Source organism: Mesorhizobium sp. M8A.F.Ca.ET.161.01.1.1, from assembly GCF_004792105.1.
GTDB lineage: Bacteria > Pseudomonadota > Alphaproteobacteria > Rhizobiales > Rhizobiaceae > Mesorhizobium.
The window spans coordinates 1-57,671 of sequence record NZ_SRTD01000022.1 but is presented as its reverse complement, the minus strand read 5'-3'; the positions used below and the strand labels follow the sequence as shown (position 1 = coordinate 57,671).

The window sequence follows — 57,671 nt, the reverse complement described above, 5'->3', positions numbered from 1 at the left end:
GAGGGTCTCTTCCTCGAGATCCGGCGCCTGCCACATCTTTTCGAGATTGTAGAATTCGCGGACTTCGGGACGGAAGACATGGACGATGATATCGCCAGAATCGATCAGGACCCAGTCGGCGCCGGACAGCCCCTCGACGCGCGCCGTGCCGAGGCCGGCATCCTTGAGCGCCTTGAGGAGATGGTCGGCGACAGCCGAGACATGACGGTGCGATCGGCCCGACGCGACGACCATATAGTCGCCGAGGCTCGATTTCCCCTGAATGTCGATTGAGACAATATTTTCGGCCTTGGAGTCTTCCAGACTGGCAAGGACTGTCTTGATGGCACGGGACACGGCGTCGTCTACGCTGATCCTGGCCGGCGAAGGCATGATATCGGCCTTCTTCCGCAGTGCTGTTCTCAGTGTATTTCCTTTCGCAGCAAGAACAACCAAATCACCCCTGAAAGCAGGTGACACCACTTAGATAGGCAGAGTTCCGTTGCAGTTTCAAGACGGAGCCCCAACTGACGCGAACTTGCCGACTGGCATATTGTTCCGCGCGACACGAAAAAACATCGGAACCCAGGCGTCCGGCAGCGGTTATCGGCTGACCGACCAACCGGAATCCCGCCATGCCGATCGACCCGCAAAACACCCTTCTCACCGTCCAGGCCGGCCTCGCTCAGCTCAGTACGCTGATCGTCTCCTATTCCTTCTCCGCCATCGGCGCCGTCATCCTCCTGGTGGTCGGCTACATCGTTGCCAACCTTGCCGAGCGCTCGATCTCGGCTGGCCTCGGCCACATCCACGGGTTCGACGCGACGCTGCGGCATTTCTTTTCCAAGATCGTGCGCTACGCCATCCTGATCCTTGTCGTCATCATGGTGCTCGGCCAGTTCGGCGTGCAGACCGCATCGATCATCGCCGCGATCGGCGCCATCGGCCTGGCCATCGGTCTCGCCCTGCAAGGCACGCTGCAGAACATCGCGGCCGGCATCATGCTGCTCGCGCTGCGGCCGTTCCGCATCGGCGAATCCGTCGAGGTCGGCGCCATTGCCGGTTCGGTCGAGGAAATCGGCCTCTTCGCCACGAAGCTCAGGACCGCCGACGGCGTCTACATACTGGCCCCCAATTCGACGCTGTGGAATCAGCCGGTACGCAATTTCACCCGCAACGGCGTGCGCCGCACCGATATCACGCTCAGCATCGGCTCCTGGAACGACATAGATGGGGCGCAGAAGACATTGCTTGCCATTGCCGGCGCCGAGAAGCGCATCCGCCGCGAACCGGCGCCGATCGCCTTCGTGGCCGCACTCGGCGACACGACCGTTTCGCTCACCTTGCGCTACTGGACCGCGGCGGCGGACTATTTCGCCACCCAGATCGACATGACGAAACGCGCCAAGCAGGCCTTCGACAGCGAAGGCATCTCCATCCCGCTGCCACCCCCGGAAGCGCCGCCACCCGAGGCCCGCAAACAATAATCAGCCGCCCCTGTGGCGGACCTCTTCGTCCGGCGCGAAGGCGAGTTCCACCGGCAACGGTGCTTGCGCCGACATCGGCGCGAAGCTGCCCGTGGCGCCCGCCGGAACGGGCCGCGCCGCGATCACCCGCCAGAGCACGAACAGGCAGAATACCGAGGCGATGACGATGCCGACATAGATGAAGGTTGCCGTGCCGAAGGCGGCCGAAAGCGCCGTGACGATGCCCGGCACGATGAAGCCGGCGAGCGACCAGGCAAACAGCATCGAACTCGACAGCGCGAGCAGTTCATCCTTCCTGGCGCGGTCGGCGGCATGCGCGCTGGAGAGAGCGTAGATCGATTCCGCCGCCCCGTCCCAGATCAGGTAGATCACCAACAGGACCATCAGCGCACCGCCGTCGAAGGCGATGGCAAGCACGCTGGCGACGACCGCGAGCGCCGCGGCGCCGGCAAGCACGTAACGCCGGTCGGTGCGGTCCGAAAGCCAGCCGAGCGGTATCTGCAGGATCAGCGTACCGACCGGCATCGCCGACAGCAGCAGCGCGACATCAGCCTGGCTGTAGCCCTTGGCGGTGGCGTGGATGGGCGCGAAGCCGGAAATGATCATCGACAGGCCGCCGACCGCCAGCATGCCGGCGACGCCGACCGGCGAGATCCGCCAGGCCTGGCGCAACGCCACCGAAGCCGCCTGCGGCGCCGGCGGCTGGGCAAGCCGCGTCATGCCGACAGGCAGGATCGACAGGGCGGTAAAGGTGATGCCGATCAACGACGCCGCGGCCGTGTGGATGTCGATGACGGCAAGCGTCGCGTAGCCGACGCCGAGGCCGGCAATATAGGCGACGTAGAACACAGCCATCACCCGGCCGCGTATGGCGTTCGGCAGCGCGTCGTTGAGCCAGCTCTGCGCGACGATGAACAGGCCGCATATGGCAAAGCCGTAAAGCGCGCGCGCCACGATCCACAGCAGCGGGTGCGGTCCGGCGCCGATAGCGGCATTGGACAGCGCGATCAGCGCCGACAGCACCATGAAGGCGCGTGCATGGCCGACCCTGCGCACCAGCGGCCCGGTCAGGATGCAGCCGGCAAGGCCGCCCGCCGACAGACCGGTGACGATCAGCCCGGCCCAGACCGGATCGAACCCCTCCACGCCGAGCCGCACGGGGATGTAGGCGAACATCAGCCCATTGCCGATGGCAATCAGCGCCATCGATACGATGACGCTGGCAATCGCGATCAGCGGCGCGGGCGTGTCGCCCCGCTCGGGATCGACTGTGGGGTGGGTCTTTTCCAGCATGCCTTATCAGCATCGCCTATTGATTGGGCGGATGCCGCCGCAAAAACGACATCGCTGGCCCGAGGAATCCGTTATCCGAACCGGCCGCTCAGCCCTTCGCCATCTCGCGGATCGCGCTCGACGACAGCGATGAACGCGGACCGTGGATGAAGGTCCAGGCCGGCGCCTTCATGCGGGCGAGCAGCGGCGCGTCGCCCTCGTCGATGCGGGCGTAATCGAAGGTCTTGGCAACCACCGACGACAGGAACGACAGCGTGGCGCCCGGACGGTCGATGACCGCGATCGGAAAGGTGAGCACAATCTCGCGCCAGCGCTGCCAGCGGTGGAAATCGCGCAGCGAGTCGGCGCCCATGATCCAGACGAAGTCGACGCCGGGATTGCGCGCCTTGACCAGAGCCAGCGTGTCCGCGGTGTAGCGCACATTGTGTGCCGCCTCGAAGGCCGTGACCTTGATCTTCGGGTTCTTGGCGATCTTCTCGGAAAACGCGATGCGCTCGCCCAGCGGCGCCAGTTCGCGTGTGCTCTTCAACGGATTTCCCGGCGTCACCATCCACCACAACTGATCGAGTGCCAGACGCCGCAAAGCGATTTCGGCAACCAGCGCATGGCCGGCATGCGGCGGGTTGAACGAGCCGCCGAACAGACCCACCGCGAGGCCCTTTTCGGCGTGCGGCATGCGAAGATAGTGGGAGGGTACCGCCGGTTCGGAAGAAGCCAGCATCGCTTCAGGCTCTGGCGACGAACAGCGTCAAGGTCTCACCTGTCCGGACCCGCGTACACGGTATTTGAACGAGGTCAGCTGTTCGACGCCGACCGGCCCGCGCGCATGCATCTTGCCGGTGGCGATGCCGATCTCGGCGCCCATGCCGAATTCGCCGCCATCGGCGAACTGCGTCGAGGCGTTGTGCAGCAGGATCGCCGAATCGATCTCGTTGAAGAACCGTTCCACCGCCTGGCCATCCTCGGCGACGATCGCCTCGGTGTGATGCGACGAAAAGGTCTCAATGTGGTCGATCGCGCCACTGATGCCGTCGACCAGCTTCACCGCGATGATGGCGTCGAGATATTCCGTCACCCAGTCGGCATCGGTCGCCGGCTTGGCGTCGAAGAACAGTTTCACCACTTCGGCATCGGCATGGATTTCACAGCCGGCGGCGCGCAAGGCATCGAGGATCGGCACCAGATGGGTGGTGGCGACCGCGCGGTCGACCAGCAGCGTCTCGGCGGCACCGCAGACACCGGTGCGCCGCATCTTGGCGTTGACCGCGATCCGCACCGCCATGTCGAGCTCGGCGGAACGGTCGATGTAGAGATGGCAGATGCCTTCGAGGTGGGCGAAGACCGGCACGCGCGCCTCGCTCTGCACCCGCCCGACCAGGCTTTTGCCGCCGCGCGGAATGATGACGTCGAGATTGCCACCAAGCCCTTTGAGCATTTCGCCGACCGCGGCGCGGTCGGTGGTCGGCACCAACTGGATGGCATCCTCGGGCAGACCGGCCGCCTTCAGCCCCTCGACCAGGCAGGCGTGGATCGCCGAGGAGGAATTGAGCGAATCCGAGCCGCCGCGCAAGATCACCGGATTGCCGGCCTTGAGGCAAAGCGCGCCGGCATCCGCCGTCACGTTCGGCCGGCTTTCATAGATGACGCCGACGACACCGAGCGGCGTACGCACGCGCTCTATGTGCAGGCCGTTGGGGCGATCCCATGCGGCAATGACGTCGCCAACCGGATCCTTGAGCTCGGCAATTTCGCGGATGCCATCCGCCATGGCGCGGATGCGCGCCGGATTGAGTTTCAGCCGGTCCATGAACGAGGCCGACAACCCGGATTCCTCACCATTCGAGACGTCGACGGCGTTGGCGTCGAGAATGTCCCGTTCCCGGGCGAGGATTGCCTCGGCCATGGCGACAAGCGCGGCATTCTTGGCGGCGGTGGTGGCGATGGCCAGCGGTCGCGCGGCAGCGCGGGCACGGCGGCCGATATTGGCCATCAGCGCCACGGTATCGTCCCCGGATTTTTCATGCAGCTTCAGCATGGCTCATCCTCCGCTTATGTCGCCTCCAGCGTGACTCACCACGAGATCATCGCGGTGGATCATCGCCGAACGCGCCTCGTAGCCGAGCACGGTTTCGATCTCGGCCGTCTTCAGGCCTGCGATCCTTACGGCATCGGCGGCATCGTAGGCAACCAGCCCGCGCGCGATCTCGCGGCCCTCGGGCGACAGGATCGCCACCGTATCGCCGCGCGAGAAATTGCCGCTGACCAGTTTCACGCCGGCCGGCAGCAGCGACTTGCCCGAAATGAGCGCGCCGATGGCGCCGGCATCGACGGTCAGCCGCCCGGCCGGTTCGAGCTGGCCGGCGATCCAGGTCTTGTAGCCCTTGACCGGATTTGCGCTCGGCTTGAAGAAGGTGGCGCGCTCGCCGCGCTCGATCGCCATCAGCGGCGACAGCCGGGTGCCGGAGGTGATGATCATTGCCGTGCCGGCGGCCGTGGCGATCTTGCCGGCATCGAGCTTTGTGCGCATGCCGCCGCGCGACAGCTCGGACGCCGCCGCACCCGCCATCGCCTCGATGTCAGGCGTGATGCGGTCGACCAACGGAATGAATTTGGCTTGCGGGTCGCGCGCTGGCGGCGCGGTGTAGAGCCCGTCAATGTCGGACAGCAGCACCAGAAGGTCCGCCCCCATCATCGTCGCCACCCGCGCGGCCAGCCGGTCATTGTCGCCATAGCGGATTTCGGAGGTCGCCACCGTGTCGTTCTCGTTGATGACCGGCACCGCCTTCATCTTCAAGAGCGTCGATATCGTCGCGCGTGCATTGAGGTAGCGGCGGCGTTCCTCGGTGTCGCCGAGTGTCAAAAGGATCTGGCCCGATTTCAGGGCGCCTTTGCCGAGCGCATCCGACCAGGCGCCGGCGAGCGCGATCTGGCCGACGGCCGCCGCTGCCTGGCTTTCCTCGAGCTTCAGCGCCCTCTTGCCGAGGTCGAGAATGGTACGGCCAAGCGCGATGGCGCCCGACGACACGACGAGGATCTCGGCGCCGCCATTGGCAAGCACGGCGATATCGTCGGCGAGCGAGGCGAGCCAGTCGCGCTTCAGGCCGCTGGTGCGGTCGACGAGCAGCGCCGAGCCGATCTTGACGGTGATGCGCCGGTATTTCCTGAGCGACTGCATGGCCCTACTTTTCCCAGCGCGTCTCGACCGGGGCGGCAATTTGCGCGCGGGCTTCGGCGATCACCGCCATCAGCGCGCGCTGCACCGCCTCGACACCCTCGCCGGTGACGGCAGACAGCAGCATCGGCGCACGCCCGGCGGCGCGCTTGAGTGAAGCAACCTTCTTCTTGCGTGCGTCGGCGTCGAGCGTGTCGACCTGGCTCAGCGCCAGGATCTCGACCTTGTCGGTCAGGCCGTGGCCATAGGCTTCGAGTTCGGCGCGCACGGTCTTGTAGGCCTTGCCCGGATTTTCCTCCTGTGCCGAAACCAGATGCAGCAGCACACGCGTGCGCTCGACATGGCCGAGGAAGCGGTCGCCGATGCCGACGCCTTCATGCGCGCCTTCGATGAGGCCGGGAATATCGGCGATGACGAATTCGCGTGCATCGATGCGCGCGACGCCGAGGCCCGGATGCAGCGTCGTGAACGGATAGTCCGCGATCTTCGGCTTGGCCGCGGTGACGGCCGCCAGGAACGTCGACTTGCCGGCATTGGGCAGCCCGACCAGGCCGGCATCGGCGATCAGCTTCAGCCTGAGCCAGATGTTGAGCTCCTCGCCCGGCAGGCCTGGATTGGCGCGGCGCGGCGCCTGGTTGGTCGAGGTCTTGAAATGCTGGTTGCCGAAGCCGCCATTGCCACCCTTGGCGAGCAGGAAGCGCTGGCCGACCACGGTCAGGTCGCAGATCAGCGTCTCGTTGTCTTCCTCGAAGACCTGCGTTCCGGCCGGCACTTTCAGTGTGACGTCGGCACCCTTGGCGCCGGTCATGTTGCGGCCCATGCCGTGGACGCCGGTCTTGGCCTTGAAGTGCTGCTGGTAGCGATAGTCGATCAGCGTGTTCAGCCCATCGACCGCTTCCAGCCAGACATCGCCGCCGCGGCCGCCGTCGCCGCCATCCGGCCCGCCGAATTCGATGAATTTTTCGCGCCGGAACGACACCGAACCGGCGCCGCCGTCGCCGGAGCGGACATAGACCTTGGCTTGATCGAGAAATTTCATGGGATCGCAGTTTCTTTTATTGGCCTTGCGGCATTGCTCTAAACCTTGGGCCTTGCTCTAAACCAAGGCGCGGCCAAGGGCGAGGCCGTTTTGTGACAATGGCCGTGTGGGGTCGGCCGGAGATGTCGGAATGAAGCTTGTAACCTACAACATCCAGTACGGCATCGGTCTCGATGGGCGCTACGATGTCGGGCGCATCGCCGATGCCGTGCGCGGCGCCGACGTGATCGCGCTGCAGGAGGTCACCCGCAACAATCCCAGGAACGGCGGCCGCGACATGGTCGCCGAGATCGGCGAGGCGCTGCCCGATTATTTCGCCGTCTATGGCAGCAATTTCGAGGCCAATATCGGCTCGCGCATCGAGAACGGCCGCGCCATCACCACCACCTTCCAGCTCGGCAACATGGTCTTGTCGAGGACGCCCATTCATCTGTCGCGCAACCTGCTCTTGCCGCGCAGCCGCAGCTTCGAGATGATGAACTTCCAGCGCGGCGCACTCGAAGCGCTGATCGAGACGCCGCTTGGTTTCATCCGCTTCTATTCCATCCATCTCGATCACCGCAGCCCGGTCGAGCGCGCCAGCCAGATTCAGTTCCTGCGCCAGCGCCTGTTGAATTATGCGCTCGAAGGCGGCGCATTGTCCGGCGTCGCCGAGATCGGCCTGCCGGAACTGCCCCATCCGGAAGCCTTTGTCGGCATGGGCGATTTCAACATGCTGGCCGGCTCGCCGGAATATGTCGAACTTGCCGGCCAGCCGGACCATGAATTCGGCATGCCGTTGACCGCCGACTTCGCCGTCGATGCCGCCGTGCGCCTCGATGTCGCCGGCGAGGATCTCGTCTCCTGGGTCGATCCCAAGGACCCCACCAACGCCAGCCGCCACAAGCGCATCGACTATGTCTTCACCAGTGCGTCGCTTGCCAAATCCCTGAAGCGCCTCTGGGTAGACCGGCAAGCCGCCGGTTCCGACCACCACCCGGTCTGGGTCGAACTGGGCTGAGGCCAAGTCTGGTCCGCAGTTGATCAAGTCTGGTCCGCAGTTGATTTTGTCGTGTTCCGCACCACGCAGCGAGATTCAGGTCAGGCCGAGCCGAAGATGATGGCTTCCGAGAACCGGAGCGGAGCGTACTGAAGCACGCGAGCACCGGAAGCGCAGGAAGCCGCCATTCGCAGGCCGGCCTGACCTGAATATCGACGCGCCTAGAAATGGATCCAATTGCGCAGGCTGGTCCAGGTCTTCCTGTCGAGCCGGTAACGCTCGACAGGCACCTGGCCGGCGACGATCGAGTTCAGCATGCCCTGGCCGGCATACTGGAAGCCGCACTTGTGGATCACCCGGCGCGAGGCCGGGTTGATGACCCGCGTCGAGGCATGCAGCACCTGGATCGACGTCTTCTGAAAGGCGAGATCGACCAGCGCGTGCGCTGCTTCGGTCGCATAGCCGCGCTTCCAGTGGGGCTCGCCGATCCAGTAGCCGAGTTCCAACCCGCGATCGGTGGTGTTCAAGCCCGCGCAGCCGACGAAAGTGTCGGTGCCGGCCAGCGTCAGCGCATAGGCGATGCCGGCGCGGCGCGCCTTGGTCATGGCGAGGAAGGCACGCCCCTCGGCTTCGCCATAGGGGTGCGGCATGCGGGCCAGCATTTCGGCGACGTGACGGTTGTCGGCAAGCTCGACCAGTTGGGCGATATCCCGCTCCTCGGGAGCGCGCATGACCAGCCGCTCTGTAACCAGAACCGGACAATCTATCGCGTAACTTTCGTCTTCTGAGTCTTCCGCTTCGGCAACCATTTCAAAGTCCTCCAGGCACAAGAAAAAGGGGAGATGGAAACCCATCTCCCCTGATCCTTTTCCTGGCTTTGCCAGACACCGGTTCCCGAGATGGGCGCCGGTGTTCTAGTACGGAACCGGCTACTCCGCGGCTTTGGCAATCGGGTTGACCGATACGTAGGTCCGGCCGTTGGCTTTTTTGTTGAACGTCACGGCGCCGGTTTCGAGCGCGAAAAGCGTATGGTCCGTGCCCATGCCGACATTGACGCCGGGGTGCCAGGTCGTGCCGCGTTGACGAATGATGATGTTGCCCGGGATGACGGCTTCGCCGCCGAACTTCTTCACGCCCAGACGCTTGGAATGCGAGTCGCGACCGTTGCGCGACGAGCCGCCAGCTTTCTTGTGTGCCATCTAACTAACTCCGTTGCGCCGCAAGGCGCCTAAAAGGCTTTATGAACGCGTTCGCGTTCCGTTTCAAGTCCGATCCGGCTGATGTTTCGCCGGAAAAATTACTTCTTCGCCAGTTCCTTGGCCTGTTCGCGCCAGTCCTTGATCTGGTCGGCGCTGAACGGCATGTGCTCGTCGATCTTGGCGACATCCTTGTCGCTGAGCTTGGCGAGCTGCGCGAAGGTGATGATGCCCTGCTCGGCGAGATCCTTGGCGGCGACCGGGCCGATGCCCTTGATCACGGTCAGGTCGTCCGGCTCGCCCTTCGGCGCCTTGAACAGCGGCGCGGCGACGGCCTCGGCCTTCGCTTCTTCCTTGGGGGCGTCCTTCTTGGCCTTGGCTTCCTTCGGCGCGGCCTCGGCAGCAACCTCAGCCTTGGCTTCCGCCTTGACGGCGGCCTTCTTGGCGGGCTTGGCGCCACCCAGCAGGATCTCGGAGATCCGCACGGTGGTCAAAAGCTGGCGATGGCCGATCTTGCGGCGCGAATTCTGGCGGCGGCGCTTCTTGAAAGCGATGACCGTGCGGTTCTTGCCCTGCTCGACGACTTCGGCGGTGACCAGAGCGCCATCGACGAACGGCGCGCCGAACGTGACATTCTCGCCCTCGCCATGCGCGAGCACGTGGCCGATCTCGACGATGTCGCCGACATTGGCTTCGACTTTTTCGATCTTCAGGAGATCGTTGGCGGCAACGCGATACTGCTTACCGCCCGTTTTAATGACTGCGAACATTTTTTGCCTTTCGCTGTTCGGTCGGCCTTGATGAACCGCCTCTGGCGGTTCGGCCGTCTTTTTGTCAGTCTGCGGGTTCAAAAAACAAGCGGCGCGGAAGAACCCTCCACGCCGATTGCGCGCTGTCCCTAACCGAAGGTTGCGTGGGAGTCAAGGCAAACAGCCCGATTCCTTGCCTCGGCGGACCAGCCGACATTGCCTGCCGGGGACGGGCGGCATCGGTCCAGGCAAGGTCCGGGACGGCAAGCTGAATTTCCGGCGGATTTGGCCTTGTAACCTGCCCGATCAGCCGTTATCTAGTGCGCCGCGCCGGCAACGGTGGACCATGACCGCGGAGAGGTGGCAGAGTGGTCGAATGCACCGCACTCGAAATGCGGCATGGGTGCAAGCCCATCGGGGGTTCGAATCCCTCCCTCTCCGCCATTTAGCTTCCATAATAATCGTTTCCTTTCAAAAGCTTCCTTGTTGCGCTTGACCAGCGCGAAGCGAAACTTATCTTAGACTGTGTAACAAACTGTGTAACATTAGAGAAAGATAATGCGACGTTCCGCAGCGCCAAAGCCGCATAAACGTGAAGGCATCTGGTATCTCGTCCGCAGGGTGCCGAAGGAATTCGCGGCGTTTGATCGCCGCTGCCTAGTACGCATTTCCACGGGCGTCGCCGTGGCTGACGATCCCCGCGGTGTACGGGCGCGAGATGCAGTGCAAAGCCTCGGCGCGGGGCTGGAGGCGTATTGGCGTAGACTGCGGGAAGGCCAATCCGCCGAGGCGGGGCTGCGTTTCGAAGCCGCGAGGAAGCGCGCGCGGTCATTTGGATTGGCCTATCGCTCTAACGAGGAACTAGCAGCGGGGCCGCTCGACGAACTCATGGCCCGTATCAAGCTGCTCCTCGACAAAAAATCGATCGAGGACGCGCAGGACGTCTCGGCCGTCATGGGTGGGGAGAAGCGGCCAGCGGTCCGCCTGAGCGGTCTTATCAAGGAATTCGAGACGATCGAGCAACAGAACTTGCTGACCATGTCGCCTAACCAAATCAAGAAATGGCGTAACCCCAAAAAGCGCGCAGTTGCCAATCTGGTTGGAGTCATTGGCGACAAGGAGATCGCAAGCCTCACTCGGGACGACGCAATCGCGTTCCGCGAGTGGTGGCAAAAGCGGATCGTTGAGGATGGACTTGATATCGGTACGGCCAACAAGGACATCGGCCATGTTTCGAAAATGCTGCGCGTCGTCGATCTGACTCACCAGCTCAAGCTGGAGCCGGTTTTTCGAAACCTGCGTCTTTCCGGCGCCGTCCCCGGGCAACGCGCTGCGTTCACAGCGGAGTTCATTCAGGAGAAGATACTCGCTGAAGGCGCGCTCGACGGACTCAATGACGAAGCCCGCCATCTAATCTATGTGATTGCCGATACCGGACTCAGGCTTTCTGAAGCGGCAAACCTCACCACCGAAACAATCCACCTCGATCAAGAAATCCCGCATGTGCGGGTGCGCCCCAATGGCCGTCGCTTGAAGACCGGTCATTCAGCCCGTGACATTCCCTTGGTTGGCGGCGCACTTGCAGCCATCAAGCTCCATCCGGACGGCTTTCCTCGTTATCGCGACAAGGCCGCGTCACTTTCAGCGCTCGTCAACAAGGTGCTCGCCAGCAAGGAACTTCTGCCGACTTCCGAGCATAGTCTTTATAGCCTGCGACACACTTTCGAGGACCGGCTGACGGCAGTTGAGGCGCCGGAGAAGGTAATTGCTTCTCTGATGGGCCACAAATGGATCCGGCCCAAATACGGCGCGGGACCTTCGTTAGCGCAAAAGCGCGAGTGGCTTCAAAAAATCGCTTTTACCCCGCCCGGGCGAATGTGATTGCGGCGCCATCCAGGCCTTGAGAACCAACCTCACGGCTCCAGCTGTCCGAGCCATTTAGGTTGAGCGTGGCCAGCACGCGCTGCGCTCGCTCGCGATTTCCGAGCTTCCGCCGCATTTGTTCGACCTCGTATTCCAGCCTTTCGAAGGTCGGTATATAGGCATCTCCATGCCGGATGACCAAGTAGGCGGCAACAGCTAGACAGCATTCTAGCTCCGTGGCCGATGGATCGGAAAAAGGGGCGACGCCATACCAAGACGAGCAACGCCTCTCGAGGGCTTCCGAACTAGGCAAACGGCCAGCATGTGGCATGGGATACAAACCTATGCCTGATCGACGAACCTAAAGTGCTCACGAAGCTTGACCGGTACGCGGGCCATCGGAGGGTTCTGCCTAAAACCGCCAAAAATTTTGAAACACCCATTCATCCGGCTCGAATTCAAAGGGATCGGCGATTTTTGGGTTATGGCTTGCAAGCATAGTTCAGCCCAGACAAGAACGCCTGATATCTTGTCGTTCACTGTCACCCTGCCAAATATGGTGCCGGTGACAACGGCAGTTTGGCGAGCAGAAGAATTCCCGAGACTGAGACGTTCTACGGCTTGGCCCATGTTCGCGCTCCTCCTCGATTGGAGACAGGATGGGCCATATGGAAGCGAATAAAAGGAGGTTGGTGACGAGTCTCGGTAGTGGAGTAGAAACGGGTGGAAAAGCTTGCGCTATTCGCCGTCGGCGCCGCTAAGCGCATTTGAGAGAAGGGGCAACGATCGCCAAGAGATGACGTCCGATCGCAAGCCGGCTAGAAATGCGACAGTGACGCGCCTTTTTTGGCACGACCTTAGCACCCGATCGGGCCTCAGCTGGTCGTCGTTGCGCAGCCGATCGGGTGCGATTTTTATAAAGCTCTCTTGGCTTTAGCTTTGAGAGCCCGTCATCGAGACAAATGCAAGGGAACGGTCCCGCCCCCTGGGGACATTCGACATGCCGTGGCAGCTTCCTATGGTGAGCCAGCGCATTCCGATACACGTTTTCCGCGCTCTACCGTTGCTCCAGCACCTGTGCTGAGGCTGAGCGCTTGATCAGGACCCGACCGCTGCTGTTGCGGGATGGTGACTGGGTTGAGGTCGCGAAAACCTTGACCGCGGGTACGTTGTTCATCCAGATGAGCGCTGAGCCGAGAAGCAGCCAAGAACGCTTCCCGTAATCGAATCCTACGGGAACCGCGAAACCAGCGTCCAAGGGACGCAATTCTCCGACGTCGTTCACTCAAGCTCATCTCGCAACTTGAACGCTTGTATGAAGCCGCTGCATGTGCGCCGGTGGACCGGATTGCTGCTATCCAAACCACGTGCTCAGTTTCGCCCCCGTAATAACTCTACCGTCCGAAACGGCTTTCGCGCGTCAGGTCCACCCCACATGAAAGTTCCGCGAGCAGCACGGACGGAGAGGCCGGTCACAACTCCTTCGCGTGCTCTTTTACTACCGAATCAAGTGCCAAATGGAGAGGCACTGCCTTAGAGAACAGGAAGCCCTGCGCGGTTCTGCAGCCAAGCTTGTACAGAGTTTGCCGATCTGCCTCTGTTTCAACGCCCTCGGCCATGACCTCGATCCCGAGCGTCCTACCAAGGTCAATCACCGCTTTGACAAGCAGCCGATTCTCCCGGGACTTGGCTAAGCCGCGAATGAAGCCCTGATCTATTTTCACTTTCCTGATCCGACTGTCCTTGAGCGATGCCAACGTCGAAAAACCGGTGCCGAAGTCCTCGAGCGCGATAGAAATGCCAGCATGTGAAAGCTGGCCGAGCTTTTCATCCACTCTGTCCGGATCCACTGGGGCTTCTTCGGTAATCTCGATGTCGAACATCGTTGCAGGGAGGTCTTTTGCCGCCAGACCATTAAGAATCATCTCGTCAATATCGCCAGCTTCCAACTCGCGCGGTGAAACATTCATCGCCACACGAACATCACGACGGTCAGCTTTGACCAAGCCCTCGATAAGAGCGCAACAGTCGGCGAATACCGTTTGAGTTAGCAGCTGAAGCATTCCAGTTTCGCGTGCCGCTGTCATGATCTCGGGCGGAGAAATGGGACCGTGAAGCGGGTGAGACCATCTTAGCAAGGCTTCAAAACCGACGACGCTTCAGTTTCGAGTCTTACGATTGGCTGAAACCAAGCGACCAAGCTTCTCATCGTTATCGCCGAATGAAGATCGCGTTCGATTGACTGGCGGCGTTGCAGTTCCCGGGCTAGCTCGGCACCGAACAGACAAAATTCATTCCTGCCGCGGCGCTTAGCTGTGTAAAGGGCGATGTCGGCCCGCAACAACATTTCCGTCAGTCCGGGGTTTTCAGCCAAGTAGATTCCTATAGACGCTCCAATGCGGACGGATGCGATCCCAGGATAGGGGCGAGCAAGCTTGGCTATGAGATTGGACGCGAGATTGGTGGGAGAAGGAGAATTCTTTCGCGAAGAAAAAACCAGCACGAATTCATCCCCACCGATGCGGGCGAGCGTTGAGCCCTCCGGTGCTTCTTCCTCTATTCGGCGGGCGATCCTGGCAAGCAGCTCGTCACCCGTTCTGTGACCGTAGGTACCGTTGACAGATTTGAACCCGTCCAGATCAATCAGCATGGCCACAAAGGGTCCATCGGTGTTCTCAAACTGATCGATTGCATGTTCGAGGCCCCGCCTGTTGAGGAGCGCGGTAAGATGGTCCTCCCTGGAATTGCGCTCCATTTCCGCGGCAAGCCGCTCGGCTTGATGTCTCAGGCGGCTCGCGTCACGGAAGCGCGCTTGTCCAACGAACGAGGATCGAACCAGGCCGCCCTCGAAAAGCAGGACGGCAAAAGCCAGAATGTAGTTTTCCGGGGCTCCCTTCGTCAGCAAACATGCGGCGGCAATGAGGAGTGGCGGTGTGATGAAGCATATCGCTGCCGCAGCATATGAGCTGCCGTACGTGACCGCGCCAGCTGAAATGCCCGCCAGAATTATTAGATGCAGCGATGCTTGAGACGTCGTGTATCCAGCCGTTAGGATGGCAAGGAATGACCAGGTGAATCCCGCCAGAAGAGCAAGCCTGCCAAACCAGCGAAGCCGCAGCCAAACCCGTGTCAGATCATCCTGGACTCCGGGTTCCTTCAGCTGATGACGGGCGAGTGCAAGGCGGGCGGCATTTATCGCATTAACGACCGAAAACCAGGCCGCGCCAGCAAGACCGTTCCCGGAAAGGGCCTGCACGGTCAAAATCAGCCCGGACAGCACAATGCTTATCGGCATTGAGACGAAAAGGCCTGCCCTCAGATCAGCGAGCTGGTCCTGAAGGATTCTCGCCTCCAGCGGATCTTCTTTTCCAAGGCTGGACGGGTCAGCTTGCTTACTCCTGCTTGTCCGCAGCCTATGCAGCCCCCCTGAAGGACGGGTTAATTCTTCAATCGGAGATCAGCGTCGGGGAGCAGGATTACTCCGGTGCATCATGCACTCTCTCCCATCGCTCGCCCAGCACGCGCAAAAATGCGACTGCTGGTGCAGTATCACCGCTGGAGCTCCGCCGATATCCCATGCCGGACAAGGGGAACATGTTGGGCAAAGCGAAGCCCCAGATGCCTTGCAAGCCGTGCCGCCAGGTGGTCTCTGGAGTAGAGTCCAATCAATATGTTCGTTGCATGGTAGAGCGGCGCCGCCGACAGGCGCAGCCGCCTTTCGTATATATGCAGCATGTCGGGGTCGCCAACATTGCGGCCGTCGCGGCACGCAGTCATGATTCCACGGGCGAGTTGCTTCTGGCTGCTGAGACCGATGTTGAATCCGTGAGCGGTCACCGGGTGCATGCCGATGGCAGCGTCGCCGATGAGTGCGGCGCTCGGCGCCCGGAATTTGTGCGCCCAGGTCGTGACCAGCGGATAGGTGTGGCGCTTGCTTGCCAAGGTCATTTTTCCAAGGCGCCCTCGACACCGTTTCGTCAACTCCGACAGGAACAAATCATCATCGAAGGCAAGCAGTCTATAGGCCTCGTTTGAGCGCAATGTGAGCAGCAGCGACGACATGCCCTCCGCGAGGGGCAACATCGCTATCGTCTGATGGTGATCGAACCATTCGATGGCGATCTGGTGGTGGGCGCGCTCGTGCCTCACTCGGCAAATCAGCATCGAGTGGCCAAGCCGGTTGATATCGGCGCCGATGCCTAGCAGATCACGCGTGGCGGACAAACGCGAATCCGCGGCAACAACCAGCCGAGCAGTTAAACGCGCGCCATTAGAGAGCGTTACGACTGCTCCTTCTTGGCTGTTTGTTGCATCGACGACCGAGTGGCCGCACAACAGCCGGGCGCGATCCTGCAAGCGGACGATTTTGAACAGCGCCTCGCGGATCCGGCAATTTGGAACCAAAACCCCCAGCGGTTCTCCAGAGTTGCTGGGAGGATCGAAACGAAGAGCGAATGCGCTCGAGCCGTTGAGCACGCGCGCGCCTTGAAGTGCTGATTTGTCCGAAGCCGGGATGACATCCCAGGCGCCGAGCTCGCGAAGGGTTCTGATCGAAGCGTTGGTCAGCGCGATTTCGCGACCATCGAAAGCCGGATTCGCCAGACTATCGAATGTGTTCTGTTCAACAACTGCCACCTTGAGTTCGCTTTGGGCAAGCGACGCAGCGAACGAAAGGCCGACCGGGCCGGCTCCAACGACAACGATGTCAAAATTATCGTCAGAGCCCATCAGCGTGCCGCCATCCGGTCGCCTATCCTCGTGTAACGGTGGAACTGAGCCGAGTGACATGAGCTCCGTGGCCGCCGCATTGCCTAAAGGCGCTGGGCCGGGAGATTCGCATCGATCGGCAACGAAGCACTCAAAGCGCTCAGAGGTGGATGCGGCTAACCGATCCCGCCCTTTGGCCGCGCAGCCGCGCAGATCGCCGCCAGCAAGCGAGACACTCGCGACGCTGGTCAGCCACGGCCGCGCCGCATCGATCGCCACATTCCACCTGGAACCCTTGCGCATACTACTCACGCTCCACGACGTCGAAGCGGGCTCTCTTGCGAGGGTATCGAACGTAGCGCTCTCTCTCGTCATCCCAGCCAAGGTAGCGGAAACTTTTATCCACGACCGCGCATATCTCATCAAGAACCTGCTGCATGGCTTCGATGTCGATGTCCTTGCAATTCAGTCGCCGATAGAGCAAAGCCCACGCGGCGACATAGTCGTCGAAATAGCGCGCGTCACTCGAACCAATGATCAACTTCGGACGGTTGATCGATCTCGAAAACGCACGTCCCAACCCCGATGATGCTCCGCAGCACGTTGACATCACGAGGATCTTCGGCGCTGGATGCGAGCCCTGGAACATTTCTACGAAGTCAGCCCAAAGAAGGCCACTTTCGACGCACACAACCCATCAAAGGCGAAAGCTGTTGATCGGCCCCCGTGTCCGCGCAGCCACGCGGATGGTCAGCCAGCAAGCGAGATACACACGACGCCGGTCAGCTAATGGCTGCGCCGTAAGCACAAGGCATGGCCGACCACACGACAGAAAACCCAGAACCGTGAAGGTGCTGATAATGACGACCAATCTTTCCGTAAGTCATGCATTTCTCCGTCGAAGACTGGTCAATAGAACACACCGATGAGTATGACCCTGATCTGGATCAGCCAGACATGACCAATCGGCACTGGCGGTTCACGGTCAGGTGATCGACCGTGACGTTCCACTTTGGAACCCGTGCGCACATGGCCAAGCTCTCGTCCGGCCACGCGAGGTACTCTCGTGGCATCAGCCGCCTCATACTGGGTGCAATGGGAGGCAGTCCTTCGCACGACAGAGGCTTTTCACAAATGTAGTGTGCAGCTTAGGTCAAGATGGTCATGGAGCATGGAGCATGGAGCATGGACAGCTTGTTCCCGACCGAGCCGGCTCGACTGACGAGCGCGATCCGCGCATCTTATGCACAGCGGATTGAAATCAGCGTTCCGGTTTGTCGTCCCGATCAATTAGTATCCGCTCGGCGGCTCCGTCGAGATCTTCGTATTGACCGCTTCGCAATGCCCAGACGAAGCCGGACACACCCAGTGCACCCAGAAAAAGGGCCACTGGTATGAGATAGAGCAACGTCGTCACGAGGATTATGCCGAATAGCTGACTGCGGAGCGTCCGACTTTTTGAATAACTTGCAGCGTCGCATTCGCCCCGAAGCCGTGCAAGCGCAATGCGTTTCCAATAACAAGCACCGATGAGGCAGACATGGCAATCGCCGCTAACAAAGGCGTGGCGTGCCCGAGGATGGCGATTGGTACTGCCACCGCATTGTAGACGATCGCAATCGCGATGTTCTGGCGGATCAGGTGTCCCGCCTTGCGCGAGACGTCCAGCGCGAGAGGCACTGCCAGAAGGCTTTCGCGCAGGAATACGAAGTCGGCGGCATTGCGGCCAATGTCGGCGGCGGTAGCTGGAGCGATCGAGACATGCGCCGCGCTGAGCGCCGGCGTGTCGTTGAGGCCGTCGCCAACCATCAGAACCTTGTGTCCGTCTTTCGCCAGGGTCTCGATGCGCTCGACCTTGCCGGATGGCAGCAGGCACGGAACGAAGTCCTTGACACCCAGCATTTCTGCGACTTCACCGCAGGCACCCGCAGTATCGCCCGACAGCATTTCCACTGACACCCCGGCATGGCTCAATTGCCCGATCGCCGCCTTGGCGTCTGCGCGCAGCGCGTCCTCAAAATCGAAGGTCGCGACAATGAACCCGTCTTTTGTCAGCACGGTTCCGCCATGTTTGCCTTCACCACCGGTCCGGGCTCTCCATCCAGCCCATCCGCGTCGGCCTAGCCGCCAGGTGCTTCCGGCTCCAGTGGCTTCGATTCCAAACCCTGGATGCTCGGTGACGGCATCAAATTTGTACTGCCCGCCGGGATGGGCAAAACCGGCTATGGCCTTTGAAAAAGGATGGCGGGAATGCGTAGCCATGTCTCCCGCGACTGCCAGCATGGCCGGATCGATCGACGATGCATTGACCAGCCGGGGCTGGCCGAGCGTGAGCGTTCCGGTCTTGTCGAACACCGCTGTATCAATCGTCGCCAGGCGCTCCATGGCAGAACCGTCCTTTACCATGATGCCGTTCTCAAACAGGCGCCGCGCGGCGACCACCTGAACGATCGGTACGGCGAGGCCGAGCGCGCACGGGCAGGTGATGATCAGAACGGCAATGGCGATGGTTATCGCCCGGTGCCAGTCGCCGGTCACCGCCATCCAGCCAAGGAACGTCGCGAAGGCTGTGAGATGAACCACCGGGGCATAGAGCGCTGAAACGCGATCGGCGATCCGGCGATAATGCGCGCGGCCGCCCTCTGCGGCTTCCATAAGACGAACCATTTCCGCCAGAAACGAATCCTTCGCGGCGGCTGTCGCCTCAATCGTCAGCGGGCCGGTAAGATTGAGCACGCCGGCCTGAACTGCTTCGCCCGGCGCCACGTTTTTCGGCGTGCTTTCGCCTGAGGCCAGCGAGCAGTCGAGATCCGACGTTCCCTGGATGATCTTGCCGTCGACGGGGATCCTCTCACCGGCTGCGATCAACAACCGCATGCCTGGTTCGATCTCGCCGACCGGCAAATAGTCGCGCGCGCCGTCGCTGCGCAGCACCATGGCGCCATGTGCGGCCAACTGGGACAGGCCTTTCACAGCGGTCCGGGCACGTTCGCGCATCACGTGATCCAACGTGCGGCCGATCAACAGGAAGAACAGCAGCGATACCGACGCGTCAAAATAGGCGTGATCGCCATGGTTGATCGTCTCGTAGAGGCTCATGGCGTAGGCGAGCGAAACACCGACCGCGATCGGCACGTCCATATTCATGCGGCCATGGCGCAAAGCATTCCAGGCCGAACGGAAGAAGATGCCGCCGGCGAAGGCGAGGGCAGGAATGGCGATCAGCGCCGAGACCCAGTGAAACAGGTCGCGGGTAGCACCTTCGGCGCCGGACCAGACCGAGACCGAAAGCAGCATGATGTTGCCCGCCGCAAAGCCGGCAACCGCGACCGCGCGGATCAAATCCGATAACGTCCTGTCCTTGTCGCCGACCTCGGAAGGGAAGAGATGCGCCTGGTAGCCTAGCCGCCCAAGCGCGACGACGAACGGTGGGACCTCGTCACCACGCCACCGGACAGAGACCCGTTTCGTCGACAGGTTGACGCGGGCGCTCTCGACGCGATCGAGCTTTCCCAGCGCCGTCTCGATCGTCTGGATGCAGCCTGCGCAATGAACCGTCGGTACTGAAAGATCGGTCTGGTGAAGATCATCGCCAAGCGATCGGCTCGCCAGCCTGATCTCCTGGCTGGACGGCAGGACCGATCCGGTGTTGACCAGATCAAGCGCCATTTCGGCGCCCGGTGCACAACAACTCATTGCAGCGCTCCATTGGAAATCATGATCCGGCGGACGTCGCGATACGGTTTGTCCAGACCGGCGTCGGCGTCGACTTCGACAATCCAGACGCCGTCCTTCGGCATGTGCTGGGCTGCGAATTCCTGGCCCGAGGCGGGTGCGAGGGTGACCGACTTGTCCTCCTTCTCGTACGCGGGATGGCGAAACAGCACCTTGACGCCGTGCAAGGGAACCGGCTTGCCGGCGACGTCGGCGAGGCCATAGCGAACTTCGCCCCATGCGATGGTCAGCTTGCCGGTCCAGCCAAGTGCTGCCTGCGCCCGTCCTTCCTCGGCCTTCTTGTTGAATTGCTGGCTCGCCACATAGGTGTTTTCGACGACGAGGCCAGTCCAGCTTGTGCTGGCGAGCGTTGCCATGGTCAGATTGACTGCGATGACCACGCCGAAAAAGGCCAGGATGATGACCAGCATGTGCCTGCCGGTGAATTCACGAGGCTTTTGTACATTGGCAGTCATCTGAGGGGCTCCGGCGCGTTGAAGGTGGCGGTGTACTCGTTCGACTCAAAGCTGGCTCTGTCCTCGACGCGGAACTTGAAGGTCTGTGCCGGAGCGCGGATCTGGTCCGCCGGCTGGCGAACGAAGACCCTCAGCATTTTCAGGCGGTCGGGTTCGACCGGAATGGCGAAGGAACGGCCTGCGGGGATGTCGTCGCCGACGACGACCATGTCAGCGCCTTCAAGGCCCTGCATGGTTACGACGATCGTCCTCGGCTCGGGGATCATGTTGAGCAGCTTGACGGTATAGCCATTGCGGATGGATCCGTCGGTCAGCGTGACGAACTGGGGATTGCGATCATGCAATACGTTCAGTTCGAGCCGATCGCGCGTCAGCAGCGAATAGAGCAGGCCGAGGCCGATCAGCGACCACAAGCCCATGTAGACGTAGGTGCGCGGCCGAAAGATCTTGCGGATGTGAAAATGCGCCACCTTGTCGGAGAACAGGCCATCAGCGGTCCTGATCAGCGATGGATTGACTGAGCTGGACCCGCCTGCAGTCGCCAGCATCATGTTGGCGTTGTAGTCGGAGAGCGTCGCATAGGCGATCAGCCCACGCTCCTTGCCGAGCTTGTCCATGACGCCGTCACAGGCGTCGATGCAGAGCGCGCAAGTGATGCATTCGAGCTGCTGGCCGTCGCGAATGTCTATCCCCATCGGGCAGACCGCGACACAGGCATTGCAGTCGACGCAGTCGCCCACGGGCTGGCCTGCGGCCAGCACCTTCTTGGCGTGGCGCGAACGCGGTTCGCCGCGCCAGTCATTGTAGGTGACAGTGAGGGAATTTTCATCGAGCATGGCCGCCTGGATGCGGGGCCACGGGCACATATAGGTGCAGACCTGTTCGCGCATCAGACCGCCGAACGTGTAGGTGGTAGCCGTCAGGACGGCGACAGTGATGTAGGCGACGGGCGCCGCAGTGCCGGTGAAGAGCTCGCCGAGCAGCGTCGGTGCATCGGCAAAGTAGAAGATCCAGGCGCCGCCAGTCGCCGCCCCTATGACCAGCCAGATGGTGTGCTTGGACACACGCAGCATGAGCTTGCGCGCGGTCCAGGGACCTGCGTCAAGTTTCATGCGGGCGTTGCGGTCCCCCTCGATCGCACGTTCGACGACGAGGAACAGATCGACCCACACCGTCTGAGGGCATGCATAGCCGCACCAGGCACGGCCGACAGTCGAGGTGATCAGGAAAAGACCGACGCCCGCCATGACCAGGAGGCCGGCCACATAGAAGAATTCCTGGGGCCATATCTCGATGAAGAAGAAGTAGAAGCGCCGGTTCGCGAGATCGAGCAGGACTGCCTGGTCCGGGGCAAATGGACCGCGAGCCCAAGGCAGCCACGCAGCCAGGTAGTAGATGCCAAGTGTGATCGTCATCACCAGCCATTTGAAGCGACGAAAGTTGCCCGAGGCGCGCTTCGGAAAGATCTTTTGACGCGCGGCATAAAGCGGCTTGCGGGTTTTGGCGGAATTGACAGTTTCTGTTTCGAGCCGTGTCAACTGCGTCTTATCACGCATGTGCAACTCCACTTTCCCAGCCAATGTCAGGGGCACCTGTCGTAAAGCCTCGCGGTAGGATAGCCTTGCCGGGTTGTGCAGATCGCATTAGGGATGGTGTCGAGGCCCGGCTCACGCCGGGCCTCGTCCGCTTGGCAGGGGGGACCGAAGAATAGGACTTCCATTCCTATTCTCCGCCGCCAAGCGAATGGACATAAACTGCAAGTTCCTTGACCTTGATCTCGCCGAGACGGCCAACCCAGGCCGGCATGACGCCCTGTTTTGGCGCACGGACCTGTGCGGCGATGGCTGTCTCACCGGATCCATAGAGCCAGATCGCATCGGTCAGGTCGGGGGCGCCGAATTCCCTGTTGCCTTTTGCATTGTCGCCGTGACAGGCGACGCAGTTCTCGGCAAAGACCTTGGCGCCGGGTTGGATCAGACTTGCATCGCGGACCTTGCCGGAAAGGCTGGCCACGTAGGCGCTGACTTGTGCGATCTGGTCGGCGGTAATGATGTCGCCGAAGGCCGGCATTTCCGACAGGCGCGTGTCCGGATCGGATGCGAAGCGGATGCCGTGCGTAATCGTCTGCTGGATCTGCTCGGCCTTGCCGCCCCATAGCCAGTCGTCGTCGTTGAGATTGGGAAAGCCCTTGGAACCTTGGGCGCCGGAGCCGTGACATTGTACGCAATTGACCTTGAAAGCGGCGCCACCGGCGGCGATTGCGAATTCGCGCAGGCCGTCGTCCGCGGAGATCTCCGAGACGCTCTTGGACTCCACCGCCGAGATATATTTGCCCTTGGCGGCCTCAGCCGCAGTCAGCTCGTTCCTGACCTCGTTGCGGCTGGAATAGCCGAGCACACCCTTCGTCGCCGAGTGCAACAGAGGCCATGCTGGATAGGCGATGGTGTAGCCTATCGCCCAGACAATGGTGACGTAAAAGGTGATAACCCACCATCTGGGAAGCGGGTTGTTCAGCTCCCGGATGCCATCCCATTCGTGGCCGGTGGTCGAGACGCCAGAGATTTCATCGATATGCTCGTCGCTCATGATCACTCGTCCTCGAGCGGAATGCGGGCCGCTTCGTCGGCCAGCCTTCGGCTGCCGGGGCGTAGGGCAAAGGCGATGCACCCCACGAAGAACAGCGCCATCGCAACCAGGCCCCAGCTGTCGGCAAACGCCCGCATCAAATTGTAGGTCATCAGCGTTCTCCTCAGCGGTAGCCGGCGGCTTCGTCGTAATTTTTGAAGTCGACCAGTGTGCCAAGCATCTGCAGGTAGGCGAGCAGGGCATCCATTTCGGTGACCTGTTGCGGGTTGCCGTCGAAGTCGCCGATCTTGGCTTTTGGGTAACGCGCCTCAAGGCCTGATGTGTCGGCATTGGGATCGGCCTGCGCCGCCAGATCCGCATTGGCGTGGACGATCATGTCATCGGTGTAAGGGACGGCTACAAGCCTGTTGGCGACCAGATGCGTTGAGAAATCCTTCACGTCGATCGGCGTGTCTTTCAGGAACCCATAGCTCGGCATGATCGATTCCGGCACCACCGAGCGCGGGTCGGTAAGATGCGCGACATGCCATGCATTCGAGTAGCGGTCGCCAACTCTGGCGAGATCCGGCCCGGTGCGCTTCGATCCCCACTGGAAGGGGTGATCGTACATGGACTCGGCAGCTAGGCTGTAGTGGCCATAGCGCTCAACTTCGTCGCGGAACGGCCTGATCATCTGGCTATGACAGAGGTAGCAGCCCTCGCGCATATAGATGTTGCGCCCGACAAGTTCGAGCGGCGAATAGGGGCGCATGCCTTCCACCTTCTCGATCGTATTGTCGAGATAGAAGAGAGGCGCGATCTCGACGATGCCGCCGACCGTCACCACGAGCAGCGAGCCAACGAGAAGAAGCGTGGCGTTCTTCTCGATGATTGCGTGTTTGTCCATCAAGCCCATTACCTGGCTCCTGATCGCGCAGGTCGGATGGCGACGGGGCTCGGCATCGGCTCCTCCTCGCGCTGGTGGCCGAGGATGGTCCTGGTGATGTTCCAGGCCATGATCAGCGCGCCGGAGAGGTACATGGCCCCACCGATGGCGCGCATGACATAGTAGGGGTGCATGGCGGCGACGGTCTCGGCGAAGGAGTAGACCAGGAAGCCCTGCTCGTCGTATTCGCGCCACATCAGGCCCTGCATGACGCCGGATACCCACATCACCGCGGCGTAGACAACGATACCAAGTGTCGCCAGCCAGAAATGCCAGGTGACCAGCCGCAACGAGTAGAGCCGTTGCCGGTTCCAGAGCTTCGGCACCATGTAGTAGATTGCGCCGAACGAGATCATGCCAACCCAGCCGAGCGCGCCCGAATGGACGTGGCCGATCGTCCAGTCGGTATAATGCGACAGCGAATTGACCGCCCGGATCGCCATGATGGGGCCTTCGAAGGTCGACATGCCATAGAAGGCGACGGCCATCACCATCATGCGTATGATCGGATCGGTGCGCAGCTTGTCCCAGGCGCCGGACAGCGTCATCAGGCCGTTGATCATGCCGCCCCAGGACGGCATCCACAGCATGATCGAGAACACCATGCCGAGCGTCTGCGCCCAATCGGGCAAGGCGGTGTAGTGCAGGTGATGCGGCCCGGCCCAGATGTAGAGAAAGATGATCGCCCAGAAATGGACGATCGACAGCCGGTACGAATAGACTGGCCGGTTCGCCTGCTTGGGCACGAAATAATACATCATGCCGAGGAAGCCGGCGGTGAGAAAGAAGCCGACCGCGTTGTGGCCGTACCACCATTGCGTCAAGGCGTCCTGGACCCCTGAAAAGGCGGAGTAGCTCTTGGAGCCCAGGAACGAGACTGGTATGGACAGGTTGTTGACCACATGCAGCATCGCGATGGTGACGATGAACGACAGGTAGAACCAGTTGGCCACGTAGATATGCGGTTCCTTGCGCTTCAGGATCGTGCCAAGGAACAGAATGAGGTAGGCGACCCAGACGATGGTCAGCCAGACATCCACATACCATTCGGGTTCGGCGTACTCGCGGCCCTCGGTGATGCCGAGCAGGTAGCCGGTCGCGGCCATGACGATGAACAGCTGGTAGCCCCAGAAGACGAACCAGGCCAGATCACGGCCGAAGAGGCGGGCGCGGCAGGTGCGCTGCACGACATACAGAGACGTGCAAAGCAGCGCGTTGCCGCCGAAGGCGAAGACGACACCGGATGTGTGCAACGGCCGCAAACGACCGAAATTGAACCAGGGCTGGATGTTGAGATCGGGGTAGGCGAGCTGCAGCGCGATCACCACGCCGACCAGCATGCCGACGACACCCCAGAACACGGTGGCGATCGCGCCGTAGCGGATCGGACCATCCATGTAAGCGGATGGGTCAATCGGAGCTGCTGGCTTGAACTCCGTGTTGCGCAACAGGATCGCAGTGAAACCAGCCACTGCGAAGAACAACACCCACATGTGTCGGCGGAAAGGTTCATCCACGCCGAAGCCGGCGGCCACCAGGGCCGCAAAAGCGAACACGCTTAGAAGGACGATCTCTGTGCCGAATTTCATTGCAGATCCCGATCTCGAATCTGGTGGATGCCAAATCCGCAGCGCACTAATCGCGCAGCCGCCGCCCCCTCGCCCTGATCTATGTCAGGCCGCAAGATTTTGTGTCGGCGGCGCAATCAGCAGGTGGCGAATGAACGAGGAACGCAGCGCGGGCTCACCCCCCTCATGGAAGGCGTTCCCTGGGTTGGGCGGGCGCAGACGCGATCGCTGAGGCGAAAGCTGAGGCCCTGCGCGCGTTGGATGCTATTGCCGATGCCCTGCCAAACGTTGTTCGGATCCCATTGGAAACGAACGCGATCGTTCCGCCGAGCCGTGGCAGATTAAGGACCATGCTTCGCCGGTATGTGCCGAAACACACCTGGCGATTGGTCACGTTCCTATCAAAGCCCGAAAGCTGTTTGTCTCGACCGTGACGCCGCTTCGTCGAAGGCGCGGCAACATCGCATTAAAAGGCAAACACGGCCCGCCCCGGAGTCATGCGACATGGCCTCGCCGCTTAGGGCCGCTCGCGTCCGCCGCCACAGCGCTTCTCCAGACGGCTTATGCTGTCCACCGTCACATGGCGTGCGTTCTCAATCCGAATCACCCCGTCAGCCCGCAATCGCGTCAGTTGGCGGCTCACGGTCTCGTTGGTGATTCCAAGGAAATCAGACATTTCGACACGCGTCAGCGGCAGATCGAAGGACGCCGACCCGGAAGCCGCATCGAGACTGGAATCGATATTCCGGGCCATCATGAGGAGAAAAGTCGCTACCTTTTCCGGAGCTGTCTTGCGCCCCAGCGTCACCATCCACTCGCGCGCCTCATCGAGTTCATTCAGCGTCTGTTTGAGCAGGCGATGCTCGAATTCCCGTGACGCCTTCATCATCCGTTCGACGGCCGCTCGCGGAAACGAACACAGCGTGACTGCTGTTGCCGCTTCCGCATTGATCGAGCTTTCCACCTTGAAAGGACGTCCCAGAAAATCCGGTGCAAACTGGAGACCGACGATCTGCTGGCGCCCATCCGACAGGCTCTTTGATAGCTTTACAACGCCTGAAAGCACGTTGGAGTAGCTGTCGACGTTCTGTGCCTCGCCGGTCAACTCCATTCCTGACTCGATCCGGCGACGCGAGCAAGTCTTGGCGAGCCCAACCAAATTGTCTGGATCGAGCGCACCGCAGACACCGCGACGCCGTGCCTCGCAAGGGAAGCAAAGAACAGGAATGCCGGAACTATGAATGTCTTGCCGAAAGGTCATGCGTTCGCCTTACCCGATCCTAACTGCCGGCAGGATACCCATCCAGGGTAGAGAAATCCTGCGGCGGTTTGTCCATGAGCGCGGCTGATCGAGATCAGGGTCTGCTTCAGCGATGCGTGCAGTGTTCCGGCGGGCAACACGGTGAACGCGAGATGCAATCGGAAATAGCTGTCAAACTCAGCGAGAACGTCCCACGCTACACCAGCTATCCGACGGCGCCGCATTTCCATTCGGGGATCGATGCTGCCATTTACCGTGGCTGGTTGGAGACGCTGGAAAGCGGCGACGAAATCTCGCTGTACCTGCACATTCCTTACTGCGACAAGCTCTGCTGGTTCTGCGCCTGCCACACCAAGCAGACGCACCAATATGAGCCGGTGGCCGCTTATCTGCGCTCGCTGAATGCCGAAATCGTCACGATTGCCGGTCTGCTGAGCGGCAAGGCACATGTCCGTGCAATCCACTTCGGTGGCGGTTCGCCAACTATTCTGAGGCCCGATGATATGGTTGCTCTTGGAGCGGCCTTGCGGGACAGCTTCGACTTTCTCCCGGATGCTACGGTCAGCATCGAAATCGAAACCAACGACATGGACAAGGCGCGCCTTGATGCACTTGCTCAAATCGGCGTAACCCGGGCGAGCCTCGGCGTGCAGGATTTCGATCCGCAAGTGCAAAAAGCAATTAATCGTGAGCAGAGTTTTTTGCAGACCAAGGCAGTCGTCGACGGGGTTCGTTCGCGGGGCGTCGAATCGGTCAATCTGGACCTGCTCTACGGGCTCCCGAATCAGACACGCGAGACGATCTGTTCCACGGTGGCGCAGGCACTGACCTTGGAGCCAGACCGGATGGCCCTGTTCGGCTACGCACATGTGCCCTGGTTCAAGAAGCATCAGACGATGATCGACGAGGCATGGCTGCCGAGTCCCACTGAGCGTTTCGCCCAATCTCAACTCGCGGCGCGGGCAATTGTCGCCAAGGGATATGAGGCAATAGGACTCGATCATTTCGCGAAGCCCGACGATGCGCTGGCCATAGCGGCCCGCGCAGGGGTTTTGCATCGCAATTTTCAGGGCTACACTGAGGATCGCTGCCCGACACTGATCGGACTTGGCCCTTCGTCCATCGGTCGTTTTCGCCAAGGCTACGTGCAAAACATGGCTTCGACTGCCGGGTACGGGCGCATGGTTGCGGATGGCGGGTTGGCTGCCGTCCGCGGCGTTGCCCTTTCCGACGACGATCGCGTCCGTGGCTGGATCATCGAGCGGCTGATGTGTGATTTTGCCTTCTCGGCAGTCGATCTGGTGGAGCGGTTCGGCAAAGCCGGCGAGCAGCTCCTTCATCGCTCGAGGTCCATCGCACTCCACGATCCTGCCCGAGCGCTTGAATTCGATGGTGACAGTTTCCTCGTACGGACTGAAAGTCGCCCCTTCATTCGAACCATCGCGGCCAAGTTCGATACATATTTCAAAGGGGGAACGGCGAGGCACTCGGTGGCGGTCTGAGCAAAGCACAGTGCGCTCGCCGTTTGGTCGATCGGCGAACCAGCTGCGTTCGTTTTGACCGCTCATAGGCGACTACCGCATCAAATCGAAAATGCAAACTTAGGCTGTTGCGCGGTATCTCCTTCCACATCCTCTCTTGCGCATACCTACATTCCAAGGGGTTTGATCCTATGCTTCGCGAGGAGCAGGTAGGTCGCGACAGCTAGGCAATGTTCCAGCTGCCCTAGCGGAGGAGTCACGATTTTCCGGCAAGCTCCGTCGGCAGACGTTCTTTTCTGGCCCTGGCAAAGGCTCGGTCGCCTTCCAGAAACGCCGCCAGCATGAAAGGGATGAGTTCTGCCACGGTTTCAGACTGACCATAGGTCTGACGGTAAAGTGCAGCATACTCCTTGAGTGTTTGGCTCAGCTCCGCGCTGACGGTAATGGTGATCTTCGAAGCTGTTCGGTCCGGAAGTTTTCCAAGTTTCAGGTCAGCCATGATAACTCCTGCTCAACTGGCGTATGGCCGCAGCACGATGTCCTTGTGCACGATGACGCGCAGTGGCCAACCTGGGCGGACGACGATGGTGGGCTGGATATTGAGGTTTTTTTCGGTGATGCGCTGGCCGGCTCGACTGGCGTTCTGCTGGGCTGATTCCCGGATCGCCTTGACCAGATCGCTCTCGTTTTCGCCGAGGCTGAATTCTGTGCCGACACCGAGCAATGTGGCAAGCGCCACTCCCTTGATCATCTGCCAAGTGTGGAAATCGACTTTGTCTTCCAGCCCTGCGTAGCCGGCGGTGTCGCTCGCGGGCAGATTGTCGATTTCGGCCGACGAGCCGTCGGGCAGCAGAATGCGCTGCCAGACCAGCAGCGCTCGCTTTTGCCCGAACGCGACGACGCTGTCGTAGACGCCGATAAGACGTGAGCCCTGCGGAATCAGCAATATGTTGCCCGTGACCGTGTCGTGCACATTTTCGGTGACTTGCGCGACGACAAGGCCCGGCAAATCGGAATTGATGCCGGTGATCAGGCTGGCGGCAATCACGCTGCCAGCCATCAGTTGATATGGCGAGATCGGCGTCTGAAGCGCATGCGGATTGTAGATCCCGCCAGTGCTCCGCTGGCTGAGAAAATCAAGCTTTCGCTGCTGATTGTTCTGGTCGCCTTCCGCCGCCGCCACCGAGGCTGACGCGCGTCCTGCTTCGGATTGGGGAAGCGCCTCAAATGGATGCTGAGCAGTTTGCACGCTCTCTCCGACATCTGTCTGTTGAGCTCGATTTTCGACGCGGAAAAGCACCCGCGATTCACGCGCTTCGATCGCCTGCTGCGCTAGACGCTGCTCCTCGGCCGAGATGTCTTGGCCCGGCACGATGCCGAGCTGGCGCTGCCGCTCGAGGATGGGGCGGCCGAGGTCGCCCGGCAAAGGTAGCCCAAGGACGGGAGGCTTTGGCTTCATGCCGGAATAGTCATGGGGAAGCGTATCGAGTCCCTCGGCGGTTGGTTTGCGCTCAGTGTTGTAGAGATCTTCCGCCTGATCCCTGATGCGAAGGGCCGGCCCCTGGAGGGCGATCATGGTAACGCCGAAGACAGCGCCGGATCCGAGCGCTGCGATAGCGATGATCACACCGCGCCTGAACCGCACCACGCGGCGGGGAGAGGCCCGAAGCTGCAGTTCCTCGGGATCCAGTTTCGGCGGGATGCCAGAGCGGGAATTTTCGATCATGAGCCCTCACCTCGCCGGCTGCCGCGAAAGAGCGAGATCCGCCGTTGCGGTTGCCTGCCGTCAATCCTGCTGATGCGGATCACCTGCTGCCGCTTGGTGCCGAGGCGAAGTTCGGCCGCGGCGAAGAGCCGATCGACGATGTAATAGTTGCCGCGCACGCGATAGTTGACGAGCTCGCTGCTCCCATCTGCGCCGACGATGAAGAGTGGTGGCGCCTCGCCCTGATCTATGCGACGAGGGAACTCAATATAGACCTTGCTGCCGTCGTCGAAGGCTCGCGTCGGTCTCCAGGGCGGTGTGTCGCCACTGATTGAGTAGCGAAAGCGAAGGTTTTCGAGCGCGATGTTCGACGCGACCGGTGTAACTGCCTCGGCTTGAGCATTGCGCTGGCGAAGCGCGATGATCTGGTCTTGGCTGTAGGTCCAGGAGATTGCCGCCATTGCGGTCTTCTCGGTGCTTTGAAGCTGCAAATGATAGGTCCGCCGGTCCGTCGTAATGACGACATTGGTGGCAAGACCCGGCGCGAAGGGTTTTACCAGAACATGGGTGCGCTGATTGTCACCGGTGCCGCTTGCGGTATCGCCAATGACCCAGCGCACGGTGTCGCCAGCCGACACGGCGGTTAGTTTCTCGCCCGGCTGCAGAGCGATGTCGGTCACGCGCTCCGGCGCGGCATAGAGTTGATAAAGCGCGCCATCGGTGAAGGGGTAGACTTGCACTGCATTAACATACCCGTACTTGGTGGGTTGCTGGGTCGCGGCTTTGTTGGCATCAGCGACGCGTTCTTCAGGAGGGCGCTTGTCCTCGGCCTTGCCGGGCTCGGGCTGCATTTGGCCAGGCAGCGGCAGTGGTTTTGGCACCTCGACAATTCTAATCGGCCTCTCCGGCGCTTTTTCGATCGCGGCCGGTTTGAAGTCGGCAGCGTCATAGGAAATCTCAGGCGGCGGCACCTTCTTCGATGCACAAGCGGAAACGACCGCTGCCGACACCGATAGGATCAGCACGGCACGAATCGGTGACATTTTACCTTTCATTGGTGGACTCCGTCGGAGAAAGGGGGGCTGGGACGGCGCTGTCGAGCTCGCGTGACCAGTCAATGGCATTGATGAAGACGCCGAGCGGATTCTTGCGCAGCTGATCCGTATTGCTTGGCGAGCGGATCACGATCGTGAGGATCGCAGTCCAGCGCATCGTGCTGGCAAGGCTTCCGCGCTCAAACACCTGCTCGGTCCATTTGACCTGGAATGAACTTTCGGAGGCTCTGACCACGCTGGTGACCTGTACCGAAACACTGCGCGTTCCGATCTGACCGAAGGGGTCGTTCGCCTTGGCGTATTCGTTGAGGAAGAGCGCTGCGCGATCGCTAGCAAAGTCGTACGCTGCCAACCAGTTCTGCCGAACCAAAACCGGATCGGTGGAAACGGAACGGACATTCTGGATGAAGCGGCCGAGATGCCAGGCGATCTGAGCATCCGAGGGCTCATAATTCCGGACCGCCGGCGCGACGGCGCGCGTCTCGCCGAAGCCATCGACCTCGACGACATAAGGCACGACACGGCTTTGCATCGACTGCCATACGAGTCCGCCGGAAAGCCCGGTCGCCAAGGCCAGGCAGCCAAGGGCCATGATCCGCCAGTTCCTGGCCTGCAGTCGAGATGAGCCGATGCGCTCGTCCCACAGTTGGGCGGCTTTTTGATACGGCGTGACCGGTTCGGGTGTTTTGCCGTAACGGTGCACGGGTCGCTTGAAGAGCATCTAGTCATCCTTGTCGTTGAGAGAGGGGTTGGCGCTGCCTCCCGGCCGGTCTCCGTCTCGGACAGCTTGCATGGCAGCGTGGCGATTTGCCCGGGCGGTCTGTTCAGAACGTAGGCGCCTTGCCCACGTCGGCGCCGAAACAGTGGCCGAACCGGCAGAGCGTTCGGTCATTGACGCTGTCGGCGCGCCGCCGGTCGCGGTCCACGCGGCATCGCGCCCGGCATCGGCGTTGCGCCCAACACTTGCAGTGGCGGATCGCGCTATGCGTATAGCGGCGCCGCCAGCTGCACTGGTTACACCATGCATTCCAGCAGCCACACCGGAGAGGCCAGCGTCGGGCGAGGTTGCGCGCCCGATCTGCCATGACGTGGAAGCAGCCGATCCCATTGTTGTGCCGGCTCGGATGGCGGCGAGACCGCCGCTGGTTGCCATACGCGCGCCAGCAAATGCTGTGCCTCCAGCAACGAGTGATACACCCGCTGCCGCCGCGGTCGTGCCGAGGGCGGCGCCCGCCCCAAGCTGCGGTGCGCCTGAGACAAGACCCGACGCGATCCCCGGCCCAAAAATGCCAAGGCCAAGCAGTGCCAGTGCGCCCAGTACCTGGGACATGGCACCGGCAAGATCCGGCTCCTTGCCTTGCAATGCGGAAGCGAACTCCCCGAAGAGCGTGGAGCCGATACCGACAATGACGGCGAGCACCATCACCTTGATGCCTGACGAGATAACATGGCCGAGCACGCGTTCGGCCAGGAACGCTGAACGGTTCCAAAGTGCGAATGGAACCAAAACAAAACCTGCCAGCGTGGTGAGCTTGAACTCTAGGATGGTGATGAAAAGCTGGATGGAAAGGATGAAGAAGGCGATGATAACCAGGAACCAGGCCATCAGCAGCACGAAGATGGTCAGTGCGTTGCCGAAGATTTCCGGGAAGCCCAGGAGCTGACTGGCTTGGTCAAGCATTGGCCAAGCACCTTCGAAACCGGTCGCGGCAATGCGGCCCGGGCGCAAGAGATTGTCTGCCGACAGATTGCCGGCCGACGCCTTAATCCCGAGACCGGCAAAAGAACGATAAACGATATCGGCGAGGTTCTTGAAATTGTTCAGAATGAAGGCGAAGACGCCAACATAGAGCACCTTGCGGACAAGCCGGCCGAGAACGCTGGTTTCGTCGCCGAGCGCCCACGCCAGGCCGGCAAGTGTGATGTCAATGCCGATCAGAATGGTAGTGAGGAAGGCGAGGTCGCCCGATAGCAGACCGAACCCGCTGTCGATGTAGCGGATGAAGGTCTCCATGAAGCGATCGATGACGCCAAGGTCGTTCATGCCGCTGCCTTTCTCGTCGTGATGAACTCGTGATTAATTGCCGGGATAAGCCGAGCCGGTACCCAAGAACCGCTTCGTCATCTCGCGGGCGGCTTCGTCTGACTGGGCCTTGCGGGCGGCATCCTCGGCCTCAGCTCGAAACTGCGTTGCGAGCAGCGTCTGGATCTGCATCTGCTGTTTTGTCGAAAGCGCCATCAGCTGGTTGGTGGCCTGGCTTGCCTGAAGCGCACCGGCCGCCCCTTGGCTGCGGTTGACGAGATCGGCGAGCAGATCGCCGTCGGCGCGGACGTTCTCGACGATTTGCGACTGGACACCCATGGTCTGGCGGAACGCCTGCATGGCGGTTTGCCAACGCTCCCGCGCAGCACTCGCCACATCGCTGACTTTGATCGTGGCGTCGTAGCTTTCCGGATATTGGCTGCGCCACTGGTCTTGAAGCTTGCCCAGATCAAAGCTGAGGCCACTCGCCTGGTCCATCAAGCCGTCGATGCGATGGAGCGAACCGGTGAGTTGGCCAACGGAAGAGAAATCCAGACGCTGAAGATTGCGCGCCATGTTCTGCAGCATGGTCGCCTGATTCTGCAGCGACTGGATTTGGTTGTTGATCTGCTCCAATGCGCGCGCGGCCGTCAGCACGTTCTGCGCATAATTGGACGGATCGAACACGATAAGGGCGTACGCGGGCTGCACATAGTCGGCCATAGGCTTGGCGATCAGGGAAACGGTGATCAGGCCGGAGAGAAGGCGTCGCCGCATCATGAGAATTGCTCCTTGTCTGGTTGAGGGAATTGCTTGAGAAGTTCGCCGGCCCAATCGAGGCCGCGCGCGATCAGGAACTGCGAGGCAAAGCTGCCTTGCCCGTCTTCGGACATGATCCTGTCGATCAGAGTCTGCGTGGCCGGATCGGAAGCACCGCAAAGCGCAAGAGCGATGGGGCCAAGCTCGAGCTCGAACAGACGGTTGCCGCGGCGCGATTGCAGATAATACTGACGCTTCGGCGTGGCGCGGGCGATCAATTCGATCTGCCGCTCGCTTAAACCGAAGCGCTCGTAGGCTGTGCGCGCCTGGGGTTCCACGGCACGATCATTGGGAAGGAAAATGCGCTGCGGGCAGCTTTCGATGATTGCCGGCGCTATGCCAGAGCCCGCGATATCAGCCAGCGACTGCGTAGCGAAGACAACCGACACGTTCTTCTTTCGCAGCACCTTCAGCCATTCGCGGATGCGGGCGGCGAACAGCGGATTGTCGAGATAGACCCACGCCTCGTCGAGCATGATCAGCGTGGGCCGTCCGTCGAACCGTTCCTCAAGTCGCTGGAACAGATAGGTAAGCACCGGCAGCAAAGCGCCTTGGCTGTGCATTAACTCCTCGGTCTCGAAACACTGCACATCCGACAAGGCCAGCCCATCATGATCGGCATCGAGCAGGCGGCCGAAGGGACCGTCGAGCGTGTAGGGCATCAATGCGGTCTTCAGCGCATTGGATTGAAGCAGGACCGAAAGACCGGTCAGTGTGCGTTCCTGCGCCGGCGCGGTGGCAAGGCTGGCCAGCGCTGACCAAATAGCCTCCTTCACCTCCGGCGTGACGGTGACGTTCTCGTGGGCAACAAGGCTGGCGATCCATTCGGCCGCCCAGCTTCGGCTAGCCTGGTCGTTGATGCTGCGCAGTGGCTGAAAGGCAAGGGAACCGTCCGCTCCTAGCGCGTGGTGTTCTCCACCCATGGCAAGTGTTGCAGCACGGGCCGAATTGCCTTTGTCGAAGACATAAACCTGGGCGCCGGCATAGCGCCTGAACTGCAGAGCAATCAGAGCAAGCAGAACCGACTTGCCGGCGCCGGTCGGACCAACAACCAGCATGTGGCCGACATCTTCGACGTGGGTGGAAAGCCGAAACGGTGTCGACCCACTGGTCTCGGCAACGAAAAGCGGTGGCGCTTCGGTTTGGGTGACTTTCGCGAGATGCTCGTTTGTCGCAGGACCGGCCCAAACCGACGACAGCGGCATGAGATGGGCAAGGTTCAATGTATGAACGAGCGGTTGGCGAACGTTAGCGTAGACATGGCCAGGCAATGAGCCGAGCCAAGCCTCGACCGCATTGACGCCTTCTCGGATCGTGGTGAAGCCGAGCCCATTGATGATGCGCTCGACCGCGCGAAGCTTCTCTGCAGCGGCTTGGCGATCCTCGCCCCACACCGTCACGGTGGTGGTGAGATAGCCGAAACTCACATGATCACCGCCCAATGCCTGAAGGGCTTCGTCGGCATCGAGCGCCTTGTTGTCGGCATCGTTATCGACAAGCGGGACCGGCTCGTTGGTAATGACCTCGCGTAGGATTGCCACGATCGATTTGCGCTTGGCAAACCACTGCCGGCGCAATCGCGTCAGCGTCTTCGTGGCTTCCGTTTTCTCGAGCGGAATGAAGCGCGTCATCCAGCGATAGGCGAAATCCTGATGATTGAGGGTATCGAGGATTCCGGGCCGGGTGAGGTTCGGAAAGCCGAGGATGGTCAGTGTGCGAAGATGCTGCTCACCCAGCATCGGCTCCAGGCCACCGGTAAGCGGCGCATCGACCAGGATTGCATCCAGATATATCGGCGTTTCCGGGGCCATGATAGGATGGCGACGAGGCGAAATCGTGCCGTGGAGGTAGGTCAACGTCTGAGCATCATCGAGGACGCGTACTTCGGACATGAAACCCGAGAAGAGATCGAGCACGCGGTTGGTCTCGTCACGGAACCTCGCCAGATCCTGGCGCCAGTCTCTTTCTCCTCGGGAATAATGAGAGTCGACGAGCGCGCTTTCTGCGCGCGCCTGGGCGTCCGGCGGTGGCATAAACACCAAGGTCAGATGATAGCGGCTCTCGTAGTGCGCTACCTTCCCCTCGAAAGCAGCGCGGCGTTCTTCGTCGACCAGCCACGACGCGGCGTCAGGAAAATGCGAGTTCGGATAGCCCAGCGCTTCTGTGCGCTCGGCCTCAAAGAACAATGCCCAGCCAGAGCCAAGGCGTCTGAGAGCATTGTTCGCCCGGGCGCAAATGCCGACGAGTTCAGCCTCCGTCGCACTTTCGAGATCCGGGCCGCGGAACCGCAACGTCCGCTGAAAGCTGCCGTCCTTGTTGAGCACGATGCCGGGCGCCACCAAGGCAGCCCAGGGTAGATGGTCGGCAAGCCGGTCGGCTTTGCTTCGATATTCCGAAAGGTTCAGCATGCAAGCCACCCCTTCAGACGTAGGTGGCGCACAAGCACGCTGGCGAAGTCCGGATCGCGTCTTGCGGCAAACACCGCTAACGAGTGGCCTGCGATCCAAAGCACCAGACCAGCAATCCATTGCTGCAAGCCGAAGCCAATGGCCGCGGCCACTGTACCGTTGAGGATCGCCACCGCGCGCGGAGCCCCGCCGAGCAGGATCGGCTCGGTCAGCGCCCGGTGGACCGGTACTGCGAAGCCCTCGATATGCTGCTCCCCGGCGGCCATCAGACGAGCGCCCCACCACCGAAGGAGAAGAAGGAGAGGAAGAAGCTCGATGCCGCGAAGGCGATTGACAGACCGAAGACGATCTGAATCAGGCGCCGAAAACCACCGGCGGTGTCGCCGAAGGCAAGCGTCAGGCCGGTGGTGATAATGATGATCACCGCAACGATCTTGGCGACCGGTCCCTGCACGGACTCCAGGATCTGCTGCAGCGGCTGCTCCCACGGCATGCCGGAGCCGGCGGCATAAACCGGGGCCGTGTTAAGAAACGCGAGCGCTGTGGACGAAAGAAAGCGAAGCTTCTTGCGCATGAGGAAGGCCTTTCAAAGCTGCTGGAGTTGCGAAAGCGTGAGCGGGGCAACGGCGTAATCGCCGCTGCCGTCGAGACCGGTGACCTCGGCGATTGCGTCGATGTGGCGCGACGAGCCGCGTCCCGCTATGAAGACGATCAGATCTATCGCCTCAGCGATGAGCCGGCGGGGAACGGTGACCACCGCTTCCTGGGCGAGTTGCTCAATGCGATAGAGAGCCGAGCGCGCGGAATTGGCGTGTACGGTAGCGATGCCGCCTGGGTGCCCGGTGTTCCATGCCTTCAGCATGTCGAGCGCTTCCGCGCCCCTCACCTCGCCCACGATGATGCGGTCCGGCCTGAGCCTCAGCGTCGAGCGCACGAGATCGGCAAGGGTGACCGAGCCCCGCCTTGTTCTCAGGGCAACGCAGTCCCTGGCCGCGCACTGCAGTTCGCGTGTGTCCTCGATCAGGATCACCCGATCGTCGCATTCGGCGACTTCAGCCAGCAGAGCGTTGGCGAGTGTTGTCTTCCCCGAGGAAGTGCCGCCGGCGATCAGCATGTTGCGCCGCTCGCGGACGGCCTTTTTCAGCGCATCGGCCTGCAGCGGCAGCATGATGCGTTCGGCAACATAGTCGGCCAGGGTGTAGACTTTCGCGGCGGGCTTGCGGATGGCAAAACATGGCGCCAACACCACAGGTGGCAGCAGGCCTTCGAAGCGTTCGCCAGACGGCAATTCGGCACTGACGATCGGGTTGTCGGCGTGCGCCTCGGCGCGCACGTGCGAAGCAACCAGGCGGATGATACGTTCTGCCTCGGACGGGTGCATGTGAACGTCGGTATCGACCCGACCTTCGCCTAACCGGTCGAGTCGCAGCGCGCCGTCGGGATTGACCATCACCTCGATGACGGACGGATCGGCCAGGGCTTCGGTGATTGCCGGACCCATGGCGGTGCGCAGCATGACACGCCGCCGGTGGTCGGCCTCGGGATGAGAGCTCATCCTTCCCCTCCCCCACCATTGTCTTTGCTAAGCGACTTTTTGCCGGAAGCGATCTGGCGGCCGACCTTCTCAACGAATTTCTCGAAACGCTCTTGGGCAATAGCCTGCGTTGCCCGATCCGGGACCGGCGTGTGGGCGTGAAGGGTGATCGAAAAGCGGATGAAGAGCGCCAGGCTCTCCAGGATCACCTCGGAATCGCGCCTGACGTGGGCAAGATCGCGGGAGAGCCGGTCAAGCCTTACGCCGTAGCGCCGATCGAACTCGCTCTCGCCACGCCGCTCGATGAACGCCTCGATCGCCTTCGCCACGATCGCTGATTTGGTCGTTGACGGATCGCGACTGAGGTTGTCCAGTTTCTCGCTGAGCTCCGGCTCAAGCAGAAACTGATGGCGAATGCGGTGCGGCTTCATGCGGCTCGTTCCGACGGCCCGGCGTTGCGCCGGCGACGGGAGAAGCATCGGCCAGACGCTCAAAATTGCTTATGGCCGTTATCTACGCTGAGGTGCGCTCTGCAACTCAGCGGACTTCAGAAGCCGGGAATGACATCGTCGCCCCTGCCCTCGTTGATACCGTAGGCGCGGGCCGCAGTGGAAATCCGATCCATGACACGCTTGTCCGCGAGCGCTTCGCTGTCATCGTCTGCGGGCTTGTACAGATCGGCCTGATCGGGCTCTTGAGAGACAACAACGTCTTCTTCGGGCAGGCTTGGATGGCGTTGCTGCTGAACGCCTCCCTCGTCTTCAACTGGCGCGTCGGCGCTTTCCTCGTCCGCAGCAAGTCGGCTATCGACGCTGCACACTTGTCCAGTCCAGCCGTCCGGGCGTGATGCAGGGCAGTCCGCATAGGGTCCGTCGTGCAGCACCGGCGCAGGCAGCACCCGATCTGTGAAATTCTGATCCTGATAATAGCGCAGCTTCTTGGCGCGGATCGGCGGCAACCCAGAAACCAGGACCAATTCGTCTGACGGCGGCAATTGCATCACCTCGCCTGGCGTCAGGAGCGGGCGCGCGGTTTCCTGGCGGCTCACCATGACATGTGAAAGCCAGGGCGCAAGCCGATGGCCCGCATAGTTGCGCATCGACCTAAGTTCGGTTGCGGTGCCGAGGGCATCCGAGATGCGCTTGGCCGTGCGTTCGTCATTGGAGGAAAAGGCAATTCGCACGTGGCAATTGTCGAGAATAGCATTGTTCTCGCCATAGGCCTTTGAAACCTGGTTCAAAGATTGTGCGATCAGATAGGAGCGAATGCCATAACCTGCCATGAAGGCGAGCGCCGTTTCGAAGAAGTCGAGGCGACCGAGCGCCGGAAACTCGTCCAGCATCATGAGCAGCTGATGCTTACGGCTCTTCTTCGGGTCCCCCTCCAGACGCTCCGTCAACCGCCTGCCGATCTGGTTCAAGATCAGTCGCACCAAAGGCTTGGTGCGCGAGATATCCGAAGGCGGCACGACCAGATAGAGCGACAGCGGTCGCTCTCCATCCACTAGGTCAGCGATGCGCCAGTCGCAGGACGAAGTGGCCGCCGCGACCGTTGGATCACGATAAAGCCCAAGAAAGGACATGGCGGTCGAGAGGACGCCTGAGCGCTCGTTTTCCGACTTGTTCAGGAGTTCGCGAGCCGCCGAGGCCACTACGGGATGGACCTGAGGGTTATGCCCCGTCCCGAGATGGTTTGTCGTCATCATCCGCCGTAGCGTTGCGGCAAACGAGCGTTGCGGGTCCGACAGGAAGGTGGCGACGCGGGCTAGCGTCTTGTCCTCTTCAGCGTAGAGCACGTGCAAAATGGCGCCAACTAGGAGTGAATGGCTGGTCTTCTCCCAGTGATTCCGTCGCTCCAGCGCGCCCTCGGGATCGACGAGGATGTCGGCGATGTTTTGAACGTCCCGGATCTCATCTGGGCCTTTGCGCACCTCCAGCAGCGGGTTGTAGCGTGCCGATCTCGGGTCGGTCGGATTGAACAGAAGGCAGTACGAGAATTTCGACCGCCAGCCGGAGGTCAACTGCCAATTTTCGCCTTTTATATCATGAATGATGGCAGACCCGGTCCAGGAAAGTAGCGTTGGAACAACCAGCCCCACGCCCTTGCCCGAACGCGTCGGCGCAAATGCCATGACGTGCTCCGGGCCGTCATGGCGCAGATAGCGATCGTTCAGCCTACCGAGGAAAACGCCCGCCGGCCGTAACAACCCTGCCGTCTCGACCTCATGAGTCGTGGCCCACCGTGAAGACCCATAGGTCGTAACCGACCCGCGCTGTCGCGCGCGCAAAAGCGAGCCTGCGATTGCGGCGGCACAGCCCAGGAATCCGCTGGCGCCTGCAAGCGTACCGGCTTTGTCGAAGACCTCCGGCGCATAAGCATCGAAGTGGAACCACCATTCAAACAGCTTCCACGGCTTGTAGATTGGCCAGCCGGCGAAGAGAAACCATGGTGCGCCGAGAGGCGTCTGGTAGGTCAGCATTTGAGCGCACCATTGGGTTGCCGTCCATACGCCGATAATGACAATTGCGCACACAACGGCGATCTGCCCGATCAGTAGCTTCGTAGGTGTCATCGGCTTGGCCCGCTGAACAACGCGACCTAGCATCGCGCGGTGCAGCCGGGACAGGAATGTTCCTCACATACGATTTGGGAGCAATGAACGACTTCCTACTATGCAGGTCGGTCAGCACGCGTGTTGCGCCTTCACGCGACACCATCCTCTCCATTCACCCTGAGGCCCGGCGCCGCCGACAGTTGCGTGACCGCTCCTCCGCAAAGTTATCTTCTGCGTTCAGGGAGCCAGGGCGCCTGGGCTGGCTGATGAACACCGTCCGCTCGCGCATGTGGGGTCGAATTGATTTGTGCCCAAGTGGAGGCAGGCTCATCATTCAACAGTTGCCGCAGTTCCCCTGGCTCGAACGCCATCATTGGTGGGGAGGCAGGCTCGTCTTCCAACAGTTGCCGCAGTTCCCCTGGCTCGAACGCCATCATCGGTGGGGAAGCGGGTTCATCCTCCAACAGCTGCCGCAGTTCCCCTGGCTCGAACGCCATCATCGGTGGGGAAGCGGGTTCATCCTCCAACAGCTGCCGCAGTTCCCCTGGCTCGAACGCCATCATTGGTGGGGAGGCAGGCTCGTCCTCCAACAGTTGCCGCAGTTCCCCTGACTCGAACGCCATCATTGGTGGGGAGGCAGGCTCGTCTTCCAACAGTTGCCGCAGTTCCCCTGACTCGAACGCCATCATTGGTGGGGAGTCAGGCTCGTCTTCCAACAGTTGCCGCAGTTCCCCTGGCTCGAATGCCATCATCGGTGGGGAGGCGGGTTCATCCTCCAGCAGCTGCCGCGGCTCTTCCTCGTGCGGCAAGCGCCTCCTTAGCCGGTCTTGCAGCGCCTGCCGATCGGCAACGAGGTTGTCGAGGGGCAGCGGCTCGTGGTCTGGCCGCTGCCCTTTCACCAATCGTTCAACCAGCGCCCACGTGCCCTCCAGGACAAATACGCCGCAATCATAATGGTTCGTCTGTCTGGCCATGGGGGCTGGCGCCAAGGTAGCATTCAGCAGTCCTGCGAGCTGTTTTGCAGGCACGTCGTTATATCCCTCTCGCTGGAGGGAGTCGTAGTGATAGGCGAACCGCCTTTCGGGGTCGCGGCGATCAACGAGCAGCAGCGACCAATGGGTGCCGGGGCTAGTAGCCGTGCCATTATTCACTGGCAAGAACAGGAAGTCGGCTGTGGCGTTGTTTTGATTATAGATGGACTGCAATATGCCTCGAGCGTCTTGCGGCGACGTGTGTCGCAGTAGATGGGATACGGAAGGATCCACCAGCCGAGTCCGGGCAGCGAGCGCCGGATTGATCCCCTGCAGTTGCCGCTCCAGCAAATTGTAATCTCTCTGGACATGGGCGTCGCTCAGCCATTCGGCGGCGCCGAGCACCCGCCCCGTTGCAACGTTGGACGGGGCTGTCGGATCGAGCGCCCCGATCTGAGCCCCAGAGGAACTGGTCGTCAGTGTGGTCACATCAACCAGTGGAAGGCCGCGGTAGGTGCCTGGCAGCTTAGCGGTTGCTGGCGAGGCGGGTTGGGGAGCTCTTGCCGGTGCCGCTGGCCCAGCTTCAGCAGCGGCCCCAACGCGCCTGGTGACTGCGTCTGCCGGATGAGCAGCAAGGACAGTTTCGCGCCCGAGCACAATGCGCGGCAGGATATCCCGGAGGTGAGCCAATGCAGAACCGATACTTAGTCTATTACCATAGGAGACAGCCTTGAAGCTCTCAACATCTTTATCCAGCGATTTGTCGTGAATCCGAGCGGCAATCCCAGGCTTGTTATTTTGACGCAGATACTGGCTAAAATGTCTAAGAAAATTTGTATAGCCGCCCACGGTATCTGGATTCCGTCCGGTCGCAGGCGCTGCCAGGTACTCCTTGGTCGAAGCGGCTCTGTAATCTCTAATGAGCTCGGCATCGTCAGGATAGGGGATCACGAGAGGGCGACCCATAATCGGGGCTCCGCTTGTCGACTTCTTGAGGTAACGCAGTGCGCCAGCCACGGTGGAGGAACCACCCGTACTCTCGTACTCCTTGAGATCCTGATCCAGCGACGAATGGTAAAGCCGAGCAGCAAACCCTGGCTTGTTGTTTTGAAGGAGCCACCGACTAAAGCCGAAAAGAGAATTTACATTGAAAGTGACCGTGTTCGCGCTGGCCTTACCCGCGTGGAATGCTGCCCTCAGCCCTTCGATAGCGGTCGCATCGTTGGAATAGACAGGACGCTTGTCGGAACCGTTGGGGACTACAATTGGACGATCCGGCTGCACTGTCGAGGACATCGAACCACCACCTCCGGGATGCGGTGCTGGGGTGGATTCGTGTTCATCCCTCTGCCTGACGAGCTGCGCCTCAGATTCCGGTGTAGCCACCTTATGAGGATCCTGCATCGGTTCGATCCCCTCCATCTCCTGCTGCAACCAAGCCAAAGCTTGGCGAGCGGCGGCTTCATCAACCGCGGAGGATGTCTCCACACCTCTGGCGGACGCCGGCAGAGCCTGCTCCGCCCGCCGTCGAAAGAGCTCTGGCGAGGCGGATTTCTCCGCCCACAATCTGGGCTGCGTAGCGAGTCCCCGTCCAGATTTATGTGGCACCGCCTCGCTTGGCAGCGGGCTGCTCCTGTCCCGTGCAGCTACCAGCCCCTCCGGGGCGCCCTGGTCGCCGTGGCGCCAGTTCAAGTGAGGGACGGCCTCTCCAAAGTCGGGTGCTTGGTGTTGGTGCGCGGTTGGGGCGAGAGACAATGGTAGATCGGTGCCCTCCTTATAACCTACCGGCAGGAGCTCCTCTGGCCAATCGAATCCCTGCTGTGGTGCGGTATGCTGAGCAGCGTCGCCACGGGGACGAGCCTCCATGCTGACCGCGTTTTCCAGATGACTCCCGAGTATAACGCGCGGCGGGTGCTTGCGGATATAAACCAGTGCAGATTCGATCGGAGCTCCACGAGTAGAGGAGGCGGCCTTGTAGCTCTCAACATCTTTATCCAGCGATTCATCGTAAATCCGGCCCGCAATCCCGAGCTTGTCATTTTGACGTAGGTAATGACTGAAATGGTTAAGAGCAGTTGCGTAGCCGCTCGCGGATCTGAAATGTCTAGTGAGCGCGGCGTCGTCAGGATGGGGGTTCAGGACAGCGCGACCCACAATCGGGGCGGCTCCGCCTATCGGCTTCATCAGTTGACGCAGTGCGCCAGCCACTGTGGAGGAACCACCCCTACTCTCGTACTCCTCGAGATCCTGGCTCAGCGACGGATGGTAAAGCCGAGCAGCAAACCCTGGCTTTTTGTTTTGAAAGAGCCAACGACTAAAGCCGAAAAGAGAATTTGCGCTGCGAGTGACCGTGTCCGGCCTGGCTTTACCCGCAAGGAGTGCAGACTTCAGCCCTTCGATGGCGGTGGCATCGTTGGAATAAACAGGACGCTTGTCGGCACCGTCGGGGGCCACAATTGGACGATCCGGCTGCACTGTCGAGGGCATCGACCCATCGAGATGCGGCGCTGGGGTGTATTCGTGCTCATCCCCCTGCATCGCGAGCTGCGCCTCCCGTTCCGATGTACCCACCTGATGGGCAGGGAGTTGCATCATCGCGCGAGCGCCTGAGTCACCAACCTGACCTGGTTGCCGCTCAGTGACAGCATGCTGCAGATTGCTTTGGATCCTCTGCCTCTTCGTTGGTCTCAACTCACCTTTGCCATGCGAGCCATTGACGAGGACATCCTCGCCTGGTGCACTCATCAACTCATCCGCCGCCTGCAATTCGCCCAAGTGCTGCTCAAAACCGGCTTGGCCGGCTTGTCCGCTTGCTCGTGCGGTACGGCGTGCTGCACCTGCAGCCAAGCTGCTACGATGAATGTCCAGTTTGTACGGGTGCACGCTAGCCTCACTTCCACAGATCACATGAGCAACCTACTCAGGCAAGCTTTCGAAAGGCTGACGAGGTCCGCCGCCGCGGAAGGCGAAGGCTGGTTTTCTGCTCAGCGGTTGACGGCCTAGCGTGTTGCGGCCGCGCCGGGTATCACGCCAATCAATCTGAATAGTCGATGCGTCAAACGAACCAGGATAGGATTTTCGTAGCGGGGCTGCTCTACTCACTCTTGTCCTGAGGTAGAATTCAACCATATCGCCGAGCAACTGGATGCCGATTGGATACCCGATCCGGAAAGCTTCAGCTCATATGTGACGCGAGGATGAGAATCGTGGCAGCTCCAGACCGACGGGCTGCCACCCACAGCGGCGATGACCGACGAGGGTCTTCTATTGCCAAGGTAATCGTCCGTTCGGGGACCTATGTGTTCCTATGCTCGTCGAGCGGATCGGGTGGGCCGCACCGCCGTAGCGTTACGGCGAGCGGAAGCGGCGTTGGGTGCGGCTTTTCCCCTGAACGCTTCACACCAGGCTGATAGGGGATCTTGCAATCGCACACACGCGGTCTGCAGGCGTGCCTATCAAGCAGTTTGCTCAGACCAACGTCGCGGCGAGCCTATCCTCAATACGCAGCGCAAGTCCTAGACTCCACGATCGTCCTTCGGTGCAGATTTGCTCGCGCCTCGCCCTGATTACAGCCGATAAGGCGAGCTAACAATTGCAAGAGCCACAAGCTACTCCAGCTCGATCGGTTTGCTGTTCCAGTCGGGCGGGGTCTGACCGAGAATGTTGCGAACGAAGAAGTCTAGGAGTTTGCGCTCGGTGTAGGTGCCTAGAGTATGGTGATTGGCACCAGGAACGTAGACAATGTCAAAATCTTTTCCTGCCTTGATGAGTCGATCGGCAAGCTGGAACGAGCAAAACGGATCGACATTATCATCCATTTCGCCGACCGCGATCATCAGCTTGCCCTGCAGCCTGTGAGCATTGTCAACGGCGGAGGATTGCGAATATTCAATGCCGACCGGCCACCCCATCCACAGTTCATTCCACCAGGTCTTGTCTATCCTGTTGTCGAAGCAGCCGTTTTTGGCGACGGCGACCTTGTAGAAATCGGGGTGAAAGAGCAGCGCGCTGACTGCACTCTGGCCGCCGGCGGATGCGCCAAAAATGCCGACGTTGGATATGTCGTACCATGGATATTGCGCGGCCGCCGCCTTGTGCCACAGAATGCGATCGGGAAATCCTGCGTCCTTCAGATTCTTCCAAGCAACATCATGGAAGGCGCGGGAGCGGTTGTTGGTGCCCATGCCGTCGATCTGAGCAACGACGAAGCCCAGCTGCGTGAGCGGCTCTGTCCACCGCGAGAAGGATTTTGGGACGAAGGAGCCGTGGGGTCCAGCATAGATATTCTCCACAACCGGGTATTTCTTCGTCGGGTCGAAGTTGGCTGGCAGGTGGAGCACACCCCAGATGTCAGTTTTGCCGTCGCGCCCCTTGGAATGGAAACTGAGCGGCGGCTGCCAGCCTGCGGCGACGAGCTCGGAAATGTCGGCCGTCTCGATCTGCTGGAGCTTGGCATTGTCGCTGGCGCGGTAGAGTGCCATGCGCGGGGGCAGATCGATGCGTGACCAGAGATCGACATAATAGCGCCTGTCAGGCGAGAACTCGATATGGTGGTTGGCCGGTTCGGGCGTCAGTGCAGTCAGTCCCTTGCCGTCAAAGCCGATGCGGTAAGCATGGACCCAATAGGGGTCCTCCTGCGAGTTCATCCCGCTCGCCTCGAACCAGATCTGACGCTTCACCGGATCGACATGGTTGACCCTCCGGACGACCCACTCACCTCGGGTGATCTGGTTTTCGAGCGCGCCTGTCCGGCCGTTGAAAAGATACAAATGCTCATACCCGTCGCGCTCTGATGCCCAGATGATCTCCTTCCCGTCATCGACATCGTAACGGAAGATTTTTCCGGCATCCTCCTGGCCATGCCCCAGCGGCAAATAATCCACGAATGTCTCGCTGGTCTCATCGATCAGGGAGCGCCCGCGGCCCGAGGCGGCGTCTACCTCGACCAAGCGATAGAGCTGATGCCCGCGCTGGTTATATTCGAAAGTGAAGCCGCGGCTGTCCGCCCACCACCGGAGAGGGGAAAGTTCGAAGACGTTCGAGAAGAGGGCACCGTCAATCACGATCTGGCGCCGGCCGGCAATGTCGAACAGGACTGGTTGGGGCAGCGGAAGGACATCGCCCGGCCTGGGATAGAATATTGTTGAATATTCCCGCTCCAACTGGTCCGTCGATGAATTGAGGTAGCGGACCTCTCGCCTATAGCCGGGGCGAACAAGGTAAGCGGCGAGGTGGCGCGAGTCCGGCGACCAGCTCAGCGTCGAAAAGACGTAGCAATTGCCTTCGGCTCCGTCCCGGCTCAGAGGAACATCCTGCAATCCGTCCTCGCTGCGCAGGAAAACGTTGCAGTTCTTGATATAGGCGATCCATTTGCCGTCGGGCGACGCGTTGCTCTTGTCGGGGTTGTTCTCCGCTGGCGGCGTGTAGCGGTGGCTGAGCTCCCTACGGTCCCCTTTCCTTGCATCGAATGTGGTGCTGGTACAGTCATAGCTTGCAAGGTCGCAGCTCCACCGGGTGTCTTCAATCTGGAAGTCGAGCCTGCGACCATCCTCACTCAGTTCGAAACGGTCGAACGGAAGATTGCCGGCTTGATAGCTCTCATGGCTCACCTTGTTTAGCGCTGCCGCCAGACGCGCCTGATCGAAAGCGGGCCGCTTGAAACCCGTGGCAGCATCGACCTGCATGAACTGCTGCTCGCCGTGGCTAGTCCGGCGGTAGACGAAGGCTTCACCCCCGGTCAGCCAGAAAGGCATTTTGGGGACATTGACAGTGAGCCCGCCATATCGATCGTTGATCGTAAGTGCGCGCTTGAAATCGGCCGGCGCTAGCGTCGGGTGTAAACTTTTCGAACCCTTGGCCAGCGTCTGAGTTGCCGATCGCCATGCCGCGCGCGTCAAAGCGCCGATCCTGGACATACCTGTTCACTTCTTTCGGTTTTCGGAATGCTAATTTTGAAGTTGGGTTCTCGTCGCCGGTCTGCAGCAGCGCCGAGCGTCGCCTTGGAGGAGAGCCAGCACGCGGGTGCAGCCAGGCACGCGCAACAGGGGCGCTCCTTGGACATCCAGGCACTGGTTCGGGTGCCGATTGAAGAGTTGGCGTCCGTCGCCGAAACAACCAGGAAAGAGCGTCCATGCAGCCCTGACGCGACTATTTCCCCGCGAGTATGGCCGCTTGCTTTTCTGCATCATCTGAAAGGTCCTGCTCTAGTCGGGCCGGATGTCACCCCGGCAGATTGTGCTATTTCGACAATCTCCGAGCGATTGCCGCCGGCCCATGACGAGGTTTACCGATAGGGCGCAATATGCGTGCCAAAGGAAAAGCGGTTTAATACACGGCAATCCGCCTATGTCGCATCCCCAACATCGTCGCACACCGGACAATGCCGGACGATATTGTCCCGGGGCGTCAAATTGGTTTGATGGTGACCCAACAACTGGCGGATGACGATCTCGAAATGCGCGACAACGGCCTCGGTGGACACTGTCGCCGCGCCCAGCACGCTGGCCGCCTGCCCGGCGATGTCCGCGCCCAGGCGGATGGCCTTGGCCACGTCGACGCCATCGCGGATCCCGCCCGACGCGATCAGCTTCACCGTTGGCAGCGCCCGACGCACCGCCTGCACGCTGGTCAGGGTGGGAATCCCCCAATTGGCGAATGACATCGCCACTGCACGGTCGGCGGCATTGCGGGCGCGCTCGCCCTCCACTGCGGCCCAACTGGTGCCGCCGGCGCCGGCGACATCGATTACCGCCACGCCCGCCTCGACGAGCGCACAGGCCACCGAGGCGGACAGGCCGCCCCCACTTCCTTGGCCACGATCGGCACGCCCACGATGCGCGCGGCGCCAGCGATCAGCGCCAGGACGCCGCGCCAGTCGCGGTCGCCCTCCCGGCTGTACCGCTTCCTGCAGCGGATTGAGATGGACGATGAGCCCATCGGCCTCCAGCGCGTCCACCGCGCGACGCGCCAGGTCCAGGCCGTCGGCCTCCCGCAGTTGCGCGGCGCCGATATTGGCCAGCAAGGGAATGTCTGGCGCCAGGCGGCGCAGCGCGCGCGTTAGCCCCTGGGAGTTACGGGATTGCAGGCTCACACGCTGCGAACCGCACATGGCGATCCGCAAGGCTTGCGCTGCCTCGCTCAAATGCCGGTTGATGGCCTCGGCCCGTGGCATGCCGCCGGCCATAGAGCTGATCAGCAGCGGCGCGCGCATAGCCTTGCCCAGCAGCGAGGCGCGCAGGTCGATCTGCGTCAGGTCCAACTCGGGCAGTGCGCAGTGTTCGAAATGGATGTACTCCCAGCCAGCGGCCACCGTGGCCGGCGCCGTTCGCCGATCCAGCACCAGCGAAGCGCGCAGCTGAGCGCAGCCCTCGAATCCGGAGAGAACGCACGGTACGCCGTGCCCCAGCGCCTGCTCCACGGCGGCGAGCTGCTCCGGCGCGATCAGGCCAACGTCGTTGCAATCGTCTAGCCAGAACAGCAGCGCCAGTTCGCGATAGAACGCCACGATCAGCGTTTCGTTCTGCGGATCACGGCCGGTGCGGGCGCTGGTGTCGCGCAGGCTCGGGTGAATGCGTTGCAGGATTGGGGGACGCGTGACGCAGTCAAAGCTCCCCTTGCCAAGCACGGAGCAGGCGAGTGAGAGAGCAGATGAATAGGCGTGTCGCCAATATTTTCGCATTGCTATAATCGATTATAGTTGTGAGGAGCAATTTGAGACCATTTACTTGCGGCTCAAGTCACCCATAAAAGAAGGCAAGCACCGATTCGGTAGCTTATCCCCTGTCTTTCGCGTACTCGCGGCCGTGGCGCCGGGTGAACGATTGAAGACCGCCGGTCTCACTCGCAGGTGGGCGCCAGGGCGTGGGACGGTTGGCAAGCCACAGGAGTAGGACAATGTCGAAGGATTCGGGTAAGGGCGATAATCACGGCGGCGGGCCGGGCAAGATCGAGATCACGATGGTGGTGAACGGCCAGCCCACGCAGGTCGAAGCCAATCCCAACCAGCCGCTTCACGTCATTCGTACCAAAGCCCTTGAGAACACGCAGAATGTCGCCCAACCAGCCGAGAATTGGGAATTGAAGGATGAGGCCGGCAACTTGCTCGACGTCGACAAGAAGCTTGGCGATTTCGGTTTCCCGAATACTGTGACCCTGTTCCTCAGCCTGAAGGCGGGCGTCGCAGGTGCCTAAACCCCAAAGTGTGGATCCGGAGGTCTCCCGAGCGAAGTTTGATCGGGAGATCGGCCGGTTCCGGCCATATGCTGATGTCTATCGGGCTCAGGGCTGCTTCTTGATCGAGGCGACCTTTCCGCGCGCTTTCTTCATTTTCGCAAGCCTCAAGTTAAAACCACGGGTGATCAGCGCAGCGAGCGAGGTCGACTTCACCGACTACGACTTAAGACCACCGTCCGTGGTCTTCGTCGATCCGTTTACGCGTCATCCGATTGCCCGGAAAGATCTATACCTGAAAATGCTTAGACGTCCGCCGCTGCCCGGAACGCCGCCGGAGATGATAGGAGCTCTCATCCAGCAGAACGCCGTGCCGCTGACGGACTTCATCCAGGCCAACAGTCCCGAGGACGAACCATTCCTGTGCATGGCGGGCGTCCGGGAATACCACGACAATCCAGCCCATTCAGGTGATCCATGGCTACTTCATCGGGGTTCTGGCGAAGGCTGTTTGGCCTTCATCCTGGACAAGATCATCAAGTACGGAATCATTCCTATAGAGCAGTTGCAGATTCAACTCCCACCGGCAATCGTAGGAATGGTGGTATCCCCTCAGGCGATACAAGAATGACTGGTTTGAGAGATGTAACGATCGTGACTCTCCCGCGCGGCTGCATCTCGACCACGCATGGGCATCTGCGCTCAGTTGGTCGCGAAGGCAATGAGGGGATGGCGCTCTGGGTCGGCGTTCAGCAAGACCGGCACTTTGCCGTAACAGAGACGGTTATCCCGGCGCAGCGTCACATTCGGACAAACGATGGCGTTTGCGTGATCGTTGCGGCCGAAGAACTGCACCGGCTCAATGTCTGGCTCTACAAAAGCGGCCTGAAACTCTTGGCCCAGATTCACAGCCATCCGGGCCGCGCCTACCATTCGACGACGGACGACGCTTATGCGGTTGCTACCACGGTTGGGTGTCTGTCGCTGGTAGTGCCGAATTTCGCCCGCGAGCCTTTCGATTTTGCTCGGGTCGCCGCCTATCGGCTTGACGAAAAGGCCAAATGGAATGCGCTCCCTCCCGCGGCACTGTCGCGAATGATCATGATATCGAGTTGAACAATGGCATTCGCTAACTTCATCGATCGTGCCGCCACGGCGGCATCTCAGGTCCTGGCCGATTTTCATCTGGGAGACTTCAAAGCAGCTCTTGAAAAGCAGGTCGTGGCAGTCGCCTTCGACCATCAGGCCGCTTCCTGCGCCGAAGGCCAGGCGACACTAGATCTTGCGGTGAGATTGCTCGCTAGGCTCTACCCGGTTCTGGCGATACTCCCGCTGGACAGCGCGGCGAGCTCTCAAGCCCAAGCGCTGGAGCGCTTGGCAAAGTCGATCAATCCAAAAGTCGGCATCCGGCGTTCCGGCAAGTCTGCCACCGTCTGCGTCGTTGCAGGGGTAACGCGCCCATCACTCCGGTGCCCGATCTTTTTCGTGGGATCGGACGGTTGGGCGGCAAAGCTGTCGCGTACGGACCCGGTGGGCTCTGGCCCAAGTCTGCTGCCTTTTGGAGCTGGCGCCGCCAGTTGCTTCGGCGCCGCCAACGTCTTTCGAACTATCTTCGCCGCCCAGTTGACCGGCGCCGAGTTGGACGAAACCATCGACCTCTCGCTATGCAGCTACGACAAGACCAAAGCCGGGGAGGCTGGCCCGATCGACTTCCCAGTCGACCTTGGCGAAACCCACCTCGTTGGGCTCGGTGCGATAGGCCATGGCTCGCTTTGGGCGCTAGCGAGACAACCCGATCTCAAGGGTCGTCTGCATGTAATCGATCACGAAGCGATCGAACTCTCAAACCTGCAGCGCTACGCATTGGCCGGCCAGGCGGAGATTGGTATGTCCAAGGCGGTTCTTGCAGCCACCGCCCTTAGATCGACTGGCCTTGAGGTCGAGGCGCACCCTCTGACGTGGGCAGAATATGTTGCGCGCCGGGGCAATTGGGTCTTAGACCAAGTGGGTGTGGCGCTTGACACCGCCGCCGACCGTCTGGCTGTCCAAGGTGCACTGCCGCGATGGATCGCAAACGCTTGGATGCAGGAGCACGATCTCGGTATCTCCCGGCATGGTTTCGATGACGGCCAGGCTTGCCTTTGTTGCATGTACCTGCCATCCGGAAAATCCAAGGACGAGCACCAGCTGATTGCCGAGGAACTCGGAATACCGGAAGCACACGAGCAGGTGAAAACGCTCCTGCAGACAAATGCCGGAGTTCCCAACGACTTTGTAGTTCGCGTGGCTACAGCGATGGCTGTGCCGTTTGAACCGCTAGCCCCGTTTGTCGGCCAGCCCCTGCGCTCCTTTTATCAGCAGGCTATCTGCGGCGGTCTGGTGTTCCAGCTTAGCGAAGGAAGTCGCCGCGTTCGAACTGTGGTTCCGATGGCCTTTCAGTCGGTGCTTGCCGGGATTATGCTTGCCGCGGATTTGGTCAAGCATAGTGCGGGGTTTCCCATGAGCCCGACGACGAGCACTCGGGTGAATCTTCTGCGCCCCCTTGGCTCTCACTTGCACGATCCGAAGGCCAAGGACTCCAGCGGCCGCTGCATCTGTAGCGACGACGATTTCATTGCCGCTTACAGGCGCAAATACGGAGCGCGTTGATCAGGTAAGCGATGTCTCGGCCGCCTAAGCAGACGCGCACCTCTCCGTAGACGCAGGGGGCGCGGCTTGTGGGCGTGACCATGGGCGCCATTATGACACGCTTGGCCCGCTCCTTTGCCGGCCTATCGTCCTCCGCGCATGATCCCGTGCCGACGTGATGATCCAGCACCAGCCGCCATGGCACCAGAGGCTGGTCAAACCTCCGTTGTTGGCCGGTTTGGACAGTGCTGCATCAGGTCTCGACCGACGTCTCGACAGTCAGGGCTGCTTCGACGGGTGTGAAGATGTCAACATCGACCCCAGGCGCCCGAATCGTCACAATCAGGGCGTACCGAGCCAGAGCGTCGACGCGTTCCAGGTAAGGCTTCTCCTTCCACCAGCCCCCGACCGGGAACACGCCGATCGCGTCACGCTCGGCGAGATCGGCGGCGCTGCCCGACCAGAAATCGGCGTGCAACGAGCCGCGATCGCGGAAGGTGCCGAGCAGCCACTCTTCTCCGCCTCCAGCAGGCGCCCCTTCCTCCTCGTCCCGAGCGGCCTGATTGATGCGGGCTCGGAATTCGTCGACTGTCTCGGTCGCTGACTTTACTCTGAACCGAAGACCATGGGACGCGTAACGATGCCGGCGGGTCCATCCGCGTTCACCGGGGTTGGGTTCGATGAAATAGGACAGCGTGACGCGGAGCTCGACCTGGGCAGCGCCGAGCGCCGCGAGCTGCTCCTTCGGCCAAGGCAGGCGATGCAGCTTCATGTCACGCGTTTTGGCAGCCGCGCCGCCCTCGCGCTGGAAAGGCTGAAGCTCATCTTCAACGATAAGCGTGAGGTCGTTCACCGTTGACAGAAGCGCGCGCCCAAGATCTGGCACGCCGTAACCATAGCGCCGCACGAGCGCCTGGATCTCGCCCTTCGCTCCGTTGCACGCATCGATGCGTGCGCGCATCGCCGGAGTCCATTCGGCCGAGTGGACGATCAGGGCGCGAACCGATTCAGGCCACAGCTCGGGGCGCGCTGATAGAATTAGTCCCGCCATCCGTGCGGCATGGGCCGTTGCCGCGCTCGTATCTCCGAGGGTGGTGAAGTGGCGCAGTTCGGGTCGACAGAAAGTGGTCAATATCTGCAGATCGTCGATCGGCTCGCCGGGCAACACACCGTCATGGGCGAGATTGCCGCCTTCGAAGACGACCTCGGGCTTCACCGGCCACTGCCTGTCCCAAACGACCGAAGTGCGACTGCGCGGCGAGAGCTCGCCGACCGGCGCGATCGGAGCGTAGCCCGAAAAGTCGGTGTCAATGATATCGACCTTTTCTGTGAAAGCGCCGACCGTCAGCGCATTCCAGGCCTGAGAAGGATCATCGACTGCTTCCAGATCGTTGCGCGTCAAATGCTCGGCCGGCATGAGGTCATCGCCGATGTTGCCGGCAGAGAGAACGATCAAGCGTCGCTGTTCCTCTTCGAAACAGAGTTGGTCGATAGCGGCAGACCACGATGTGGGCCTTCCACGCGCCGGACTGGCGCTTGTCACAGCCATTGCGATCGCGCGGCGGCGCTCCGGCGCCTGCACCTCGGCGCGGGCGATCGCTTCCGCGGTGATCGCGCCATAGAGTTCTGGATCGTTTGCCTCGTCTTCTGGCGGAAGGATACGAACACTCTCCAGCCGAAAGGGCAATGGAACTGGATCGCCTCCGACCAGGAGCGGGACCAGATCACCGTACAGGCCGACACCTGCCATTCGCGTCCCGTGGCCGCTCCACGCAGGTGTGTCGTCGCTGCCCCATGCCGGTTTGACGGTGTGCCAGTCTTAAACGGCAAGTGCGGGTTCGATCAACGGGTGGGTGCGACGCACGCCGCTGTCGAGAATGCAGACCGCAATATCGGATTGAGGCGGTCTGACGCGCCCGAGAAGCTCGTCGCTCCAGTCCCTTTGCTCCGCGCCGCCAAGGCCCAGGAAGAAGGACGGCGTATCCTTCGCGCGCCGCAGCTCGGCGACGACATCGCTGTGCGCAATCATGCGGTCGAGCATTGCCGTGCTGGCGAGGGCCAGCATGACCACCCGCTCCGGAAACCTAACCGCATGCGTGCGCAAAGTGATGTTCAGGGCTTCGGCAATGTGCTCGAAGTTCTCGCGGCGACCGTCGCGCAGCCAGACTTCCCACCACACCTGCTCGTCAGCGGCCTGGGGGAAGAGGTCGTCGTGGTCGGTAAACAACGATCGTGCAGTCGCCAGCCTGACTGTCTCCATGCGGGAGACGAGCGGCTCGTTGCGCGGTCTGCCGCGGTCAGTATCAACGTCTCGATACGCCTCGACTTTCCGCAAATAATAGGCTTGCGCGCTTTGCGGCAGGAACACCGACGCTGTGATGGGAGCACCGGGTTGAGTTGGCTCATGGACGGCGACCAGCTCCATGTGCTGGCGACGATCGGCCAACTGGTCGAGGGCCGCCCGTCCGGACATGGGCAGATCGATCGCGAGGTAAAAGCCAGGCGTGCCGACCGACAGCTGGGGGTCACGCGCCGCAATCTGCTGGCGTGCACTTTCGACCGCTTGTTCGATGGATTGCGTCAAGGCCGCAGCATGCGACGCCCGATCACGCGCCGGCAGCGGCGGTGCATGTATAAGTTGGTTGGGCCGCCGATAGGCTTCCCGAATGCCGTTGTTGCGAAGGTGGATATGGGCGCGGTCGCGCGGAAAATCGTCTGCCATTATGATCTGTGCTGTCGCTACTCAAACAGCGACGCCTGCCGGCGTTCCTTCAGAGCGTCGATGAGCGCTTCCGAGGTGATCCGCTTCCCCCCCCGCAATATGATGGTTTTTGCAGCGTCGTCGGCCGCGCGCGTGATCTCGGCCTGCGACAGTCTCTCTGCCTGAGAGATCGCCTCGTTCCAGGCAAGCCCTCTGGTGTCGAAGCGGTCGAGTCGAGCCCGAAGCAGCGCCTCTATAATCGGCCGATCGGGCACGGCGTATTCGATGACATCGTCGAAACGGCGGAACAAAGCTCTGTCGAGCAGCTCGGGATGATTTGTTGCCGCAATAATCAGGCTGTGGCTGTCGTCTTGCTCGAGAAACTGCAGAAACGAATTCAGCACGCGCCGAATCTCGCCAACATCCTGGCGTTCGCCTCGACGCGCGCCGATGGCATCGAATTCGTCAAAGAAGTAGACGCCCCGCGTCGCCTGCATTGCATCAAAAACAAGCCGCAGCTTTCCGGCAGTCTCTCCCATGAACTTGGTGATCAAACCATCGAGGACGATCGTGAAAAGGGGCAGATGAAGCTCCCCGGCCAATGCCGATGCGGTCATCGTCTTGCCTGATCCTGGCGGGCCGACCAGAAGCAGTTTGCGACGGGGAACAAGCCCGTGCTCGCGCAAGCTTGCTTGTTGGCGCTGCTCTCCCAGCACGCGGTGCAGGCGCGAGCGCAGACTGTCCGGCAAAATCATGTCGGTCAGTCGCAGGTCCGGATAGCGCACATGCAGGAGCCCTGCGAGCTCGCCCTTTGGCTGAAAAAGGGGAACCGGCCGACTGCTCTTGACAATCCGGGCGTCCCTGCTCTTGGCTGCGTCGACCAGATCCTTGAGCTCCTGAGCAAGCTTACCATGGCCTTGACGTGCCTCATGCGCAGCAAGCTGCATCGCGATAGAGAGGAAACGATCCTCGTCGCCGGCAATGTGGCTTTTAAGCAGCGTCACGATATGGCGGGCCGTGGTCATGGCTCTCTTCTGGGGTATCCGTTTACTTGGCGAAGCGCATGCAACCTAAACGCTTTCAACGGCGATTTGTATCGCGCAATGGTGTTTTTTCTCTTGTCGATGTTCGCCCGTGGCAACTTCAGCGGTGAACTGTTGCGCCGCGGTCATAGGCCAGCCGGAATAACGCCGGCCAGCAGACAACAGTCCGCATCTTCGAGCGCTCGAAGTCTGGCCACTCACGCAGCGTGTCGGGTCCGAACGCTCCAAAGCCGCCCCGCCTGGCAGGTCCATGCGACCGATTGCGGGCGTGCGGCCATAAGGTCTACGCGGGCTCGCATGGCTGCCCGCGCCGCTGGCTAAAAAGCTGTACACCATCTCACGAAACACCAGGTCCGCTCCTTTGCCGGCCGACGGTCCATGAAATCCCCTCCCCACTTACAACACCGGAGACCTCCTTGCCCACATGGCGCTCAAGCACCGGCCGCCATGGCACCAGCGTGAACTCGCGCGACTTTTCAACGACGGCATATTTTCCGCTGGCAAGCTCGACGGAGCGGCGGAGCGTACCCTCTACTCGTCCTCCGGATCGCGCTTCGGCATAGGGCAGGCCAAGTTCCTCCGACAGTTGGCCAGCAACACGGTTCAGTTCTCGCTGGCGCAGGATCGAAAGCATGTTGGCTCGATAGACGATCCCATCCTGTTCTTTATGCGCGAGGCCTTGCGCGATCAGCCACTGCCGCCGGCGAGCTTGCGCCTCTCTCACGTCGCGGCCGAAGCCGGATCCGTGCAAAGGCTCGGGTCTATCGGCAACCAGCTCCCGGTCGAGCCAGGTGGCGCCGTTGAAGCTGACCTGTCGCTCCAGCGCCATTGAGGAGAGCTTGTCGGCAACGACAGGCTCGGCCCTGGCCCGCTGGCCCTCATAATTCGCGACGCGATCGAGATGGTCCGGCGCGATGAGCCAGGTGCCGTTCGGCTCTCGCTCGACGCCGCCGGTCGCGCGGCGGATCGCCTCCAGCCGCCGCACATGCGTTCGCGCAAAGCTCTCGGTGGCGGATGGGTCATGCTTCAGGTGCATATCGACGTCGTAACGGCCGCCATGCGCGGCGGCGATTTCGGCGATGGTACGATCGACCTGCCTCGGCTCGGTGTTCCTTGGCGCGACACGCACGATGCAGCCATTAGGCATCGTTTCCATCGCCTCGCCTCTACCGATGTTGATCCAATGGCTCTTACCGTCGACGGCGTCGACGATCATGTAATGGCGGTCATTGATCTCGTCGGCCAGTCCACGCGCGACAACGCGACCGACGAGAGACTGGACGGGCTCGCCGGATCGATCGTGGATCACCCAGTCGGCGGCCCTGCGGGCAAGCCCCTTGCCGGTCAGTTCGCGGTGCATGGTCTTGATGATGTCGCCGCGTTCGCCGGTGCGGCGCAGCGTGGCTTCGAGCTCATCGTCGAGGCGCCAGGAGCCAGCGCCGACCTCCGCGGCCAGACCCATCCGCTCGAGCTTGCGCAGCCGTCCCTGGTGCAGCGTCTGGCGAATGGCGTCGGGACCGCCCGGCGAGACCAGGCCGTCATCATCACGCATGCTGAGCAGCCGACGGTCGATGCTGGTGAAGCGT

The 57,671-nt window shown here is 61.2% G+C and carries 46 protein-coding genes, 1 tRNA gene and 3 pseudogenes (1 of these 50 running past the window's edge); 9 read left to right on the top strand and 41 right to left on the bottom strand.

Features of this window, described 5'->3' with window-relative positions:
- A protein-coding gene (rsfS, locus tag EN804_RS31200) for a ribosome silencing factor (protein ID WP_023777607.1) crosses the window boundary here: on the bottom strand, positions 1-372 show its 5' portion. Its footprint begins 6 nt before the window's first position; only the first 372 of its 378 coding nucleotides appear in the window; the start codon lies at positions 370-372; its stop codon lies beyond the left edge, outside the window.
- Between the two features lie 242 nt (positions 373-614).
- Between rsfS and EN804_RS31195 the strand changes: the two genes are divergently transcribed.
- Entirely contained in the window at positions 615-1,466 is an 852-nt protein-coding gene (locus EN804_RS31195; RefSeq protein WP_127275334.1) for a mechanosensitive ion channel domain-containing protein, read from the top strand.
- Here the strand turns inward: EN804_RS31195 and EN804_RS31190 are convergent, their stop codons facing one another.
- The 5 genes from EN804_RS31190 to obgE all read right to left on the bottom strand — a co-directional run bounded on the left by EN804_RS31190 (position 1,467) and on the right by obgE (position 6,970).
- Positions 1,467-2,759, bottom strand: a complete 1,293-nt coding sequence (locus tag EN804_RS31190) for an MFS transporter (protein WP_127275335.1) — start codon at positions 2,757-2,759, stop codon at positions 1,467-1,469.
- Positions 2,760-2,847: 88 nt separating this feature from the next.
- Entirely contained in the window at positions 2,848-3,480 is a 633-nt protein-coding gene (locus EN804_RS31185; protein WP_245464225.1) for a nicotinate-nucleotide adenylyltransferase, read from the bottom strand.
- 27 nt (positions 3,481-3,507) lie between these two features.
- Positions 3,508-4,794 (bottom strand): glutamate-5-semialdehyde dehydrogenase, encoded by a 1,287-nt coding sequence (locus tag EN804_RS31180; RefSeq protein WP_127275336.1) that lies wholly within the window; start codon positions 4,792-4,794, stop codon positions 3,508-3,510.
- Between the two features lie 3 nt (positions 4,795-4,797).
- A complete protein-coding gene (gene proB / locus EN804_RS31175) occupies positions 4,798-5,934 on the bottom strand; it encodes a glutamate 5-kinase (RefSeq protein ID WP_127872160.1) in 1,137 nt (378 codons plus the stop codon).
- Positions 5,935-5,938: 4 nt separating this feature from the next.
- Positions 5,939-6,970, bottom strand: coding sequence for a GTPase ObgE (gene obgE, locus EN804_RS31170; protein WP_127872161.1), 1,032 nt, complete (start codon positions 6,968-6,970; stop codon positions 5,939-5,941).
- 130 nt (positions 6,971-7,100) lie between these two features.
- Here obgE and EN804_RS31165 point away from each other — a divergent pair, with 130 nt between their 5' ends.
- Positions 7,101-7,970, top strand: a complete 870-nt coding sequence (locus EN804_RS31165; RefSeq protein WP_135882248.1) for an endonuclease/exonuclease/phosphatase family protein — start codon at positions 7,101-7,103, stop codon at positions 7,968-7,970.
- 200 nt (positions 7,971-8,170) lie between these two features.
- Here the strand turns inward: EN804_RS31165 and EN804_RS31160 are convergent, their stop codons facing one another.
- From EN804_RS31160 to EN804_RS31150, 3 genes are all read right to left on the bottom strand, one after another.
- Entirely contained in the window at positions 8,171-8,758 is a 588-nt protein-coding gene (locus tag EN804_RS31160; protein WP_167531417.1) for a GNAT family protein, read from the bottom strand.
- Between the two features lie 120 nt (positions 8,759-8,878).
- On the bottom strand, positions 8,879-9,148 hold the full coding sequence (gene rpmA / locus EN804_RS31155) for a 50S ribosomal protein L27 (protein ID WP_013529063.1): 270 nt from the start codon (positions 9,146-9,148) through the stop codon (positions 8,879-8,881).
- Positions 9,149-9,246: 98 nt separating this feature from the next.
- The gene (locus tag EN804_RS31150) at positions 9,247-9,915 is read right to left on the bottom strand and encodes a 50S ribosomal protein L21 (protein WP_127275341.1); all 669 of its coding nucleotides are present in this window, start codon (positions 9,913-9,915) and stop codon (positions 9,247-9,249) included.
- Positions 9,916-10,248: 333 nt separating this feature from the next.
- Between EN804_RS31150 and EN804_RS31145 the strand changes: the two genes are divergently transcribed.
- Together EN804_RS31145 and EN804_RS31140 are read left to right on the top strand one after the other, a co-directional pair.
- A tRNA-Ser gene (locus tag EN804_RS31145) sits at positions 10,249-10,338 on the top strand.
- 114 nt (positions 10,339-10,452) lie between these two features.
- On the top strand, positions 10,453-11,775 hold the full coding sequence (locus EN804_RS31140; RefSeq protein WP_126057794.1) for an integrase: 1,323 nt from the start codon (positions 10,453-10,455) through the stop codon (positions 11,773-11,775).
- A 1,454-nt stretch (positions 11,776-13,229) separates the two neighbouring features.
- Here the strand turns inward: EN804_RS31140 and EN804_RS38280 are convergent.
- The 13 genes from EN804_RS38280 to EN804_RS31080 form a co-directional block, all read right to left on the bottom strand.
- Complete coding sequence (locus EN804_RS38280) at positions 13,230-13,895, bottom strand: EAL domain-containing protein (RefSeq protein WP_245454739.1); 666 nt, start codon at positions 13,893-13,895, stop codon at positions 13,230-13,232.
- On the bottom strand, positions 13,889-15,052 hold the full coding sequence (locus EN804_RS38275) for a GGDEF domain-containing protein (RefSeq protein WP_245455339.1): 1,164 nt from the start codon (positions 15,050-15,052) through the stop codon (positions 13,889-13,891). Before EN804_RS38275 ends, EN804_RS38280 begins: the two co-directional genes overlap by 7 nt.
- Positions 15,053-15,306: 254 nt before the next feature.
- The gene (ubiM, locus tag EN804_RS31130) at positions 15,307-16,488 is read right to left on the bottom strand and encodes a 5-demethoxyubiquinol-8 5-hydroxylase UbiM (protein ID WP_185928959.1); all 1,182 of its coding nucleotides are present in this window, start codon (positions 16,486-16,488) and stop codon (positions 15,307-15,309) included.
- 280 nt (positions 16,489-16,768) lie between these two features.
- Complete coding sequence (locus tag EN804_RS31125) at positions 16,769-17,044, bottom strand: hypothetical protein (protein WP_126063931.1); 276 nt, start codon at positions 17,042-17,044, stop codon at positions 16,769-16,771.
- Between the two features lie 681 nt (positions 17,045-17,725).
- Complete coding sequence (gene ccoS / locus EN804_RS31120) at positions 17,726-17,881, bottom strand: cbb3-type cytochrome oxidase assembly protein CcoS (protein ID WP_081714250.1); 156 nt, start codon at positions 17,879-17,881, stop codon at positions 17,726-17,728.
- A 5-nt stretch (positions 17,882-17,886) separates the two neighbouring features.
- The gene (locus EN804_RS31115; RefSeq protein WP_126059322.1) at positions 17,887-20,160 is read right to left on the bottom strand and encodes a cation-translocating P-type ATPase; all 2,274 of its coding nucleotides are present in this window, start codon (positions 20,158-20,160) and stop codon (positions 17,887-17,889) included.
- A complete protein-coding gene (locus EN804_RS31110) occupies positions 20,157-20,654 on the bottom strand; it encodes a FixH family protein (RefSeq protein ID WP_126057792.1) in 498 nt (165 codons plus the stop codon). Before EN804_RS31110 ends, EN804_RS31115 begins: the two co-directional genes overlap by 4 nt.
- Positions 20,651-22,210, bottom strand: coding sequence for a cytochrome c oxidase accessory protein CcoG (gene ccoG / locus EN804_RS31105; protein ID WP_126057791.1), 1,560 nt, complete (start codon positions 22,208-22,210; stop codon positions 20,651-20,653). Before ccoG ends, EN804_RS31110 begins: the two co-directional genes overlap by 4 nt.
- A gap of 166 nt (positions 22,211-22,376) precedes the next feature.
- A complete protein-coding gene (gene ccoP / locus EN804_RS31100; protein ID WP_126057790.1) occupies positions 22,377-23,240 on the bottom strand; it encodes a cytochrome-c oxidase, cbb3-type subunit III in 864 nt (287 codons plus the stop codon).
- Between the two features lie 2 nt (positions 23,241-23,242).
- Entirely contained in the window at positions 23,243-23,392 is a 150-nt protein-coding gene (locus tag EN804_RS31095; protein WP_024502864.1) for a cbb3-type cytochrome c oxidase subunit 3, read from the bottom strand.
- 11 nt (positions 23,393-23,403) lie between these two features.
- Positions 23,404-24,135, bottom strand: coding sequence for a cytochrome-c oxidase, cbb3-type subunit II (ccoO, locus tag EN804_RS31090; RefSeq protein ID WP_126057789.1), 732 nt, complete (start codon positions 24,133-24,135; stop codon positions 23,404-23,406).
- Positions 24,135-25,754: a cytochrome-c oxidase, cbb3-type subunit I gene (gene ccoN / locus EN804_RS31085; protein ID WP_126057788.1), complete on the bottom strand. Its 1,620-nt coding sequence runs from the start codon at positions 25,752-25,754 to the stop codon at positions 24,135-24,137. The genes ccoO and ccoN overlap by 1 nt, the downstream gene beginning before the upstream one ends.
- Positions 25,755-26,250: 496 nt before the next feature.
- Positions 26,251-26,994, bottom strand: coding sequence for a Crp/Fnr family transcriptional regulator (locus EN804_RS31080; RefSeq protein ID WP_126057787.1), 744 nt, complete (start codon positions 26,992-26,994; stop codon positions 26,251-26,253).
- Between the two features lie 152 nt (positions 26,995-27,146).
- Here EN804_RS31080 and hemN point away from each other — a divergent pair, with 152 nt between their 5' ends.
- Positions 27,147-28,496, top strand: a complete 1,350-nt coding sequence (gene hemN, locus EN804_RS31075; RefSeq protein ID WP_126059321.1) for an oxygen-independent coproporphyrinogen III oxidase — start codon at positions 27,147-27,149, stop codon at positions 28,494-28,496.
- A 235-nt stretch (positions 28,497-28,731) separates the two neighbouring features.
- Here hemN and EN804_RS31070 read toward each other — a convergent pair whose 3' ends face one another.
- The 16 genes and pseudogenes from EN804_RS31070 to EN804_RS37715 all read right to left on the bottom strand — a co-directional run.
- The gene (locus EN804_RS31070) at positions 28,732-28,974 is read right to left on the bottom strand and encodes a DUF2274 domain-containing protein (protein WP_126057786.1); all 243 of its coding nucleotides are present in this window, start codon (positions 28,972-28,974) and stop codon (positions 28,732-28,734) included.
- A gap of 12 nt (positions 28,975-28,986) precedes the next feature.
- Entirely contained in the window at positions 28,987-30,201 is a 1,215-nt protein-coding gene (locus EN804_RS31065) for a TrbI/VirB10 family protein (protein WP_126057785.1), read from the bottom strand.
- A complete protein-coding gene (gene trbG, locus EN804_RS31060; RefSeq protein ID WP_127232321.1) occupies positions 30,198-31,223 on the bottom strand; it encodes a P-type conjugative transfer protein TrbG in 1,026 nt (341 codons plus the stop codon). The genes EN804_RS31065 and trbG overlap by 4 nt, the downstream gene beginning before the upstream one ends.
- Before the next feature lies 1 nt (position 31,224).
- Positions 31,225-31,956, bottom strand: coding sequence for a conjugal transfer protein TrbF (trbF, locus tag EN804_RS31055; RefSeq protein ID WP_126063930.1), 732 nt, complete (start codon positions 31,954-31,956; stop codon positions 31,225-31,227).
- Positions 31,957-33,279, bottom strand: a complete 1,323-nt coding sequence (gene trbL / locus EN804_RS31050) for a P-type conjugative transfer protein TrbL (RefSeq protein ID WP_126057783.1) — start codon at positions 33,277-33,279, stop codon at positions 31,957-31,959.
- Between the two features lie 33 nt (positions 33,280-33,312).
- A complete protein-coding gene (trbJ, locus tag EN804_RS31045) occupies positions 33,313-34,038 on the bottom strand; it encodes a P-type conjugative transfer protein TrbJ (protein WP_024502854.1) in 726 nt (241 codons plus the stop codon).
- Complete coding sequence (trbE, locus tag EN804_RS31040) at positions 34,035-36,485, bottom strand: conjugal transfer protein TrbE (RefSeq protein WP_126057782.1); 2,451 nt, start codon at positions 36,483-36,485, stop codon at positions 34,035-34,037. Before trbE ends, trbJ begins: the two co-directional genes overlap by 4 nt.
- Positions 36,479-36,751: a VirB3 family type IV secretion system protein gene (locus EN804_RS31035; RefSeq protein ID WP_024502852.1), complete on the bottom strand. Its 273-nt coding sequence runs from the start codon at positions 36,749-36,751 to the stop codon at positions 36,479-36,481. The genes trbE and EN804_RS31035 overlap by 7 nt, the downstream gene beginning before the upstream one ends.
- Positions 36,751-37,059, bottom strand: a complete 309-nt coding sequence (locus EN804_RS31030; protein WP_126057781.1) for a TrbC/VirB2 family protein — start codon at positions 37,057-37,059, stop codon at positions 36,751-36,753. The genes EN804_RS31035 and EN804_RS31030 overlap by 1 nt, the downstream gene beginning before the upstream one ends.
- A 12-nt stretch (positions 37,060-37,071) precedes the next feature.
- Entirely contained in the window at positions 37,072-38,040 is a 969-nt protein-coding gene (gene trbB, locus EN804_RS31025) for a P-type conjugative transfer ATPase TrbB (protein ID WP_024502850.1), read from the bottom strand.
- Positions 38,037-38,450 (bottom strand): CopG family transcriptional regulator, encoded by a 414-nt coding sequence (locus tag EN804_RS31020; RefSeq protein WP_095488561.1) that lies wholly within the window; start codon positions 38,448-38,450, stop codon positions 38,037-38,039. Before EN804_RS31020 ends, trbB begins: the two co-directional genes overlap by 4 nt.
- A gap of 116 nt (positions 38,451-38,566) precedes the next feature.
- A complete protein-coding gene (locus EN804_RS31015; RefSeq protein WP_024502848.1) occupies positions 38,567-40,591 on the bottom strand; it encodes a conjugal transfer protein TraG in 2,025 nt (674 codons plus the stop codon).
- A 206-nt stretch (positions 40,592-40,797) separates the two neighbouring features.
- On the bottom strand, positions 40,798-44,319 hold the full coding sequence (locus EN804_RS31010; protein WP_245454737.1) for a Ulp1 family isopeptidase: 3,522 nt from the start codon (positions 44,317-44,319) through the stop codon (positions 40,798-40,800).
- Positions 44,320-45,152: 833 nt separating this feature from the next.
- Entirely contained in the window at positions 45,153-47,459 is a 2,307-nt protein-coding gene (locus tag EN804_RS31005) for a S9 family peptidase (RefSeq protein ID WP_126080685.1), read from the bottom strand.
- Positions 47,460-47,974: 515 nt separating this feature from the next.
- A pseudogene (gene fni / locus EN804_RS31000) lies at positions 47,975-48,898 on the bottom strand (type 2 isopentenyl-diphosphate Delta-isomerase); the annotation flags it as partial.
- Positions 48,887-49,126 (bottom strand): annotated as a pseudogene (locus tag EN804_RS37715) (hypothetical protein); the annotation flags it as partial. The pseudogenes EN804_RS37715 and fni, both read right to left, overlap by 12 nt.
- 311 nt (positions 49,127-49,437) lie before the next feature.
- Here EN804_RS37715 and EN804_RS30995 point away from each other — a divergent pair.
- From EN804_RS30995 to EN804_RS30980, 4 genes are read left to right on the top strand one after another with little or no spacing between them, the layout of a single operon-like run.
- Positions 49,438-49,734, top strand: coding sequence for a DUF2604 domain-containing protein (locus EN804_RS30995; protein ID WP_126057779.1), 297 nt, complete (start codon positions 49,438-49,440; stop codon positions 49,732-49,734).
- Positions 49,727-50,344 (top strand): putative metal-binding protein, encoded by a 618-nt coding sequence (locus tag EN804_RS30990; RefSeq protein ID WP_126057778.1) that lies wholly within the window; start codon positions 49,727-49,729, stop codon positions 50,342-50,344. The genes EN804_RS30995 and EN804_RS30990 overlap by 8 nt, the downstream gene beginning before the upstream one ends.
- A complete protein-coding gene (locus EN804_RS30985) occupies positions 50,341-50,829 on the top strand; it encodes a Mov34/MPN/PAD-1 family protein (RefSeq protein WP_126057777.1) in 489 nt (162 codons plus the stop codon). The genes EN804_RS30990 and EN804_RS30985 overlap by 4 nt, the downstream gene beginning before the upstream one ends.
- Positions 50,830-50,832: 3 nt before the next feature.
- The gene (locus EN804_RS30980; protein WP_126057776.1) at positions 50,833-52,362 is read left to right on the top strand and encodes an E2 ligase fold family C protein; all 1,530 of its coding nucleotides are present in this window, start codon (positions 50,833-50,835) and stop codon (positions 52,360-52,362) included.
- Positions 52,363-52,594: 232 nt separating this feature from the next.
- On the opposite strand, the pseudogene EN804_RS30975 reads toward EN804_RS30980, so the two are convergent.
- From EN804_RS30975 to EN804_RS30965, 3 genes and pseudogenes are all read right to left on the bottom strand, one after another.
- Positions 52,595-55,063, bottom strand: a pseudogene (locus EN804_RS30975) (S8 family peptidase).
- 17 nt (positions 55,064-55,080) lie between these two features.
- Entirely contained in the window at positions 55,081-56,067 is a 987-nt protein-coding gene (locus tag EN804_RS30970; protein WP_126057775.1) for an ATP-binding protein, read from the bottom strand.
- A 355-nt stretch (positions 56,068-56,422) separates the two neighbouring features.
- The coding region (locus EN804_RS30965) for a DUF3363 domain-containing protein (protein ID WP_135897786.1) at positions 56,423-57,671 on the bottom strand (1,249 nt) is incomplete at its 5' end.

Excerpts from the sequence above, each read along its gene's own strand:
- EN804_RS31195 (WP_127275334.1), top strand. The coding sequence starts at position 615 with ATGCCGATCGACCCGCAAAACACCCTTCTCACCGTCCAGGCCGGCCTC.
- EN804_RS31190 (WP_127275335.1), bottom strand. The coding sequence starts at position 2,759 with ATGCTGGAAAAGACCCACCCCACAGTCGATCCCGAGCGGGGCGACACG.
- EN804_RS31185 (WP_245464225.1), bottom strand. The coding sequence starts at position 3,480 with ATGCTGGCTTCTTCCGAACCGGCGGTACCCTCCCACTATCTTCGCATG.
- EN804_RS31180 (WP_127275336.1), bottom strand. The coding sequence starts at position 4,794 with ATGCTGAAGCTGCATGAAAAATCCGGGGACGATACCGTGGCGCTGATG.
- proB (WP_127872160.1), bottom strand. The coding sequence starts at position 5,934 with ATGCAGTCGCTCAGGAAATACCGGCGCATCACCGTCAAGATCGGCTCG.
- obgE (WP_127872161.1), bottom strand. The coding sequence starts at position 6,970 with ATGAAATTTCTCGATCAAGCCAAGGTCTATGTCCGCTCCGGCGACGGC.
- EN804_RS31165 (WP_135882248.1), top strand. The coding sequence starts at position 7,101 with ATGAAGCTTGTAACCTACAACATCCAGTACGGCATCGGTCTCGATGGG.
- EN804_RS31160 (WP_167531417.1), bottom strand. The coding sequence starts at position 8,758 with ATGGTTGCCGAAGCGGAAGACTCAGAAGACGAAAGTTACGCGATAGAT.
- rpmA (WP_013529063.1), bottom strand. The coding sequence starts at position 9,148 with ATGGCACACAAGAAAGCTGGCGGCTCGTCGCGCAACGGTCGCGACTCG.
- EN804_RS31150 (WP_127275341.1), bottom strand. The coding sequence starts at position 9,915 with ATGTTCGCAGTCATTAAAACGGGCGGTAAGCAGTATCGCGTTGCCGCC.
- EN804_RS31140 (WP_126057794.1), top strand. The coding sequence starts at position 10,453 with ATGCGACGTTCCGCAGCGCCAAAGCCGCATAAACGTGAAGGCATCTGG.
- EN804_RS38275 (WP_245455339.1), bottom strand. The coding sequence starts at position 15,052 with ATGCCGATAAGCATTGTGCTGTCCGGGCTGATTTTGACCGTGCAGGCC.
- EN804_RS31115 (WP_126059322.1), bottom strand. The coding sequence starts at position 20,160 with ATGAGTTGTTGTGCACCGGGCGCCGAAATGGCGCTTGATCTGGTCAAC.
- EN804_RS31110 (WP_126057792.1), bottom strand. The coding sequence starts at position 20,654 with ATGACTGCCAATGTACAAAAGCCTCGTGAATTCACCGGCAGGCACATG.
- ccoG (WP_126057791.1), bottom strand. The coding sequence starts at position 22,210 with ATGCGTGATAAGACGCAGTTGACACGGCTCGAAACAGAAACTGTCAAT.
- ccoP (WP_126057790.1), bottom strand. The coding sequence starts at position 23,240 with ATGAGCGACGAGCATATCGATGAAATCTCTGGCGTCTCGACCACCGGC.
- EN804_RS31095 (WP_024502864.1), bottom strand. The coding sequence starts at position 23,392 with ATGACCTACAATTTGATGCGGGCGTTTGCCGACAGCTGGGGCCTGGTT.
- ccoO (WP_126057789.1), bottom strand. The coding sequence starts at position 24,135 with ATGGGCTTGATGGACAAACACGCAATCATCGAGAAGAACGCCACGCTT.
- ccoN (WP_126057788.1), bottom strand. The coding sequence starts at position 25,754 with ATGAAATTCGGCACAGAGATCGTCCTTCTAAGCGTGTTCGCTTTTGCG.
- EN804_RS31080 (WP_126057787.1), bottom strand. The coding sequence starts at position 26,994 with ATGACCTTTCGGCAAGACATTCATAGTTCCGGCATTCCTGTTCTTTGC.
- hemN (WP_126059321.1), top strand. The coding sequence starts at position 27,147 with ATGCAATCGGAAATAGCTGTCAAACTCAGCGAGAACGTCCCACGCTAC.
- EN804_RS31070 (WP_126057786.1), bottom strand. The coding sequence starts at position 28,974 with ATGGCTGACCTGAAACTTGGAAAACTTCCGGACCGAACAGCTTCGAAG.
- EN804_RS31065 (WP_126057785.1), bottom strand. The coding sequence starts at position 30,201 with ATGATCGAAAATTCCCGCTCTGGCATCCCGCCGAAACTGGATCCCGAG.
- trbG (WP_127232321.1), bottom strand. The coding sequence starts at position 31,223 with ATGTCACCGATTCGTGCCGTGCTGATCCTATCGGTGTCGGCAGCGGTC.
- trbF (WP_126063930.1), bottom strand. The coding sequence starts at position 31,956 with ATGCTCTTCAAGCGACCCGTGCACCGTTACGGCAAAACACCCGAACCG.
- trbL (WP_126057783.1), bottom strand. The coding sequence starts at position 33,279 with ATGAACGACCTTGGCGTCATCGATCGCTTCATGGAGACCTTCATCCGC.
- trbJ (WP_024502854.1), bottom strand. The coding sequence starts at position 34,038 with ATGATGCGGCGACGCCTTCTCTCCGGCCTGATCACCGTTTCCCTGATC.
- trbE (WP_126057782.1), bottom strand. The coding sequence starts at position 36,485 with ATGCTGAACCTTTCGGAATATCGAAGCAAAGCCGACCGGCTTGCCGAC.
- EN804_RS31035 (WP_024502852.1), bottom strand. The coding sequence starts at position 36,751 with ATGGCCGCCGGGGAGCAGCATATCGAGGGCTTCGCAGTACCGGTCCAC.
- EN804_RS31030 (WP_126057781.1), bottom strand. The coding sequence starts at position 37,059 with ATGCGCAAGAAGCTTCGCTTTCTTTCGTCCACAGCGCTCGCGTTTCTT.
- trbB (WP_024502850.1), bottom strand. The coding sequence starts at position 38,040 with ATGAGCTCTCATCCCGAGGCCGACCACCGGCGGCGTGTCATGCTGCGC.
- EN804_RS31020 (WP_095488561.1), bottom strand. The coding sequence starts at position 38,450 with ATGAAGCCGCACCGCATTCGCCATCAGTTTCTGCTTGAGCCGGAGCTC.
- EN804_RS31015 (WP_024502848.1), bottom strand. The coding sequence starts at position 40,591 with ATGACACCTACGAAGCTACTGATCGGGCAGATCGCCGTTGTGTGCGCA.
- EN804_RS31005 (WP_126080685.1), bottom strand. The coding sequence starts at position 47,459 with ATGTCCAGGATCGGCGCTTTGACGCGCGCGGCATGGCGATCGGCAACT.
- EN804_RS30995 (WP_126057779.1), top strand. The coding sequence starts at position 49,438 with ATGTCGAAGGATTCGGGTAAGGGCGATAATCACGGCGGCGGGCCGGGC.
- EN804_RS30985 (WP_126057777.1), top strand. The coding sequence starts at position 50,341 with ATGACTGGTTTGAGAGATGTAACGATCGTGACTCTCCCGCGCGGCTGC.
- EN804_RS30980 (WP_126057776.1), top strand. The coding sequence starts at position 50,833 with ATGGCATTCGCTAACTTCATCGATCGTGCCGCCACGGCGGCATCTCAG.
- EN804_RS30970 (WP_126057775.1), bottom strand. The coding sequence starts at position 56,067 with ATGACCACGGCCCGCCATATCGTGACGCTGCTTAAAAGCCACATTGCC.